Raw genomic sequence first — 55,889 nt, 5'->3', positions numbered from 1 at the left:
ATATTCTTGAGCTGATCGTGGGCGAAATCGAAGATGAGTATGACGAAGAGGAAGACATCGACTTCCGTCAGCTCAGCCGCCACACCTGGACCGTGCGCGCGCTGGCCTCGATTGAAGACTTCAACGACGCCTTCGGTACCCACTTCAGCGATGAAGAGGTTGATACCATTGGCGGGCTGGTGATGCAGGCCTTTGGCCATCTTCCGGCGCGCGGCGAGACCGTTGACATTGACGGTTACCAGTTCAAAGTGGCAATGGCCGACAGCCGACGTATTATACAGGTTCACGTCAGAACGCCGGACGATTCACCGGTGCCAAAACTGGAAGATTAATGTAAATGGCATTTGCCTCACTTCTTGAACGCCAGCGCGTCCGTTTGCTGCTGGCGCTGTTACTCGGAGCCAGCGGTACGCTGGCTTTTTCTCCTTACGACATCTGGCCTGCGGCCATTCTCTCCCTGATGGGGCTACAGGGTCTGACCCTGAATCGTCGTCCGGTACAGGCTGCCGCCATCGGCTACTTCTGGGGGCTGGGACTGTTTGGTTCCGGCATCAACTGGGTCTATGTCAGCATCGCCCAGTTTGGTGGTATGCCGGGCCCGGTTAACGTCTTCCTGGTGGTGCTGCTCGCTGCGTATCTCTCGCTGTATACCGGTCTGTTCGCAGGCATCCTTTCTCGCCTGTGGCCAAAAACCAGCTGGCTGCGCGTCGCTATTGCCGCGCCGGTGGTCTGGCAACTCACCGAGTTCCTGCGCGGTTGGGTGCTGACGGGCTTCCCATGGCTGCAGTTCGGCTACAGTCAGATTGACGGCCCCCTGAAAGGCCTGGCGCCGGTGATGGGCGTTGAGGCCATCAACTTCCTGCTGATGGTTGTCAGCGGCCTGCTGGTCCTGGCGCTGGTCAAGCGCTGCTGGAAGCCGTTGGTTGTGGCGCTGGTGCTGTTCGCTCTGCCCTTCCCGCTGCGCTATATCCAGTGGTTCACCCTTGAGCCCGAACGCGCCACGCAGGTTTCTATGGTTCAGGGAAATATCCCGCAGTCCATGAAGTGGGACGAGAAAGAGCTGCTGAATACGCTGAAGATCTACGCCAACGCCACGGAAGAGGTGATGGGTAAATCACAGCTGATTATCTGGCCAGAGTCGGCGATCCCCGATCTGGAGATTAACCAGCAGCCGTTCCTCAACATGATGAACGACCTGCTGCTCTCGCGTGGCAGCACGCTGATCACCGGCATTGTTGATGCGCGTCTCAATCAGCAGAACCGCTACGACACCTACAACACCATCATTACGCTCGGCAAAGACAGCGAGTACAGCTATAACTCCACTGACCGGTACAACAAGAACCACCTGGTGCCGTTTGGTGAGTTTGTTCCGCTGGAGTCGATTCTGCGCCCGCTGGCACCGTTCTTTGACCTGCCGATGTCCTCTTTCAGTCGCGGGCCATACGTTCAGCCCCAGCTTCACGCGCACGGTTTTGCTCTGACGGCGGCCATTTGCTACGAGATTATCCTCGGCGAGCAGGTGCGCGATAACTTCCGCCCTGACACGGACTTCCTGCTGACTATCTCTAACGATGCCTGGTTTGGTAAGTCAATTGGCCCGTGGCAGCACTTCCAGATGGCGCGGATGCGCTCCCTGGAGCTGGCGCGTCCACTGCTGCGCAGCACCAACAACGGCATCACCGCCGTGATTGGACCGCAGGGCGAAATCCAGGCCATGATCCCACAGTTCACCCGGGAAGTGCTGACCACAAAAGTCACGCCGACATCCGGCCTGACGCCATACGCCCGTACCGGTAACTGGCCGCTGTGGATATTGACCGTGCTGTTCGGCTTTGGCGCGGTGCTGATGAGCCTGCGTCAGCGTAGTAAATAACCTTACCTCCTTTGCCGGGTGGCGCTGACGCTTACCCGGCCTACATTTCGTTCCCGTAGGTCGGGTAAGGCGTAGCTGCCACCCGACAGTTCCCTCCAAAGTTCAATTCTGGCACGCCTATTGCTTTGTTTATTCAGGTAAACGCAGTTTGGCTTAACGTGCAACTTAGTCGCACCAGCGTAGATCATCGGTAGCACCGAAACGGTGCAACGGGAGATATTTGCCTCTGAATGGTGCGGCGCGCTTCGCAAAAATAAACAATAACGCAGCAAAATCTTTACATTAAGCCAGACTAAATGTTAACAAGCTTGCATAACACTGCACTCGCATTGCGCGAGATATAACAACATCACAATGGGTATCAAAGCGTCACTGGCGCTGATAAAAAAGGAGTTGGGTATGCAATTACGTAAACTGGCCACAGCAATGCTGGTTATGGGAATGTCTGCAGGCGTGGTTCACGCTGAAGATGCTCCGGCAGCAGGCAGCACTCTCGACAAGATTGCCAAAAACGGCGTCATCGTGGTCGGCCACCGTGAATCTTCAGTCCCGTTCTCTTACTACGACAACACGCAAAAAGTCGTGGGCTATTCACAGGATTACTCCAACGCCATCGTTGAAGCTGTGAAGAAAAAGCTGAACAAACCTGACCTGCAGGTGAAGCTGATCCCAATCACTTCACAGAACCGTATTCCACTGCTGCAAAACGGCACCTTTGATTTCGAGTGTGGATCCACCACCAATAACCTCGAGCGTCAGAAACAGGCTGCCTTCTCGGACACCATCTTTGTTGTGGGCACCCGCCTGCTGACCAAGAAAGGCGGTGAGATCAAAGACTTCGCGGACCTGAAAGGCAAAGCGGTCGTTGTCACTTCCGGTACCACCTCAGAAGTGCTGCTGCACAAGCTGAACGACGAGAAGAAAATGGATATGCGCATCATCAGCGCGAAAGACCATGGCGACTCCTTCCGTACTCTGGAAAGTGGTCGTGCCGTCGCGTTTATGATGGATGACGCCCTGCTGGCGGGCGAGCGTGCGAAAGCGAAAAAACCGGACAACTGGGATATCGTCGGTACCGCGCAGTCGAAAGAAGCCTACGGCTGTATGCTGCGTAAAGACGATCCGCAGTTCAAAAAGCTGATCGATGACACCATCGCTCAGGTGCAGACCTCCGGCGAAGCGGAAAAATGGTTCGACAAGTGGTTCAAGAACCCGATTCCACCAAAAAATCTCAACATGAACTTTGAACTGTCTGAAGACATGAAAGCGCTGTTCAAATCTCCAAATGACAAAGCTCTTAACTAATTAGAACAACAGGGGCGGGATCTCCTGCCCTCTCGATTGTCGGGAAGCATGGACAGACTATACGTTGAGTGGTCGTTCCCCACTCAGCGCGAAAAATGAGCTTCTCACCAATCTTCGAGGGTAGCGCTGCTACCCTTTTTTTTCTGGAGTTTATTATGTCAATAGACTGGAACTGGGGCATATTCCTGCAACAAGCCCCGTTCGGCAACACCACCTATCTTGGCTGGCTGTGGAGCGGCTTTCAGGTTACCGTGGCATTATCGATAACGGCGTGGATTATCGCGTTTCTTGTCGGTTCTCTGTTCGGTATTCTGCGCACCGTCCCTAACCGTTTTCTTTCAACACTTGGCACCCTGTATGTGGAACTGTTCCGTAACGTTCCGCTGATCGTGCAATTCTTTACCTGGTATCTGGTTATCCCGGAACTGCTGCCTGAAAATATTGGCATGTGGTTCAAGTCGGAACTGGATCCGAATGTACAGTTCTTTGTCTCCTCCATGATGTGTCTGGGGCTGTTTACCGCTGCGCGCGTTTGCGAGCAGGTGCGTGCCGCCATTCAGTCATTACCCCGTGGACAAAAAAATGCGGGCCTGGCAATGGGCTTGACCCTGCCGCAAACCTACCGCTATGTGCTGCTGCCTAACGCCTACCGCGTTATCGTTCCACCGATGACCTCTGAGATGATGAACCTGGTGAAAAACTCGGCCATCGCCTCGACTATCGGCCTGGTCGATATGGCCGCTCAGGCGGGCAAACTGCTGGATTACTCCGCGCACGCGTGGGAATCCTTCACCGCGATCACGCTCGCGTATGTTCTGATTAACGCTTTCATCATGCTGGTGATGAACCTGGTTGAACGCAAAATCCGCCTGCCGGGTAATCTGGGGGGCAAATAATGTACGAATTTGACTGGAGTTCTATCGTTCCATCCATGCCATACCTGCTTGATGGCCTGGTGATTACCTTAAAAATCACCGTTATCGCCATCATCATTGGTATCGTCTGGGGCACCCTGCTGGCCGTCATGCGCCTGTCGAGCTTTAAACCCCTCGCCTGGTTTGCGACCGCCTACGTTAACGTGTTCCGCTCCATCCCGCTGGTAATGGTGCTGCTGTGGTTTTACCTGATTGTGCCCGGCTTCCTGCAAAACGTGCTGGGCCTGTCGCCGAAAACCGATATCCGCCTGATCTCCGCGATGGTGGCGTTCTCCATGTTTGAGGCCGCTTACTACTCGGAAATTATCCGTGCGGGCATTCAGAGTATTTCCCGCGGGCAATCCAGCGCCGCACTGGCACTGGGGATGACGCACTGGCAGTCCATGCAGCTCATTATTCTGCCGCAGGCGTTTCGCGCCATGGTTCCGCTCCTGCTGACCCAGGGGATCGTGCTGTTCCAGGATACCTCCCTGGTCTACGTTCTGAGTCTGGCAGACTTCTTCCGTACCGCGTCAACCATCGGTGAACGTGATGGTACGCAGGTCGAGATGGTGCTCTTCGCGGGTGCGGTCTATTTTGTGATTAGTTTAAGCGCGTCGCTGTTGGTCAGCTGGCTGAAGAAAAGGACGGTATAATGATTTCCCTGAAAAATGTTTCTAAATGGTATGGGCACTTTCAGGTGCTGACCGACTGCTCCACCGAAGTGAAAAAAGGCGACGTGGTGGTGGTGTGCGGGCCGTCCGGTTCCGGTAAATCGACGCTGATCAAAACCGTCAACGGACTGGAGCCGGTGCAGCAGGGTGAGATCGTTGTCAACGGCACCAAAGTCAACGACAAGAAAACCAATCTCGCCCAGCTTCGCTCTCACGTTGGCATGGTGTTCCAGCACTTTGAGCTGTTCCCTCACCTCTCCATTATTGAGAACCTGACCCTGGCGCAGGTGAAAGTGCTTAAGCGTGATAAAAAGGCGTCGCGCGAGAAAGGGCTGAAGCTCCTGGAACGCGTGGGTCTCTCGGCACATGCCGATAAGTTCCCGGCACAGCTTTCTGGCGGCCAGCAGCAGCGCGTGGCGATCGCCCGTGCGCTGTGCATGGATCCCGTTGCGATGCTGTTTGATGAGCCAACGTCTGCGCTCGATCCTGAGATGATCAACGAGGTGCTGGACGTCATGGTTGAACTGGCGCACGAAGGGATGACCATGATGGTAGTGACCCACGAAATGGGCTTCGCCCGTAAAGTGGCCAACCGAGTGATCTTTATGGACGAAGGGAAGATCGTAGAAGACTCGCCGAAAGAGGAGTTCTTCGCTAACCCGAAATCCGAGCGCGCAAAAGACTTCCTCGCCAAAATCCTGCATTAATCTTCCCGGTGCGCAATCTGCGGATTGCGCACTGCTTCACGCTTTAGATTTCTTCCTCTATTCGACGTCACATTGCAGCGTTAACCTTGTCACAAAATAACGCTATGAATGGAGAACGCTATGGCACAACCGATCATTCTCGATTGCGATCCGGGTCATGATGACGCGATCGCTCTCGTCCTTGCACTTGCCTCCCCTGAACTCGACGTCAAAGCCGTCACCTCTTCTGCCGGAAACCAGACGCCGGATAAAACCCTGCGTAACGTTTTGCGCATGCTGACGCTGCTTAACCGCCCTGATATTCCCGTCGCCGGCGGAGCGGTCAAGCCTCTGATGCGTAAGTTAATTATCGCGGATAACGTGCACGGTGAAAGTGGGCTGGACGGTCCGGCGCTGCCGGAGCCGGGCTTCGCACCGCAAAACTGCACCGCGGTAGAGCTGATGGCAAAAATCCTGCGCGAAAGCGCGGAGCCCGTAACGCTGGTGGCGACCGGACCACAAACCAACGTTGCGCTGCTGCTGAACAGTCATCCGGAACTGCACGGTAAAATCGCCCGGATCGTGATTATGGGTGGCGCGATGGGGCTGGGAAACTGGACGCCGGCTGCCGAGTTCAATATTTTTGTCGACCCGGAAGCCGCCGAGATCGTCTTCCAGTCAGGATTACCGATTGTGATGGCGGGGCTGGATGTTACCCACCGCGCGCAGATTATGGCGGACGACATTGAACGCTTCCGTGCCGTAGGTAATTCGGTCGCGACAACCGTGGCTGAGCTGCTCGATTTCTTTATGGAGTATCACAAAGCCGAGAAATGGGGTTTCCACGGCGCGCCGCTGCATGACCCCTGCACGATCGCCTGGCTGTTAAAACCGGAGATGTTTACCACGGTGGACAGGTGGGTTGGCGTCGAGACTCAGGGAAAATATACCCAGGGCATGACGGTGGTGGATTACTACTCGCTGACCGGGAATAGACCGAATACTACGGTGATGGTGGATATTGACAGACAGGCGTTTGTGGATTTGCTGGCGGAGAGACTGGCTTACTATAGTGCGGCCTGATGCCCTCACCCCGGCCCTCTCCCACAGGGAGAGGGTGTAAACAGTTTTGCTTTTACCTAGGGCTCAAACGGCCGGCGCTGGAACTGGTCGTGCCCGCACTTCGGACACAGCGGCAGTACATCCGGCGTATAGACCGCAATATGGTGATGGCACTTCTCACACACCAGGTTGCCCAGGCCCACCACTTCGCCGCTCTGGTAGACACCGTGGTGGTTCAAATCCTGGAATACCTCGCGCCACTCCAGCTGCGTTTTATCGGTGATATCCGCCAGCTCCTGCCACAGGCTCTCCTTAATCACCCGCATAAAAACGCTGTCAGCGACCTCGTCCTGACTCTCTTCGTAACTGCGCGCAAACTCTTCCAGGTCACGACGCACGGCACGGGTCACCTCTTCCACTTCGGTTCGCGTTAACTCACCCGTTTGCGTCACACGGGCACGTGCCTGCTCAACCAGCGCGTCAATATCGCGCTCGCCGTTACGCAGCCGTTCCGTCAGTGTCGCCACCAGTTCGCGGTAAAATTGAGCAACCTTGTTCATCATTTTGCCTCCCGGGTAAGTAACTATTTCTAATAATAGACCTTATTTCATCACCGCTTTGTCAGGTGAAGCACAGACCCGGTAAATTCCTGCAAAGCGCATTTGTGCGAAAGGCTGTTTTGACGCGGGCGTTTGGGCTATGCTATGCGGATCTGAATTACCACATCCATTGGCTACATTTGTAGCTGTATTGAAAACAGGACCACTGGCTGCCATGCAAGAGCAATACCGCCCGGAAGAGATAGAATCAAAAGTCCAGCAACACTGGGACGAGAAGCGCACCTTTGAAGTAACCGAAGACGAGAGCAAAGAGAAGTATTACTGCCTGTCGATGCTTCCCTATCCTTCTGGTCGACTACACATGGGCCACGTGCGTAACTACACCATCGGTGATGTGATTGCGCGCTATCAGCGTATGCTGGGCAAAAACGTCCTGCAGCCTATCGGCTGGGATGCGTTCGGTCTGCCTGCGGAAGGTGCAGCGGTAAAAAACAATACGGCTCCGGCACCGTGGACGTACGACAACATCGCGTATATGAAAAACCAGCTCAAAATGCTGGGCTTTGGCTATGACTGGAGCCGCGAGCTGGCAACCTGTACCCCGGAATACTATCGCTGGGAACAGAAATTCTTCACCGAGCTGTATAAAAAAGGCCTGGTGTACAAGAAGACCTCTGCCGTTAACTGGTGTCCGAATGACCAGACCGTTCTCGCAAACGAACAGGTTATCGACGGCTGCTGCTGGCGCTGCGACACCAAAGTTGAGCGTAAAGAGATCCCGCAGTGGTTTATTAAAATCACCGCTTACGCTGATGAGCTCCTGAACGATCTGGATAATCTGGACCACTGGCCAGATACCGTGAAGACCATGCAGCGCAACTGGATCGGCCGTTCTGAAGGCGTGGAAATTACCTTCAACGTTGAGAACTACGACCAGACCCTGACCGTCTACACCACCCGTCCGGACACCTTCATGGGTGCGACCTATCTGGCCGTGGCCGCAGGTCACCCGCTGGCGCAGAAAGCGGCAGAAAACAATCCGGAACTGGCTACCTTCATCGACGAGTGCCGCAACACCAAAGTCGCCGAAGCCGACATGGCGACGATGGAGAAAAAAGGCGTTGATACCGGCTTTAAAGCCATTCACCCACTGACTGGCGAAGCCATCCCTGTCTGGGCCGCGAACTTCGTACTGATGGAATACGGCACTGGCGCCGTAATGGCCGTTCCGGGTCACGACCAGCGCGACTACGAATTTGCCACCAAATACGGTCTGACCATCAAACCGGTTATTCTGGCCGCCGACGGTTCTGAACCAGACCTGTCCGAACAGGCGCTGACCGAAAAAGGCACCCTCTTCAACTCCGGCGAATTCAGCGGCCTGAGCTTCGAAGAAGGCTTCAACGCCATCGCCGATAAGCTGGCTTCCCTTGGCGTGGGCGAGCGTAAAGTTAACTTCCGTCTGCGCGACTGGGGCGTTTCCCGTCAGCGTTACTGGGGTGCGCCAATCCCAATGGTGACGCTGGAAGATGGCACCGTGATGCCAACGCCGGAAGATCAGCTGCCGGTGATCCTGCCGGAAGACGTGGTCATGGACGGCATCACCAGCCCGATCAAAGCCGATCCTGAGTGGGCAAAAACCACCGTCAACGGCCAGCCTGCACTGCGTGAAACCGACACCTTTGACACCTTTATGGAGTCATCCTGGTACTATGCGCGTTATACCTGCCCGCAGTATCAGGACGGTATGCTGGACTCCGATGCGGCAAACTACTGGCTGCCGGTAGATATCTACATCGGTGGTATCGAACACGCCATCATGCACCTGCTCTACTTCCGCTTCTTCCATAAGCTGATGCGCGATGCCGGCATGGTGAACTCTGACGAACCGGCTAAACAGCTGCTGTGCCAGGGCATGGTGCTGGCGGATGCCTTCTACTACGTTGGCGCAAACGGTGAGCGTAACTGGGTTTCTCCGGTTGATGCTATCGTTGAGCGTGACGAGAAAGGCCGCATCGTTAAGGCCAAAGACGCCGCTGGTCATGAGCTGGTCTATACCGGCATGAGCAAGATGTCCAAGTCTAAAAACAACGGCATCGACCCGCAGGTGATGGTTGAGCGCTACGGTGCGGATACCGTGCGTCTGTTCATGATGTTTGCTTCTCCGGCAGACATGACTCTGGAGTGGCAGGAGTCTGGCGTTGAAGGCGCGAACCGCTTCCTGAAACGCGTCTGGAAACTGGTTTACGAACATACCGCTCTGGGCGATGCCCCGGCACTGAACGCCGCTGCGCTGACTGAAGATCAGCAGGCCCTGCGTCGTGATGTTCATAAAACGATTGCGAAAGTGACCGACGATATTGGTCGTCGTCAGACCTTCAATACCGCAATTGCGGCTATTATGGAACTGATGAACAAGCTGGCGAAAGCCCCGCAGGACGGCGAGCAGGATCGTGCCTTAATGCGCGAAGCGCTGCTGGCGGTTGTTCGCATGCTGAACCCGTTCACTCCGCACGTCAGCTTCACCCTGTGGCAGGAGCTGAAAGGCGAAGGCGATATCGACAACGCGCCGTGGCCTCAGGCTGACGAAGCAGCGATGGTGGAAAACACAACGCTGGTCGTGGTCCAGGTAAACGGCAAAGTCCGCGGTAAAATTACCGTGGCGGTCGATGCAACCGAAGAACAGGTTCGCGAGCGCGCGGGCCAGGAAACTCTGGTCGCAAAATATCTTGAGGGCGTTACCGTGCGTAAAGTGATCTACGTACCGGGTAAACTGCTGAATCTGGTCGTTGGCTAAGCGCGGGAGGAAACGTGCGACAACTGGCAACAATACTCTTATCTCTGGCGGTGCTTGTCACCGCTGGCTGTGGCTGGCACCTGCGCAATACTACGGCGGTGCCTGCTCAGATGAAAACAATGATCTTTGACTCTTCGGATCCGAATGGTCCTCTCAGCCGGGCAATCCGTAATCAGCTTCGTCTGAACGGCGTTGAGTTGATTGAGAAAGACACGCTGCGCCAGGATGTTCCGTCTCTGCGTGTTCTGGGGATGACGCTCGGCAAAGATACGGCCTCTATCTTCCAGGATGGCCGCACCGCTGAGTATCAAATGGTCATGACGGTTAATGCAGCCGTGCTGATCCCGGGTAAAGACATTTATCCAATCAGTACAAAAGTGTACCGTTCGTTCTTTGATAACCCGCAGACGGCGCTGGCAAAAGATGCCGAACAGCAGATTATCATCAACGAAATGTACGACAAGGCGGCGGAACAGCTGATCCGTAAACTGCCGACCGTTGCTGCGTCTAAGAAAGAAGGCTCTGACATCATCGAAAAACCGGACGCTAACGCAGCTCCTGTTTCTACCTCCATGGGTAACTGATGATCAGGCTGTATCCTGAACAACTCCGCGCGCAGCTCAATGAAGGGCTGCGCGCGGCGTATCTGCTTCTTGGGAACGATCCGTTATTACTTCAGGAAAGCCTGGATGCCGTGCGACATGCGGCGGCCGCGCAGGGCTTTGATGAACACCACACCGTCCAGATCGATAACAACACCGACTGGAACACCCTCTTCTCACTGTGTCAGGCGATGAGCCTTTTTGCCTCGCGCCAGACGATTCAAATCCTGCTGCCGGATAACGGTCCTAACGCGGCCATTAATGAGCAGCTCGCCACGCTGGTCCGCCTGTTACACAGCGATCTGCTCCTCATTGTGCGTGGCAACAAGCTGACTAAAGCCCAGGAAAACGCAGCGTGGTTTACCCAGCTCGCCACCCACGCGGTGATGGTCACCTGTCAGACGCCTGAGCAGGCGCATCTGCCTAAGTGGGTGGCCGCGAGAGCGAAGCAAAACAACCTTCAGTTGGATGATGCGGCAAATCAACTGCTCTGCTACTGCTATGAAGGTAACCTGCTGGCCCTGGCGCAGGCGCTGGACAGACTCTCCCTGCTGTGGCCGGACGGCAAGCTGACCTTACCGCGCGTTGAGCAGGCCGTTAACGACGCGGCGCACTTCACGCCGTTCCACTGGGTGGACGCGCTGCTGTCGGCGAAAAGCAAACGCGCCCTGCATATTCTGCAGCAGCTGCGCCTGGAAGGGAGCGAACCCGTCATTCTGCTGCGTACGCTGCAGCGCGAACTGCTGCTGCTGGTTACGCTCAAGCGACAGTCTGCCCATACGCCATTGCGCTCGCTGTTTGATAAACATCGTGTGTGGCAAAACCGCAGGGCGATGACCACCGAGGCCGTTAACCGCCTGAGTCATGAACAGCTTCGTCAGGCTGTACAGCTTCTGATGCGCGCTGAGCTCACGTTAAAACAAGATTATGGTCAGTCGGTCTGGGCAGAGCTGGAAAGCCTTTCTCTACTGCTTTGCCATAAGGCGCTGGCAGACGTTTTTATTGATGGATAGTATGCATTCCTTACAGGCCTTGTATGGCGGCACCTTCGACCCGGTACATTACGGGCATCTGAAGCCGGTTGAAATTCTGGCGAATCTGATCGGCCTTCAGCGCGTCATCATTATGCCCAATAATGTCCCGCCCCATCGTCCGCAGCCCGAGGCAACCAGCGAGCAGCGAAAAGAGATGCTCGCCCTTGCCATCGCAGATAAACCGCTCTTCAGGCTTGATGAGCGCGAGTTGCGTCGCGACACGCCCTCCTGGACGTCTCAGACGCTTCAGGAGTGGCGAGCCGAACAAGGACCAGACCAGCCGCTGGCCTTTATCATCGGTCAGGATTCCCTGCTGAATTTCCCCACATGGCATCAGTATGAAACCATTCTGGAGAACAGCCACCTGCTCGTTTGCCGCCGTCCGGGCTATCCGCTGACCATGCGCGAAGAGCAGTACCAGCAGTGGCTGGAAGACCATCTCACGGATAACGTTGAGGATCTCCACAATCAGCCTGCCGGGAAGATTTATCTGGCGGAAACGCCGTGGTTCGATATCTCTGCAACACTCATTCGCGAGCGTTTACAGCAAGGTTTAGCGTGTGACGATATGCTACCGGCAGCGGTGCTTGAGTATATCCATACGCACGGTTTGTATCAGAAAAGCGCAGATGAATAGCCGGAGGGCATAAAAAGTGGCTTATTGTTTATCCTGCCTTGACAGGTTAAGCCATACTGTTATCCTCCGCTGCCAGACTTTCCCGCCGATCATTGCTTTACAGAAATTGTTTTACAAAAATGGCGATGCAATCTCAGGCGGAGGGTGGGATGATACCCGCCTTCAAAAGCCTGGCCGGAGACAGTTGTCCCGATACAGGCGTGAGTTCAGGTATACTGCCTGGCTACGAATTCAACGTTTTATAATCTCATTCACCCCAGGGGGAAAACTTGCAGGGTAAAGCACTCCAGGATTTTGTTATTGACAAAATTGATGACCTGAAAGGTCAGGACATCATCGCTATCGACGTTAAGGGTAAATCCAGTATTACCGACTGCATGATCATCTGCACCGGTACTTCTACGCGTCATGTGGTTTCGATTGCCGATCACGTGGTTCAGGAATCGCGTGCAGCAGGGCTGTTACCGCTGGGTGTTGAAGGTGAAGCGACGGCTGACTGGGTAGTTGTCGACCTCGGCGATGTGATTGTCCATGTCATGCAGGACGAGAGTCGTCGCCTGTATGAGCTGGAAAAACTCTGGGGTTAATGCGTGAAGTTGCAGCTGGTCGCCGTCGGCACCAAAATGCCGGACTGGGTACAAACCGGTTTTACTGAATATCTGCGTCGTTTTCCAAAAGACATGCCGTTCGAACTGGTGGAAATCCCCGCCGGAAAGCGCGGCAAGAACGCCGATATCAAACGTATTCTCGATAAAGAGGGTGAACTGATGCTGGCTGCCGCAGGCAAAAACCGCATCGTTACCCTCGATATTCCAGGGAAGCCCTGGGATACGCCGCAGCTGGCGCACGAACTGGAGCGCTGGAAGCAGGATGGCCGTGACGTCAGTCTGTTGATTGGCGGGCCTGAAGGGTTATCCCCTGCCTGCAAAGCGGCAGCAGAACAAAGTTGGTCTCTCTCCGCGCTGACGCTTCCCCACCCGCTCGTTCGGGTACTGGTAGCGGAAAGCCTGTATCGCGCGTGGAGCATTACTACCAACCACCCCTATCACCGCGAGTAATGACTGACCAGGGTAGATTAAGCAGCGGATGAAACTACAGAATTCTTTTCGCGACTATACGGCTGAGTCCGCGCTGTTTGTGCGCCGGGCACTGGTCGCCTTTACGGGGATTTTGCTGCTTACCGGCGTGCTGATCGCCAACCTTTATAATCTGCAAATTGTCCGCTTTACCGACTACCAGACGCGTTCAAACGAAAACCGCATTAAGCTGGTGCCTATCGCACCCAGCCGCGGCATTATTTACGATCGTAACGGCACTCCGCTTGCGTTAAACCGCACCATCTATCAAATCGAGATGATGCCGGAAAAAGTTGATAACGTTCAGGATACGCTGGAAGCGCTGAAGAGCGTTGTCGATCTTAACGATGACGATATCGCCGCCTTCAAAAAAGAGCGCGCCCGCTCTCACCGCTTCACCTCCATTCCGGTAAAAACCAACCTGACGGAAGTTCAGGTGGCCCGTTTTGCGGTGAATCAATACCGTTTCCCCGGCGTGGAAGTGAAGGGTTACAAGCGTCGCTACTACCCTTACGGCTCCGCGCTGACGCATGTGATTGGCTACGTTTCCAAGATTAACGACAAAGACGTCGACCGCCTCGATAAAGACGGCAAGCTGGCCAACTACGCGGCAACGCACGATATCGGTAAGCTGGGGATTGAACGTTATTACGAAGATGTTCTGCACGGGCAAACCGGCTATGAAGAGGTTGAAGTTAACAACCGTGGCCGCGTTATTCGCCAGCTGAAAGAAGTGCCGCCTCAGGCCGGGCACGACGTCTATCTGACGCTCGATCTGAAACTGCAGCAGTATATTGAAACCTTACTGGCGGGCAGCCGTGCAGCCGTGGTGGTGACCGATCCGCGTACCGGTGGCATCCTGGCGATGGTGTCAATGCCAAGCTATGACCCAAACCTCTTTGTTGACGGCATCTCCAGTAAAGACTATTCCGGCCTGCTTAATGACCCCAATACACCGCTGGTGAACCGCGCGACGCAAGGGGTTTATCCCCCGGCATCCACGGTTAAACCGTACGTGGCGGTCTCGGCACTGAGTGCCGGCGTCATCAACCGTAATACCAGCCTGTTTGACCCGGGCTGGTGGCAGTTGCCAGGTTCAGATAAGCGCTATCGTGACTGGAAAAAATGGGGCCACGGCCATCTGAACGTCACCAAATCGCTGGAGGAATCTGCGGATACCTTCTTCTATCAGGTGGCTTATGACATGGGGATCGACCGCCTGTCAGAGTGGATGAGCAAATTCGGCTACGGACATTACACAGGCATTGACCTTTCAGAAGAACGCTCCGGCAACATGCCAACGCGTGAATGGAAGCTGAAGCGCTTTAAAAAACCCTGGTATCAGGGTGACACCATTCCGGTGGGTATCGGCCAGGGCTACTGGACGGCAACGCCGCTTCAGATGAACAAAGCCATGATGATCCTCATCAATGACGGCGTGGTTAAAGTGCCTCATCTGCTACAGAGCACGGTTGAAGACGGCAAAAAAGTGCCGTGGAACCAGCCGCACGAGGCCCCGGTGGGTGACATTCACTCCGGCTTCTGGGAAATCGCGAAAGACGGTATGTACGGCGTGGCAAACCGCCCGAACGGTACCGCGCATAAGTATTTTACCGGCGCACCGTACAAGGTGGCCGCGAAATCCGGTACCGCGCAGGTGTTTGGTCTGAAAGCCAACGAAACCTATAACGCACACCGCATTGCCGAACGTCTGCGTGACCATAAGCTGATGACGGCGTTTGCCCCTTATGATAACCCGCAGGTCGCGGTGGCGATGATTCTGGAGAACGGCGGTGCCGGGCCAGCGGTAGGGACCATCATGCGCCAGATCCTGGACCACATTATGCTGGGTGATAACAACACCGAACTGCCGGCTGAAAACCCGGCCGCCGCTGCGGCGGAGGACCAATAATCATGACGGATAATCCAAATAAAAAATCGCTGTGGGATAAAATCCACATCGACCCAGCCATGCTGCTGATCCTGCTGGCCCTGCTGGTTTACAGCGCTCTGGTTATCTGGAGTGCCAGCGGTCAGGATATCGGCATGATGGAGCGCAAAATCGGCCAGATCGCGATGGGTCTGATCATCATGGTGGTGATGGCGCAGATCCCGCCGCGCGTCTACGAAGGCTGGGCGCCCTATCTCTACATCTTCTGTATTATTTTGCTGGTTGCGGTAGATGCGTTTGGCGCCATTTCAAAAGGGGCGCAGCGCTGGCTGGATCTGGGCATTGTCCGCTTTCAGCCCTCGGAAATTGCCAAAATCGCCGTTCCATTGATGGTGGCTCGCTTTATCAACCGCGACGTTTGTCCGCCGTCGTTGAAAAATACCGCCATCGCACTGGTGCTGATATTCCTGCCGACGCTGCTGGTTGCGGCACAGCCTGACCTCGGCACCTCAATCCTTATCGCCCTCTCAGGCCTGTTTGTCCTTTTCCTGTCGGGACTGAGCTGGCGTCTGATTGGTATCGCGGTAGTGCTGATCGCGGCGTTCATCCCTATCCTCTGGTTCTTCCTGATGCATGATTACCAGCGCCAGCGCGTCATGATGCTGCTCGATCCGGAAACCGATCCGCTGGGCGCGGGCTATCATATTATTCAGTCCAAGATTGCGATTGGCTCCGGCGGCCTGCGCGGTAAAGGCTGGCTGCACGGCACGCAGTCGCAGCTGGAATTTTTACCGGAACGCCACACAGACTTTATCTTCGCCGTACTGGCGGAAGAGCTGGGGCTGGTGGGCATCTTAATATTGCTGGCACTGTACGTCCTGCTGATCATGCGGGGATTGTGGATTGCAGCACGCGCGCAAACCACCTTTGGTCGCGTCATGGCTGGCGGGTTGATGCTGATTTTATTCGTTTATGTCTTCGTAAATATTGGTATGGTGAGTGGTATTCTGCCGGTGGTAGGCGTACCGCTGCCGCTGGTGAGTTACGGAGGCTCGGCACTGATCGTGTTGATGGCCGGGTTTGGTATCGTGATGTCGATCCATACCCACAGAAAAATGTTGTCAAAAAGCGTATAAAAATAAGGGGATCGGAATGCGTAAGCAGTGGCTGGGGATCTGCATTGCGGCAAGTTTACTTGCGGCCTGCACAAGTGATGATGGTCAGCAACAGGCAACCGTCGCGCCGCCGCAGCCTGCGGTGTGTAATGGCCCGAACGTTGAAATCAGCGGCGCCGATCCCGTTTATGAACCGCTGAATGCCAGTGCTAATCAGGATTACGAGCGCGACGGCAAGAGCTACAAAATTGTTCAGGATCCGTCTCGTTTCAGTCAGGCTGGCTTTGCCGCCATTTACGATGCCGAGCCTGGCAGTAACCTGACGGCTTCCGGGGAAGCGTTCGACCCAATGCAGCTGACTGCGGCACACCCAACGCTGCCGATTCCAAGCTACGCCCGTATCACCAACCTGGCGAACGGCCGTATGATCGTCGTGCGCATCAACGACCGCGGCCCGTACGGGAATGACCGGGTGATTTCCCTGTCTCGCGCGTCCGCCGATCGCCTGAATACCTCGAACAATACCAAAGTCCGTATTGACCCGATTATCGTAGCGCAGGATGGCTCGCTCTCCGGGCCGGGCACCGCGTGTACGACGGTGGCGAAACAGACCTATGCCCTTCCCGACCGTCCAAATCTTGACGGCGGAATGGGAAGCGCCTCGTCTCCGGCAGCACCGTCTCAGCCGGGTGGCGAAATCCGTCCGATCAGCAATGACACCCTGCAAAGCGATGATTCAACCGGCGCACCGGTAAAGAGCAGCGGTTTTCTGGGTGCACCGACGACCTTAGCCTCGGGCGTGCTTGAAGGCAGCGAGCCTACGCCAGCCCCTGCTCCTGTTACAGCACCAGCGACCCAACCGGCTCCCGTAACGGCACCGGCGACTACGCAAAGTGCGGCGGTGGCGGCTCCGGCAGCGGCCAGCGGCAGCTACGTGGTCCAGGTAGGCGCAGTGAGCGATCGGGCGCGGGCCCAACAGTATCAACAGCGTCTGAGCCAGCAGTTCGGTGTACCAGGACGCGTTGAACAGAACGGCGCGGTGTGGCGTATTCAGATGGGGCCGTTTGCCAGCAAATCGCAGGCAACGACCCTTCAGCAGCGCCTGCAGAATGAAGCTCAGCTTCAGTCATTTATCGCTGTTGCAAAGTAATTAATCGGCGGTGTCCGAAATGTCAGTTTGTGTAAAACACATTCACAAACTCATGCTTAAAGTCGGATGCCTGCCTGAATAGCATTTGCTATAGTAAGGCACTTTTTTTAATTCCATCACGGATGTCGTAGTTCTGACCATGAAGACCACCTTTTCTGCTCGTTTTGTGCAGCGCATGGCGCTGACCGCGGCCCTTTGCGCTGCTGCACTCTCTGCAGCTCACGCCGATGACCTGAATATCAAGACCATGATCCCTGGCGTTCCGCAAATCGATGCGGAATCCTACATCCTGATCGATTACAACTCTGGCAAAGTGCTGGCAGAACAGAATGCCGATGCGCGTCGTGACCCGGCCAGCCTGACCAAAATGATGACCAGCTACGTTATCGGCCAGGCGATGAAGGCAGGTAAATTCAAAGAGTCGGATCTGGTCACCATCGGTAACGATGCGTGGGCAACCGGGAACCCCGTCTTCAAAGGTTCTTCTCTGATGTTCCTGAAGCCGGGTATGCAGGTTCCTGTTTCTCAGCTGATTCGCGGCATCAACCTGCAGTCGGGTAACGATGCCTGCGTGGCGATGGCCGATTTCGCTGCGGGTAGCCAGGATGCCTTCGTGGGTCTGATGAACAGCTACGTGACCGCGCTGGGCCTGAAAAACAGCCATTTCCAGACCGTACACGGCCTGGATGCAGACGGTCAGTACAGCTCCGCACGCGACATGGCCCTGATTGGTCAGGCGCTGATCCGCGATGTCCCCAATGAGTACTCTATCTATAAAGAGAAAGAGTTCACCTTCAACGGTATTCGTCAGACCAACCGTAACGGCCTGCTGTGGGATAACAGCCTGAACGTTGACGGCATCAAAACTGGCCATACCGATAAAGCGGGCTACAACCTGGTGGCATCTGCCACTGAAGGTCAGATGCGTCTGATCTCAGCCGTGATGGGCGGTCGTACCTTTAAAGGTCGCGAAACAGAAAGCAAGAAACTGCTGACCTGGGGCTTCCGTTTCTTCGAAACCGTGAATCCGCTGAAAGCAGGCAAGGAGTTTGCTTCTGAACCCGTCTGGTTCGGCGACAACGACCGTGCTTCCCTCGGCGTTGATAAGGACCTGTACCTGACCATTCCTCGTGGTCGTATGAAGGATCTGAAAGCCAGCTACGTCCTGAACAGCACCGAGCTGCATGCCCCGCTGCAGAAAAACCAGGTTGTGGGCACCATTAACTTCCAGCTGGATGGCAAGACGATCGATCAGCGTCCGCTGGTTGTCCTGCAAGAAATTCCTGAAGGCAATTTCTTCGGCAAAATCATTGATTACATTAAATTGATGTTCCATCACTGGTTTGGTTAAAAATTGAACACTTGAAAGTGTGATTTTGATCCCCATATACTAAGTATCCTGATAACTCCCACCTGACGTGGGAGTTATTCTTTTTGACGTTACGCCGGAGCTGACATGAAAACCAAACTTAACGAACTGCTTGAATTCCCTACCTCATTTACCTACAAAGTAATGGGTCTGGCGAAACCTGAGCTGGTTGATCAGGTGGTTGAAGTGGTACAGCGCCATGCGCCGGGTGACTACTCTCCGTCAGTAAAACCAAGCAGCAAGGGCAACTACCACTCGGTTTCTATTACCATCACTGCGACACACATTGAGCAGGTTGAGACGCTGTACGAAGAGCTCGGCAATATCGAAATTGTTCGTATGGTGCTATAGTCCCTTTTCGGTTACCCGGTTTGCCGGGTAACCCCTCTCCCCGCTGTGATATACTCCCGCACACCTTTTGTCCCTCGTCTTCGGAGACGCAGTTTTGTATCAGGATAAAATTCTGGTCCGTCACCTCGGGCTGCAACCTTATGAGCCTGTCTCCCAGGCTATGCATGACTTCACCGATTCACGCGATGACAGTACCCCGGATGAGATCTGGCTGGTGGAACACCTGCCGGTATTTACGCAGGGTCAGGCGGGAAAAGCGGAACATTTATTGATGACGGGAGATATCCCGGTTATTCAGAGCGATCGCGGTGGGCAGGTCACTTACCACGGGCCCGGGCAGCAGGTAATGTACGTCCTGCTTAATCTGAAGCGCAGAAAGCTTGGCGTGCGCGAACTGGTTACCTTACTGGAACAAACCGTCGTCAAGACGCTGGCGGAATACGGTATTGACGCGCACCCACGGGCCGATGCGCCGGGCGTCTACGTTGGGGAAATGAAGATCTGCTCTCTGGGACTGCGTATTCGTAAAGGCTGCTCCTTCCACGGCCTCGCATTGAATATTAATATGGATCTCGCGCCTTTCCTGCGTATAAACCCCTGCGGCTACGCCGGCATGGAAATGACGCACATGCGCCATTGGGTTGAAACCGCGACGCCAGAAACTATTCGTCCCGTACTTTTGAAGAACGTGTTAGCACTACTTAACAATCCCCCGCACGAATATATCCCTGCTTAATATATCGTACAACATGGCTCGCTAATTTGACGAGCCACTGTTTATTTACCGCTTTTGCGCTTTACAATAAACCCCAGATTCTATATTTTCGAAGCGCCCGAATATTACCGTTACATATTATTTAGCCTTACGCAAGCGCGGCAAACACGGCCTAAGTAACGTGAGTGATAATCACACAACTGTTTGTTTTCGATAAACAAGTGAAACAAAACCAACACTTTACGAATCTCTACAAGCATAATAAATAAATTCAACTATCATTCATATTGTGAATGTATACGGAGTGAAAGCGTGGAGTATAATAATTTACCAGCCAAACGCCTGAATGACTCTGGTGGCGAAGACAAGCCGCAAATTTTTCGGACTTTACGTAATATTGATCTCAATTTACTGACTATTTTTGAGGCAGTATATGTCCACAAGGGTATCGTTAACGCTGCGAAAATTCTTAATCTCACGCCATCAGCAATAAGCCAGTCAATTCAAAAGCTACGCGCTATATTCCCCGACCCGTTATTTATCCGTAAGGGCCAGGGTGTAACGCCGACGGCTTACGCTACGCACCTCCATGAGTTCATCAGCCAGGGACTGGAGTCGATTCTGGGCGCTCTGGATTTAACCGGCAGCTACGATAAGCAGAGAACCATCACCATCGGCTGTTCGCCTTCTGTGGGTGTACTGGTGATGCCTGCAATCTTCCAGGCCGTGAAAGAGCATGCGCCACAGCTCCTGCTTCGCAACGTGCCGCTCAGCGAACCGGATATTCAGCTTGCCCAGTTCCAGACGGACCTGATTATTGAAAGCGGTAACTTCAGCGCCAGAGCGCTGGGGCAAAATGTGCTCTATGCGGATAACCTGGTTCTGGTGTGCCGCCAGCAGCATCCCGCGCTCAGCGAGCCGTTAACCCTCGAAAACCTGCGCAACTACGACCACTCTTCTTTCATCACTGAGGGGCAGTCTAATCATGCTCTGCGCCAGCGTATTGATGAAATTTTCCCAGAGCGTCAGATCAGCTTCAGCAGTTACAATATGTTCACCACTGCATCCCTGATCGGCAGCAGCGATATGCTGTGCATCATGCCGGCACGCCTGTATAACCTGCTGCGTAAATGCTGGCCGCTGGAAAGCATCCCACTCGGGCAGCTTAATGCGGAATCTATCGAGATTTCACTGCATTACAACAAACTGAGTTTGCGCGATCCGGTACTTGAAAACGTCATCCGCATTATCCGCCAGGCCTTCTGACAGCTTAAGCCAGCACAAGCCCCTGCGCTATGCAGGGCAAAAGGCACAAAACAACAACTATTTTACAAATTGGCGACGTGGCAGGCTGCTTTAACGACCGTTTCAATGATATACTGCCTGTCGTTCGTTCAAAAATAGTTGATAAATACAACATTCCCTTGAATTGAAACGCTTTCCTTCGATATTCGCAACTGGAACACGCACGCTATGAGTAAACCCATTGTGATGGAACGCGGTGTTAAATACCGCGATGCCGATAAAATGGCCCTTATCCCGGTTAAAAACGTGGCTACAGAGCGCGAGGCGCTGTTAAGAAAACCGGAATGGATGAAAATCAAACTTCCGGCAGACTCTTCGCGTATCCAGGGGATCAAAGCGGCGATGCGCAAAAACGGCCTCCACTCCGTCTGTGAAGAAGCTTCTTGCCCGAACCTTGCTGAATGTTTCAACCACGGTACCGCGACGTTTATGATTCTGGGTGCCATCTGTACCCGCCGCTGCCCGTTCTGCGATGTAGCTCATGGCCGTCCAGTTGCACCCGATGCTAACGAACCCCAAAAACTGGCGCAGACCATCGCTGACATGGCGCTGCGTTACGTGGTTATCACGTCCGTTGACCGTGACGATCTGCGTGATGGTGGTGCTCAGCATTTTGCTGATTGCATTACGGCCATTCGCGAGAAAAGCCCAAACATTAAAATTGAGACGCTGGTTCCAGACTTCCGCGGCCGTATGGACCGTGCGCTGGACATCCTGACCGCTACACCGCCAGACGTGTTTAACCACAACCTGGAGAACGTGCCGCGTATTTATCGCCAGGTGCGTCCGGGTGCAGATTATAACTGGTCTCTGAAGCTGCTGGAGCGTTTCAAAGAAGCGCATCCGCATATCCCGACCAAATCAGGTCTGATGGTGGGTCTGGGTGAAACCAATGAGGAAATCATCGAGGTGATGCGCGATCTTCGCCGCCACGGTGTGACCATGCTGACCCTGGGACAGTATCTGCAGCCAAGCCGCCACCACCTGCCGGTACAGCGCTACGTGAGCCCGGACGAGTTTGATGAAATGAAAGCCGAAGCGCTGGCGATGGGCTTTACCCACGCAGCATGCGGCCCATTTGTTCGCTCCTCATACCATGCCGATATGCAGGCAAAAGGCGAAGAAGTTAAATAATGCTGTAATATTCATTTACAGTAATACAAAAAAACCGGCCTCATGAGCCGGTTTTTTTTCGCAAGCCCTCAGGCATTGCCGTCACTCTTTGTGGGAAAGCTTGTCTGCCGGGACGTCATCCTCGGCGCTTTTCTTCGCAGCCGCATCATCGTCGTTCATCGCTTTCTTAAAGCCTTTAATGGCCGCGCCCAGGTCACCACCCAGCGTGCGTAACTTCTTGGTACCAAACAGCAGGACGACCAGTGCGGCAACCACCAGCAGTTTGGTAATACTAATCTCACCCATAGATACCTTCTTTACTTAAAACAGGCTGCATTCAGCGCCAAAACCTGATTGTATTAACGGTCATTTAGCGCGTGCACACAATAGCAATCTGTAACAAGGTGAATCAAGCATTGTTGAAAAAAACGTCACAATAATTGCGGTGGCGCAAATCGACGATTGCGAAGAACGGGTAATTGCTCACGGGCAAGCGCAATTCTATCTAAGTTTATCTCCGCCATCAGCAAAACCGGTGCTTCCGCGGCGGCGGCAATCGTCACACCCAGCGGATCAACCACCCTGCTTTGCCCGATGTTTTTAGTACCACACTCTCCTGCGGCAACGACATAACAGGTCGTATCCAGCGCGCGCGCCGCAAGCAGCGTTGACCAGTGGTGCTCTTTTAACGGTCCTTTGACCCACGCGGCAGGCAAGACCAGCACGTCTGCCCCCTGTAGCGCCAGGTGAAGCGCCAGCTCCGGAAAACGCAGGTCGTAGCAGGTCATCAACCCAACCTTAAACCCGTCAATCTCCAGCAGCGGCGGAACACGGTCTCCGGGGTCAACGCGTCGCGATTCCTGAATGCTAAACGCGTCATAGAGATGTAGCTTGGCGTAACGTGCAACTATTATCCCGCCGCGAATCACCACGAGCGTATTCACCGCACGATCCGGCGTGGAGGGAACATGCACCGTAAAAATAGTTGTCATCTCGTTGCCGACGCTCTCGGCCAGTAATTGCTGTAAAAACCCGCCGTCCAATGGCTGTGCCGACTTCACCGACAGATCCGGATCATTATCATCCCTGGCCAGCAGCGCTTCGGGGAGAACTAACAGCGACGCGCCCTTCTGCCGGGCCTGCATCATCAGATTGACGCATTTGCTTGCGTTCTCATGCCAGTCAGGCGTGACCGCAAATTGCCCTACCGCTACGTACATATTTGTCCCCTCATCATAATCGGCGTTAAACTCGCTACTCTAACAATCAAATAGCAGGTATTAAGCGTGTTACAACTACTTTTAGCCGTTTTTATTGGTGGGGGAACGGGTAGCGTTGCGCGATGGTTTCTAAGTATGCGGTTTAATCCCCTGCATCAGGCGATTCCAATGGGAACGCTTGCTGCAAACCTGATTGGTGCCTTTATCATTGGCATGGGCCTGGCCTGGTTTAACCGAATGACGCACATCGACCCCATGTGGAAGATCTTGATTACAACAGGTTTCTGCGGCGGGTTAACCACCTTCTCCACGTTCTCTGCCGAAGTGGTGTTTCTCTTTCAGGAAGGCCGTATCGGCTGGGCGCTGGTGAATATCGCGATTAACATGCTCGGTTCCTTTGCGATGACGGGGATCGCATTCTGGCTGTTTTCTACGGCAAGTACACATTAACGGACGGGACGTTAATGTTGGCTTAATTTTTCTCTGTCACTCTGAATGCAGTACTGAACGAGGGTGACAGAATGAAACAGAGTCTGATGAGCGCAGGAATGGTGTTGTTGAGCGTGCTGATCGTTGCCAGCTTCCTGAAAATGTATCTGCTTGGCTGATTCAAAACGAAAAAAACCCGCTCAGTGAGCGGGTTTTGAAATTCTTGCTGACGCGTCTGAATTACAGAGCGATTACGTTAGCAGCAGAAGGGCCTTTGGCACCGTTAGTGATTTCGAACTCTACACGCTGACCTTCAGCCAGAGTTTTGAAACCATTAGACTGGATTGCAGAGAAGTGTACGAACACGTCTTTGCTGCCATCTTCAGGAGTAATGAAACCGAATCCTTTGGACTCATTAAACCACTTAACGTTACCTTTAATCTTAGACATCAAAATTACCTTTACATTAAAAAACGACACAAATGCTGTGTCGGTTACCAGTACATCAATTGTGGAACCTTTTGTCCAGCGGATCTTTGATAAAAAGTGACTAAAGTCGCGTTAATTTTCTCTGGCAGATTTTTATCGTTTATGAATCAACGACTGCGCGTTTTTTCACCATCATGTAAAGTTTTTCCAGTTAAAACTGAAAACGCATCCAGGCGAAGTAAACGTTACCGTTGTTATAGGTCCCCGGGATATAGGTCATCTGGAACGTTGCAGGACCGTAGCCGATAGAGGCCAGCGGCAGCAGCACCGGAATCGGAATGTAGTTCCAGTTGTCACGTGCAGTGACCCCGGCGGTGTAGCCTAAACCGACGTGGAAGTTCTCGTCCGCTAGCGGTCGCCAGGTTTTCTCCCAGCCGTACCCCCCAATCGGTTCCCATTTATTAAACGAGTCTTTAAAGGCCATCAGATAGATGCCATGCCAGTTTCCCTTTTCATCCCAGCGCGACTGGCCAAAACCCGCCCCCCAGGGACGCTCGTTGTATTTATCTGTTTTCTCTTTGTCATAAGCAAAACGCGCATGCCACGTTATCGCCGGAACATAGAGGTCATAATGTTCAGGAGCCGTCCAGGTTTGGGAAACATTATCAGTAAAGGTTGAGAACCAGCCTTTATCCGTCGCGTTGTCTCCTGCCTGTGCAACAGAAGAAAACGTTAACTGCCCAAAAATAAACAACAAAATAGAGAAAAATGTATTACGTACGATCACAATGCAATTACCATTCTTAGTATTCGAGGCAAAGTTTACCATAAAATAGTTGAATCAAAGCTTAACGACATCGGCGCTATTCCTAATTATTCACTCTCTTTTCTGGAATATTCTTAATAAATCCTGGCAGCAAATCTGAATAAGCACATACAGGGTGTGCCTTTTACCACTTTAACCTTCTTTATCAGTAACATGCCCAATTACACAAAACATTAACAATCTGTTATCATTGTAAAGACATGTTGCGCTATTTCTGCTGGTCAAGGCTCGCATGACATAAATGTCTGGATCATGGCAAAAACACCATTGTTCTGTTCTCTAGTCGTCTGTTTATTGATTTTAATCAGCAAGAACGGTCCATTTATTGGGCACATTTCATCCTTCTTTTTTTATTGATTTTTTGTGCTCCAGTGCAGCAAAGATACAGGGGAAATCATGCTTACGTTAATCGAACTCCTTATTGGAGTCGTCGTCATTGTCGGTGTCGCACGCTACATCATTAAAGGCTACTCGGCCACGGGCGTATTATTTGTTGGCGGGTTAACACTGCTGATTATCAGCGCAATAATGGGGCATCAGGTATTACCTGCCAGCGCTACCAGCACCGGTTATACCGCCACTGATATTGTTGAATACATTAAAATATTGCTCATGAGCCGCGGTGGCGACCTGGGTATGATGATCATGATGCTGTGCGGTTTTGCGGCCTACATGACCCATATCGGCGCCAACGACATGGTAGTTAAGCTTGCCTCGAAACCCCTGCAGTACATCAACTCGCCGTATCTGCTGATGGTCGCCGCCTATTTCCTCGCCTGCCTGATGTCTCTGGCCGTGTCGTCAGCAACCGGCCTCGGCGTGCTGCTCATGGCCACGCTGTTCCCGGTCATGGTGAACGTCGGTATCAGCCGTGGTGCGGCAGCGGCAATTTGCGCGTCTCCGGCAGCCATTATTCTCTCCCCGACCTCTGGCGACGTTGTGCTGGCAGCCAAGGCTGCGGAGATGTCACTCATCGACTTCGCCTTTAAAACCACGCTGCCGATCTCGATTGTTGCCATTGTAGGGATGGGCATCGCGCATTTCTTCTGGCAGCGCTATCTCGATAAGAAAGAAAACATCAGCCATGAAATGATGGACGTGAGTGAAATCACCACAACCGCTCCCGCGCTCTACGCCATTCTGCCGTTCACGCCGATTATCGGGGTGCTGATTTTTGACGGCAAATGGGGCCCGCAGCTGCACATCATCACCATTCTGGTCATCTGTATGCTGCTGGCCGCCGTGCTGGAATTTGTGCGCGGCTTTAACACGCAAAAAGTGTTCACGGGTCTGGAAGTGGCGTACCGCGGGATGGCGGATGCCTTCGCGGGCGTGGTGATGCTGCTGGTGGCAGCAGGCGTCTTTGCTCAGGGTCTCAGCACAATCGGCTTTATCCAGAGTCTGATCTCCATTGCCACCTCGTTCGGCTCGGCCAGTATTATCCTGATGCTGGTTCTGGTGGTGCTCACCATGCTGGCGGCCATGACCACCGGCTCCGGTAATGCGCCGTTCTACGCATTCGTGGAGATGATCCCAAAACTGGCCCACTCCTCCGGTATTAACCCGGCGTACCTCTCCATTCCCATGCTGCAGGCCTCAAACCTGGGTCGTACCATTTCGCCGGTATCGGGTGTGGTCGTCGCCGTTGCCGGGATGGCGAAAATCTCACCGTTCGAAGTGGTAAAACGCACCTCAGTGCCGGTTCTTGTTGGGCTGATTATCGTGATTATCGCCACGGAAGTGCTGGTTCCCGGCGCAGCCTAAGCTAAATTACTGATATCCAAAAAGCGCCTGCGGGCGCTTTTTGTGCTTTAATAACCTCCAGAAATTAATCGTGCTCATTCGATCAGGAAATCATATGTTCAGGAAGGATATCGTTATCCCATCTGGCGCCATGGCGCTTGCACTCTGTGTCTTCTCCGCCCAGGCCGAACCGCTCAAGGCAACGCAGTATGGCGATTTCGATCGCTATGTTCTGGCACTGTCCTGGCAAACCGGTTTTTGTCAGAGCATGGTCGAGCGCAACCGCAATGAACCTGACGAGTGTCGCCTGCAAAAAGAGGCCGAAAACAAAGCCGATTTTCTGACCGTGCACGGACTATGGCCAGGCCTGCCGAAGTCTATTGCCTCGCGCGGCGTGGATGAACGTCGGTGGATGCGCTTTGGCTGTGCCACGCGTCCCATCCCGAACATGCCGGAAGTGAAGGCCAGCCGCAAATGTGCTGCCGCCGAAACCGGGCTCTCGCTCTCCGGTGCCGCAAAGCTCAACGACGTGATGCCGGGCGCGGGGGGGAATTCCTGCCTGGAACGTTACGAATATGCCAAACATGGCGTCTGCTTTGGTTTTGATCCCGACGCCTATTTCGGCACGATGGTGCGGATGAATCAGGAAGTTAAAACCAGTGCGGTGGGCAAATTCCTCGCCGATAACTACGGAAAAACCGTCAGTCGCAGCGACTTTGACAGTGCCGTAGCCAAAACCTGGGGCAAGGAAAATGTCAAAGCGTTCAAGCTTACCTGCAACGGCAATCCGGCGTATCTGACCGAGATGCAGATTTCGCTGAAGGCAGACACTATTAATAACCCGCTTTCAGCGACGTCGTTTGCACCGCAGCCACATCCGGGTAACTGCGGAAAACAGTTCGTGATTGATAAAGCCGGTTACTGACCCGCGCCCGGGCGTACCATATCAAACCGGTTTTCATCACTGATGCCATAGTAAGCCGTCGGCCCACCCGCACGCAGGATGGGCTGCGCTTTCGCCGTCTGGTATATCCCCTCTTCCAGCAGCGTTTCGGCAATATGAATACCGACCACTTCCCCCAACACCAGCCACGTATCCACCGGCGTACCGTCGGCTCCGGTCAGCTGAATGCACTGCGACAGGCGGCACTCAAAGTTCACCGGGCTTTCTGCGACGCGGGGCGCGTTAACCAGCTGGCTGGCCACTGGCGTTAACCCGGCAAAGCTAAATTCATCCCGATCGTGGGGAAGCATTGCAGAGGTTTGGTTCATGGCCTGGGCGAGGTCGCGCGTCGCCAGGTTCCAGACAAACTCTTTTGTCTCGGTAATATTACGCACGCTGTCCTTCCAGCCGTTGCTGGAAAAACCGATGATCGGCGGACGATAGTTAAAGCAGTTAAAAAAGCTGTACGGTGCGAGATTCAGCTGACCGGCACTATCGCATGAGGAGATCCAGCCGATCGGACGTGGACCAATAATGGCGTTCAGCGGGTCATGCGGCAGGCCGTGTCCCTGAGACGGTTGGTAGAAATACATAGTTCTCTCTCGTTGGTGGGCAACGCCCGGGTTCAGGACGTTCAGCGTAACGCAATCCGCCGGGAATGCAGACTGAATAAATTTCAGCGAAAATTCATATGGACCATGAATGTGACCTTCATCACTTCAAACTTGCGCGCTCAGCCAGTATCATCGGGAGAGTTAAACCCTCGCTGCCAGACGGCGAGGGTTTTCTTTTGGATTGGTTTCTGCGTGACACGCAGCATTAACGACATGGAGTAAAAATGTCCAGACCTACAATTATCATCAATGAGCTCGACGCAGAACGTATCGACAGGCTGTTAGAAAAAGCAGAGTTTGCCTCACTTCCGGTGGCCGACGCCCTGAATGAAGAGCTTGACCGGGCGCAGATGTGCACCCCTGAGTCAATGCCGCATGACGTGGTCACCATGAACAGTCAGGTAAAATTCCGCAACCTGACCACCGGTGAAGAGCTGACCCGCACGCTGGTTTACCCGTCGCAGATGACGGATAGCAGCGCACAGCTTTCTGTCCTTGCTCCTGTGGGTGCCGCACTGCTGGGGCTGCGCACGGGCGATACCATCCACTGGGAATTGCCGGGCGGCACCTCTACCCATCTGGAAGTGCTGGCGCTGCTGTACCAGCCAGAAGCCGCGGGCGATTACCTGCGTTAACCTCTTCTGAACAAGCGCCCCCGCTTTGCACAGAGGATGCAGCCGCATCCTCTTTCCGCAAATTCACCCCATTTTCCTATATCGCGCGAAAAGGCCTTAATCCACGCTTAATCTGTTTTGGTGCCGCGGGGACGGTCATGAGTGAAATACTGGCTATCACTCTCATTTTTCTGATTTTTGTGGCGATTATCGTCACGGCCGTACTCTACCTTGAACGCCACTGGTAAGCGGGTTTTCTCACGCAACGCCACCCGGGAAAGCATTGACCAGGCCCTTCACTTTTTGCTCTGCGGCCTCAGGCGTTTCTGCGCCAGGAACCAGAATGACCTTCCGGCACTCCTCCTCCCGTTTTTCGAAAATTTTATAGGCGCGTTCCGCATCCGCAAGGGGGAGATAGTGGGTCACGATCTCTTCTGGCGTAAGCAGCCCTTTTTCGATAAGCGGTAGCAGCTCACCCAGCCAGGCGTGGACGTGCGTCTGGCCCATCTTAAACGTCAGCCCCTTATCAAAAGCATCGCCAAACAGGAAGCCATGAATAAACCCGGCGTACACGCCGGGTACGCTGACCACCCCGCCGCGCCGCACGGCAGCAATGCACTGACGCAACGCTTTGCCGCTGCTGCCTTCAATTTTCAGGTTGCTGAGGATCGTTTCCGTGGTGCTGCCTTTCGCTTCGAACCCTACCGCATCGATCACGGCATCAACGCCGCGCTGGCCTGCAGTCTGCCCGATGATTTTTTCCGCTGCGTCGTCGTCGTCATCAAAGTTGATGGGTATCGCCCCGTAACGCGCCTCGGCAAATTGCAGCCGGTACGGGTGGTGATCGATAACAAAGATTTGCTCAGCCCCTAACAGCCGCGCGCAGGCAATGGTCAGTAGCCCCACCGGCCCGGCGCCGAACACGGCTACGCTTGAGCCTTTTTGAATCTGCGCATTTTTTGCCGCCTGCCAGGCCGTAGGCAAAATATCGGACAGGAACAGCGCCTTATCGTCAGAAAGAAGCTGCGGGACCTTAAACGGTCCGACGTTACCTTTTGGCACGCGAACGTATTCCGCCTGTCCCCCCGGCACGCCGCCGTAGAGATGGCTATAGCCAAACAGCGCGGCCGGCGCGGGGATTTGCTTTTTATTCAGCGCCGCGCCCTGCCCGGCGTTGGTATTTTCACAGGCCGCGTACTGCTGCAGGCGGCAAAAAAAACAGTCCCCGCAGGCGATAACAAAGGGGATCACCACGCGATCGCCTTTTTGCAAATTCTTCACCCCGGCACCGCACTCAACGATTTCTCCCATAAACTCATGGCCAAAAATGTCGCCGTGCTGCACCTTCGGGATCTTCCCGCGATAGAGATGCAAATCGGAGCCGCAGATAGCCGTGGCCGTGACGCGCAGAATGATATCGTCGGGCTGTTCTATGATGGGGTCGGGGACATTCTCAACGCGAACATGGTGCGGACCGTGATACGTAAGTGCTTTCATGCGACCTCCGAAAGGTTCCAGGTAAGTGTATAAGGGTAGCTACCCCTGAAGGCCTGCCCGGGAATACGGGTCTTTTGAGATTTATCCTGGCAAGATAAGAAAACTGCCGGGGCGCTTACAGAAACCATTTGTATTTTGTGGTTGAATGAGTTCAGCGTTTATAAACAAGGAGAAACGGGTATGTATCAGAGAATCATTATGCCGGTTGATGTTTTTGAGATGGAGCTGAGCGACAAGGCCGTACGCCATGCGGAGTTCCTGGCGCAACAGGACGGCGTCATCCATCTATTGCACGTGCTGCCGGGTTCCGCCAGCCTGAGCCTTCACCGCTTTGCCGCCGACGTGCGTCGCTTCGAGGAGCATTTGCAGCACGAAGCGGAAACGCGCCTGCAAACCATGGTCAGCCATTTCAGCATCGACCCTTCGCGCATTAAAACGCACGTCAGGTTTGGAAGCGTACGCGACGCGGTAAATGAACTGGCGAACGAGCTGAAAGCAGACGTGGTGGTCATCGGTTCGCGCAACCCTTCCATTACCACCCATCTGCTTGGGTCTAACGCCTCCAGCGTGATCCGCCACACCCACATACCGGTGATGGTCGTAAGATAAAAAAAGAGGCCACCTTTCGGTGGCCTCTCGCTATTGCAGGTGCAGTCTTACTTTCTTTTATTATGCGGTTTTGGTGCGGATCAGGTAGTCAAACGAACTCAGAGACGCCTTCGCACCTTCGCCAGTGGCAATGATGATCTGTTTGTACGGCACGGTGGTACAGTCGCCGGCGGCAAACACGCCCTTCACGCTGGTCTCGCATTTCGCATCGATGATGATTTCGCCCATGCGGTTGCGCTCAATCGCCCCTTCCAGCCAGGTGGTGTTGGGCAGCAGGCCAATCTGTACGAAGATCCCCGAAAGCTGAACGCTGTGAACGTCGCCACTCACGCGGTCGCGGTATTCCAGACCCGTCACTTTGCTGCCGTCGCCCTTCACTTCCGTGGTCTGCGCGTTCAGTACGATGTCGACGTTTTTCAGGCTGCGCACTTTATCCTGCAGAACCTGGTCGGCCTTCATCTCTGGTGCGAACTCCAGCAGGGTCACGTGTTCAACGATACCCGCGAGGTCGATAGCCGCTTCCACGCCGGAGTTGCCGCCGCCGATCACCGCCACGCGTTTACCTTTGAACAGCGGGCCGTCGCAGTGCGGACAGTAGGTCACGCCTTTGGTGCGATATTGATCTTCACCCGGGACGTTCATGTTGCGCCATTTCGCGCCGGTGGCAATGATAATGCTGCGCGCTTTCAGCACCGCGCCGGAGGCGGTTTCAATCTGGTGTAAACCACCCTCGACCGCTGCCGGAACCAGCCTGCTGGCGCTCTGGCTGTCGATCACATCCACGTCGTAATCGCTGACGTGCGCCTTCAGCGCGCCGGCCAGCTTCTGGCCCTCGGTTTTCGGTACAGAGATATAGTTTTCGATGTCCACGGTATCGAGCACCTGGCCGCCAAAACGTTCGCCCATCAGGCCGGTGCGGATCCCTTTACGCGCAGAGTAAACCGCTGCCGCCGCACCCGCCGGGCCAGAACCGACAATCAGGACATCATACGCATCACGCTTGTTCAGCTCTTCTGCGGCACGTTTTTCAGCGCCGGTGTCCACTTTGGCCACGATTTCCGTCAGGGTCATACGGCCCTGGCCAAACTCTTTACCGTTCATGTAAACCGCCGGAACGCCCATCACGTTGCGATCGGTGATTTCATTCTGGAAGGTACCACCGTCAATCGCCGTGTGCTTGATGCGCGGGTTCAGAACCGACATCAGGTTCAGCGCCTGCACCACGTCCGGGCAGTTGTGGCAGGAGAGTGAATAATAGGTTTCAAACTCAAAATCGCCGTCGATATCGCGGATCTGCTCCAGCAGCGCCTGCGCCTCTTTCGACGGATGACCGCCGGTCCACAGCAGCGCCAGCACCAGCGAGGTAAATTCGTGTCCCAGCGGCGAACCGGCAAAGCGCGGCCCCTGGTCAGAGCCTGGGTTAGTTATCAGGAAAGAAGGCTTGCGGACTGCCAGCGTATCATCTTCTTTAAACGTCACCTTCGGTGACAGTTCAGCGATCTCTGCCAGCAGTTCCTTGATCTCTGCCGATTTCGCGCTGTCGTCCAGCGTGGCAATCAGCTCAACGGGTTTGGTCAGTTTCTCAAGGTATGCCTTGAGCTGGGTTTTCATCGTAGTGTCGAGCATTGTTCTTCCCTCTCTTAAAACGTCATCATGCAAGCTGCCTTATACGGGCGGCCTGAATGCAACTTGCATCATGGTGCTGGAATGAAATGGGCGCGGGGGGCGCCCATTGATTGCCGGGTGGCACTTCGTTTACCCGGCCTACGATACTGTAGGCCTGTGCAAGCGCAGCGCCGCCAGGCTTTACAGACTTAGATCTTACCGACCAGGTCCAGGGATGGAGCCAGCGTCGCTTCGCCTTCTTTCCATTTCGCCGGGCACACTTCGCCTGGGTGAGACGCTACGTACTGAGCCGCTTTCACCTTACGCAGCAGGTCAGAAGCATCACGGCCGATACCTTCAGCGGTAACTTCGATAGCCTGGATAATGCCCTGCGGGTCAACGACGAAGGTCGCGCGGTCTGCCAGGCCTTCATCTTCACGCATGTTGTCGAAGTTACGGGTCAGGGCGCCAGTCGGGTCACCGATCATCGCGTATTTGATTTTGGCGATGGTTTCAGAGCTGCTGTGCCATGCTTTGTGCGTGAAGTGGGTATCGGTAGACACAGAGTAAACGTCTACGCCCAGCTTCTGCAGTTCGTCGTAGTGGTCTGCCACGTCACCCAGTTCAGTCGGGCAAACGAAGGTGAAGTCAGCAGGATAGAAGAAGAACACGCTCCAGCGGCCTTCGGTATCTTTCTCAGTGACTTCAATGAACTCACCGTTTTTGAACGCCTGGTTTTTGAAAGGTTTAATTTTGGTATTAATCAAAGACATCTGTACTTCCTCCGTGTTTTCGTTGAGATGTAAGGTAACCAACTTTGCTCATCGGGGCTAATGCGTATGCTTTATCAAATCAATCAGCCAAACCTTACAACCTGAACAAGACAACGTGGTGAACTGAATAAACAAAAGCCCGAAAGTAAAAAGGCCGCCCTGGTGGGCGGCCCTGATACCTGAACTTTCCACAGGAACTTTCAGTGCCGATAATGCTACCGGCGTTGCGTTGCGCTCTACTTACCTTTATATCAAGGCCGTAACAGCCTCCTGATTACAACACCCGTGCCGGCGCAGGGCAATGGATGCAAGGGGCAATCTTATCTATGGCTGTGATAGGTTTTACCAAACGGTGCAGGTTGCGAAGTCGTCATCGCAACCGAGGATTAAATAAAAACGAGTGATGATTTCCTGTCGATATATAATTCACACTACTTTTATTCAATTTTATTTTCTCTTTTAAAGATAAAAATATCTTAATGATTATTGAAGTTCTATTTCATTAATCTATGTTCGTGATATATTAAGTTGGTTTTCAATAACAATTAAGTTAGTTAACTATCATGGATGGTAAATAGTTAACTTAGTTCTATAGTTATCAGTGATGTGATAACGCACCGCAGCGCACTCAGGATGAAACATGGCAAATCTTTACGACCTCAAAAAATTCGATCTCAACCTGCTGGTCATATTCGAATGTATCTACCAGCACCTGAGCATCAGTAAGGCAGCAGAAACGCTCTACATTACACCGTCGGCGGTCAGTCAATCTTTGCAGCGGCTGCGTAACCAGCTCAGCGACCCCCTCTTTATCCGTTCGGGAAAAGGCATTACCCCCACCACGGTGGGGGTCAATCTTCATCATCATCTTGAGCAAAACCTCAATCAGCTTGAGCAGACGATTAACATCATGAATGCGTCTGCGCTACAGAAGAATTTTGTCGTTTACAGCCCGCAGATCCTGACGACGGAAAATTTGCTTTCACCGCTTAAGCTATTGATGAGAAATCATAATTATCAGATAGAACTTCACGATATGCTGCTGACGGCTAATTCCGCCGAAGACCTGCTGGCGTACCGTAAAGCGGATCTTATTTTCTCTATGGCGCCGGTTAACAACCGTTCTATGATTTGTGTCCCATACGCGACCTATTCCATGCTGCTGGTATGCAGTCAGGATCATCCGCGCATGAAGGAGACGGCCACAATGGAGGAGCTGCAGGAGGAGAAATTTACGATATTCCTCAGCGATGAACCCGGCGTGAAGAACTATCAGTCTATGGCGGCAAAAGTGCACGCAGAAAAAAACATCGGTTTTCGCTGTGACTCCATATTCACCATTCTCGCCATGATCAGCGCCTCACATTTAATCGGCTATGTGCCAGAAGTCCTGTATGAAAAATACAAAGACGTGCTGAGATTAAAAAAATTAGATGCGCCTTTTACGCTTCCGCCTTTGGATGTATTTATGATCTATAACCGCTCTGCGCTTAACAGCTCGGTTTTCTCGACCTTTATTGAGCAAATTGCGGAAAAATAAAGATAAAGGGCTGTGTTTCTCTCAGCCCTGTTAGCCACGTTAAAAGATAACCCCCATTTATAGATAATAAAAACATTTTTCTTTTTCATTTACCTGCCCTTATTTTTCACTACTATTATCCTCTCTCTATTATTGACACCCATCCGGTATTTATATCCAGGGAGGAGTTTGGCTATGTCAATGTATAAGTATCCGCTTAATCAAAATGTGCTTGAGGCCGCGAAAGACCGCATTACATGGACGCTTGAGAATCTACCCAGGGTTTGTGTTTCATTTTCAGGCGGGAAGGATTCAACCATAATGCTGCATTTGACGGCCCGACAGGCCCGAAAAATGGGAAAGAAGATCCATCTGCTCTTTATCGACTGGGAAGTGCAGTTCACTTATACCATTCAGCACGTAAATAACATGATCGCGCAATACGCTGATGTCATCGAGCAATATTGGTGGGTTGCGCTACCGTTCACCACGCAAAATGGTCTTACGCAGTTTCACCCCGAATGGCAATGCTGGGAGCCAGGGAAGCAATGGGTGCGCCAGCCGCCCGCAGGCGCCATTACCAATCCTGATTACTTCGATTTCTACCAGCCTGGCATGACGTTTGAAGCCTTTGTTCGCGCGTTTTCAGAGTGGTTTGCCAAAAGCCGTCCGGCGGCCGTGATGGTCGGCATTCGCGCCGATGAATCCTACAATCGTTTTTTGACTATCGCTAACGCGCGTAAGCGCCGCTTTGCCGATGACAAGCCCTGGACCAGCGTCGCCCCGGGCGGCCACGCCTGGTACATCTATCCGCTTTACGACTGGAAAACCGCCGATATCTGGACATGGTTTGCTAAAACGGGTGGATGTTACAACCCCCTTTACGACCTGATGTTCCAGGCAGGCGTTCCACCGCGCTATATGCGCATCTGTGAGCCCTTTGGCCCGGAACAGCGTCAGGGATTATGGCTCTATCATGTTGTCGAGCCCGAACGCTGGGCGGCGATGTGCGAGCGGGTAAGTGGCGTGCACAGCGGGGGAGTTTACGCGGGCCAGGACAATCACTTTTATGGCCACCGTAAAATCCTTAAACCCGACGCGCTCAGCTGGCGCGAGTACGCCATGCTGCTGCTCGACAGCATGCCGCAGACCACGGCGGAGCATTACCGCAATAAAATCGCGATCTATTTGCACTGGTATCAGAAGAGAGGCATGGCCGATATTCCCGACACCCAGGAGGGCGATATTGGGGCAAAAGATATTCCGTCCTGGCGACGCGTGTGCAAGGTATTACTCAATAATGACTACTGGTGTCGTGCCCTTTCATTCAGTCCTAACAAACCAAAGCACTATCAACGCTACAGCGAACGGATAAAGTCAAAACGCAAGGAATGGGGGATCTTATGCAGCAACGATTGATTAAAGAAATGGCGCGCTATCTTCAGTCTCTTCCCGAAGACAAACGCATTGAAGCCATCAACGCCTTTCGCCAGGCCATCCATGAAAACAGCCCTTTTCGCGAGCAGCCCGTCGACTGCGTGCTGTGGATCAAACAGGACGAGATTACCGCTAACGATTACAACCCGAATAACGTCGCACCGCCGGAAAAACGGTTGCTCTGTAAATCGCTGGAGATGGACGGCTTCACGCAGCCCATCGTGGTCACGGAAAGCGATGCTCGGCATTATGAAATCGTCGACGGCTTTCATCGCCACGAAATTGGTTCAAACCGGGCGGTATTAAAGCGTCAGCTGAAAGGCTACCTGCCGGTCACCTGCCTGCGTAAAGCGCGGCAGAAAAAAGGCGACCGGATGGCGGCGACCATCCGCCATAACCGGGCGCGAGGTCGACACCAGATTAACGCGATGTCCGATATCGTCCGCGAGCTGGTTCAGCTTGGCTGGGATGACGAGAAAATCGGCAAGGAGCTGGGCATGGACCAGGACGAGGTTCTGCGGCTCAAGCAGATCAACGGTCTGCTGGAACTCTTTGCAGACCGTCGTTACTCCGAAGCCTGGACGGTGAAATAATCAGAGCGTGTTAAGACGCTCTGCCGCCGCCAGCAGCGTCGATTCCTGTTTCGCAAAGCAGAGGCGAATCAGCTTATGCGGGAAGGGATCGGCGCAAAAGACGGATAGCGGGATCGCCGCAACGCCCACCTCTTTGGTCAACCACTGGCAGAAGCTGACGTCATCCAGATCGGAAATGGCGCTGTAGTCTGCCAGCAGGAAGTAGGTCCCTTCCGAAGGCAAAATCTCCAGACGGCTTTGACTCAGCGCAGACACAAACAGGTCTCGTCTTTCACGGTAGAAACGCGGCAGCTCGCGATAGTGCTCAGGTTCCGCACGCAGCATGTCCGCCAGCGCCAGCTGTGCCGGCGTATTCACGGCAAAGGTCAGGTACTGGTGCACTTTGCGCAGCTCCGCGCTAATGGCGGCCGGCGCCACGCTATAGCCCACTTTCCAGCCGGTCATATGGTAAGTCTTACCGAATGACGACACGGCAATTGCGCGCTCGCGAAGCTGCGGATGGGCCAGCACGCTGGCGTGCCCTTCCTCAGCAAAGCAGATGTGCTCGTACACTTCGTCGCTCAGAACATAGATTTCACGTTCGGCGATGGCCTGCCACAGCGCGGCGAAATCGGCTTTCTGCCATACCGTAGCGGACGGATTGTGCGGCGTGTTCAGGATCACCAGACGGGTTTTATCGCTCAGCAGCGCGGCAAACGCCTGCCAGTCAGGGCGGAAATGCGGTGGCTGGAGCGCCACGCGCTTCACCACGCCGCCGGAAAGTTCGATGGCAGGCGCGTAGCTGTCGTAGCTCGGATCAAAACAAATGACCTCATCGCCCGCACGCACCAGCGCGGTGATGGCGGCATACAGCGCTTCGGTTGCCCCGGCCGTCACCGTGATGTCGGTGTTCGCATCAGGCTTATGGCCATAGAGCTCCGCCGTTTTGTCCGCAATGGCTTCCCGCAGCGCCTGCACGCCGGTCATCGGCGCATACTGATTCGCCCCTTGGGCAACGTGGTACGCCAGGCGCTCCTGCAGATATGACGGCCCGTCAAAATCCGGGAACCCCTGCGAGAGGTTAATCGCATTGTGTTGCTGCGCCAGGGCGCTCATCTGCGTAAAGATGGTCGTACCGAGATTAGGAAGTTTGCTCTGCGGAATCAATGCGTTATTGCTCATTGTGTTGTGCCTGCTTGTAATACTTATGTTGCTGCCACTATAACACGATGTTAGTCTTTGGCAATCAAGACGCTTAGACGTCTAAACAATATGAATATTCCTGGCCGAGAGGGTAAAAGGAAAATGACAGACAACCTGCAACTCACGCATCTGGTCGACGCCTGCCGCTGGATTGGCGCCAAAGGCTGGGCTCCCGCCACCGGCGGCAACATGTCGGTGCGTCAGGACGAACGCCTATGCTGGCTCAGCGAATCCGGCAAAGACAAAGGCAGCCTGACAACGGACGATTTTCTGCAGGTCGAGATCGCCACCAACCGGGCGCCGTCTGGCCGCAGGCCCTCGGCGGAGACCGGGCTGCACACCCTTATCTATCGTCTGTTCCCGGAGGCCAACGCCGTCCTGCACGTTCACACGGTGAACGCGACGGTGTTATCGCGTCTGGTGAAAGAGGCCGAACTGAACATCAGCGGCTTCGAGATGCAAAAATCCCTCACCGGGCAGACCACGCATCAGGATACGGTGGCAATCCCTGTGTTTGATAACGACCAGGATATTGACGCCCTCGCCTCGCGAATCGCCCATTACGCGCAGGAACGGCCGCTTAATTATGGTTTTCTTCTGCGCGGTCATGGCTTAACCTGCTGGGGACGCGACGTGGCCGAAGCCCGCCGTCATCTGGAAGGACTAGAATTCCTATTTGAATGCGAAATGCGTTTACGACAACTGGAGAGAGTATGATTCGCGCCATTGTGACGGATATTGAAGGGACCACCAGCGATATCCGTTTTGTCCACGATGTTTTGTTCCCCTACGCGCGTGAGCGGCTGGCGGCGTTCGTGACCGCCCAGCAGTACGCCGAGCCGGTCAAATCCATTCTGGACAACCTGCGTGATGAAATTGACGCTCCGCACGGCAGCGTAAGCGACCTTATCACTACGCTGTTCACCTTTATGGATGAAGACCGTAAGTCGACGGCGCTGAAGGCCCTTCAGGGAATTATCTGGCAGGACGGCTACGTCAACGGCGACTTTACCGGCCACCTTTACCCGGACGTGCTGCCTGCGCTGGAAAAATGGAAAGCGCAAGGCATTGATCTCTATGTTTATTCCTCTGGCTCCGTTGCTGCGCAGAAACTGTTATTTGGCTACAGCGACGAAGGTGATATTACTCATCTGTTCAGCGGCTATTTTGATACCCACATCGGCGCCAAGCGCGAAGTGCAGTCTTATCAGAACATTGCGGCGCAAACGGGCATTGCCCCGTCGCAGATCCTGTTCCTGTCGGATATTCATCAGGAACTGGACGCCGCTGAACAGGCAGGTTTTCGCACCCTGCAGCTGATTCGCGGTGATGATGACGGTGCAAGCCACCACCATCAGATCCACCAGTTTGACGAGATTAATCCGGAGCAGATCCCTTCATGAGCGCACTAACGATTTACTCTGATAAAGACGCCAGCAAGCATCAGTGGCACAGCACCGACGCGGACGAAATTGCCCAACAGCTCAACGCCAGGGGCGTGCGTTTTGAACGCTGGGCGGCCGATCGGGATTTAGGCCAGGATCCTGCGCCTGAGGTGGTGATCGAAGCCTATCAGCATGCGATCGATAAGCTGGTGGCGGAAAAAGGGTACCAGAGCTGGGACGTGATTAGCCTTCGCGCCGACAACCCGCAGAAAGACGCGCTGCGCGCGAAGTTCCTGAACGAGCACACCCACGGCGAAGATGAAGTGCGCTTCTTCGTTGAAGGCGCCGGGCTGTTCTGCCTGCACATTGGCGATGAGGTGTATCAGGTTCTGTGCGAGAAAAACGACCTGATTTCCGTGCCCGCGGGCACGCCGCACTGGTTTGATATGGGTTCAGAGCCGAACTTTACGGCGATTCGTATTTTCGACAACCCGGAAGGCTGGGTGGCGCAGTTTACCGGCGATGCGATCGCGGATGCGTATCCGCGATTGGCATAATCTTTTCTCCCTCTCCCTATGGGAGAGGGCTGGGGTGAGGGCATCAGGCCGCTCGATCTTCAACGCTTCAATCCCTTCACATACCCCACCAGCTGATCCAGTACAATGCCCCAACCTTCGTGGAAGCCCATCTGTTCATGCTGCTCGCGGATGTCCCTGGTCGGATGGCGCGCTATCGCCGTATAGCGGGTTTTCCCCTCCCCGACGTCTTCCAGCAATAAAATCGCCGTCATAAACGGCTTCTCGGCCGGTTTCCAGCCTTCGGTATAACCATCGGTAAAGACCAGCTTTTTACCGGGATCGATTTCCAGGAAGACACCGCGGTTATCCATCCGCTGACCGTCCACCTCAAACACGGTGTTGAACCGCCCGCCCACGCGGAGATCGAGATCGCACTCGGTCACCTTATGGGGTGCAGGAATGAAGAAATTTTTGATATGTTCCGGCGTAGTCCAGCACAGCCACAGCAGGTCGCGCGGGGCATCCACCACGCGCTCCAGTTTTAAGTCAGTTTCAGGATCGAGCGTCACGATATTGTCCTCTTAAGGGAACCCCTTAAAGGATAGCCGGACTCAGGCGAATTTCCCGTTTGCCACCGCTTCCGGCGTGACCACACCCGTATCCAGCACCCAGCCACTAATCAGCGAGGCAGGCGTAACGTCAAAGGCCGGGTTATAGACCTGGGCGTTTTCCGGCGCCCACTGCACCGCGCCAAAGCTCCCCGCCACGCCCGTGACTTCGCTGGCGGCACGCTGCTCGATGGGGATCGCATCCCCGTTCGGGCAGGCCGGGTCGAGCGTGGTATGCGGCGCGGCGACGTAGAACGGAATACCGTGGAATTTCGCCAGCACCGCCAGCGAGTAGGTACCAATTTTATTTGCCACATCGCCGTTGGCGGCGATACGGTCTGCCCCGACCCACACGGCGTCGACCTGCCCTTTCGCCATCAGGCTGGCGGCCATGGAATCGGTGATGAGCTGATACGGCACGCCCAGCTCGCCGAGTTCCCATGCGGTCAGCCTGCCTCCCTGCAGCAGCGGACGGGTTTCATCGACCCAGACGCTGCTAACATTACCTTCCTGATGCGCACGGGCAATGACGCCGAGCGCGGTGCCGACGCCCGCGGTTGCCAACCCGCCGGTATTGCAGTGGGTCAGCAGACGGCTGCCGGGTTTGACCAGCGCGCTACCGGCTTTCGCAATCGCGTCGCAGAGCTGTTTATCTTCGTCAACCAGGCGCAGCGCCTCAGCCACCAGCGCCGGCACAAAGTCTTCCTGCCACAGCGCCTGCTTCATTCGGTCAAGGTTGTTCATCAGATTCACGGCCGTGGGGCGCGACGCGCGGAGGGTATTCAGCGCCACGGTCAGCTCGTCGCGGCTTATGCCGCTTTCCGCCAGCAGCGCCAGCAGCAGGCTTGCAGAGAGACCAATCAGCGGCGCGCCGCGCACCCGCAGGGCGTGAATATGCCCCACCAGCGCCTCTACCGTAGAGGCGTCCAGCCAGCGTTTATCCTGCGGAAGGGCCTGCTGGTCGAGAATAAAGAGCTGATTATCCGTCACCCGCAGGCTGGTCGTCTGTAATGTCTGCATGTCGTTAATTCCCTGTTGCGTTGTTGTAGCACATTGTGTCAGGATGAAATCCAGATGTATAGACGTCTACATGTCTTTATTAGCAAACCCGTGAGGAACAGGCCATGTCGCAATACCGTACCTTTACCGCCCAGGACGCCGTGGAGTATGCAAAGCAGTTCGGCGGCCTTGACGATCCTTCATCGCTGGTAGAGGCGCAGGAGGTGGGCGACGGTAACCTCAATCTGGTGTTTAAAATATTCGACAGCACGGGCGTGAGCCGCATTATCGTCAAGCAGGCGCTGCCCTACGTGCGCTGCGTCGGGGAGTCCTGGCCGCTGACGCTGGATCGCGCCCGCCTGGAGGCACAAACCCTGGTCGAGCATTACCGGCACAGCCCGCAGCACACCGTGAAAATTCACCACTTTGACCCGGAACTGGCGGTAATGGTGATGGAAGATCTCTCCAGCCACCTGATCTGGCGCGGGGAGCTGATTAAAAATAATCACTACCCGCTGGCCGCGCGCCAGCTGGGGGAATACCTCGCGCACGCGCTGTTCCACACCAGCGATTTCTACCTGCACCCGCACGAGAAAAAAGCGCAGGTGGCGAAATTCATTAACCCGGAGATGTGCGAGATCACCGAAGATCTGTTCTTTAACGATCCTTACCAGATCCACGAGCGCAACAGCTACCCGGCCGAGCTCGAAAACGATGTTGCCGCCCTGCGCGACGACGCCCAGCTGAAGATTGCCGTGGCCTCCCTGAAGCATCGCTTCTTCTCGCACGCCGAAGCGCTCCTGCACGGGGACATCCACAGCGGATCGATTTTCGTGGCGGAAGGCAGCCTGAAGGCCATCGACGCCGAATTTGGCTACTTCGGCCCGATTGGCTTTGACGTGGGCACCGCCATCGGCAACCTGCTGCTCAATTTCTGCGGCCTGCCGGGGCATCTGGGCATTCGCGATGCCGCCGCCGCACGCGAGCAGCGCCTGAGCGATATTCAGGAACTGTGGAATACCTTCGCGGAACGCTTCCAGGCGCTGGCACACGAGAAAACGCGCGATGCGGCGCTGGGCGCTCCGGGCTATGCCTCCGCGTTTCTGAAAAAAGTCTGGCATGATGCCATCGGCTTCTGCGGCACCGAGCTGATTCGCCGCAGCGTGGGGCTTTCTCACGTGGCGGATATCGACACCATTGCGGACGACGCCATGCGCCACGAATGCCTGCGCCACGCTATTACGCTCGGCAAGGCGCTGATTGTCATTGCCGACCGAATCGACAGCGCGGAAGAGCTGGTGGCAAGGGTGCGTCAGTACAGTTGAGTGCCGGCTTTGTGCCCGGTGGCGCTGCGCTTACCGGGCCTACGATTCGAATGTAGGCCAGGTAAGGCGTAGCCGCCACCCGGCAAAAACTCACCCCAGATACTCAATGACCGACAACCCGCCGTTATAATCCGTGCTGTAAATAATTCCCTGCGCATCCACAAACACGTCGCACGACTGAATCACCTGCGGGCGATTGGGCCGCGTGTCCATCATTCTCTCAGGCGCGGCCGGCACCAGCGCGCCGGTTTCCACAGGACGATACGGATTGGAAATGTCGTACGCGCGCACGCCTGCATTCTGGTACGTGGCAAAAATCAGCGTTGAGCTGACAAAGCTCCCCGGCCGGTTCTCATGCAGGTTATGCGGCCCGAAATGCGCCCCTTTCGCCACGTAGTCGATTTCATCCGGCTGCGGGAAGGTAGAAATACTCACCGGGTTCGCCGGCTCGCGGATATCAAACAGCCAGATCAGCTTTTCGCCGTCTTCCTGGTTATCCAGCACCGCTTCGTCCAGCACCACCAGCAGGGAGCGGTCCGGCAGCGGCAGCGCGGTGTGCGTCCCGCCGCCAAACGGCGGGCTCCAGTTGCGATGGCTAATCAGCTTCGGCTGCGCGCGGTCTTTCACGTCCAGCAGCGTCAGCCCGCCGTCGCGCCAGCTGCCGTACGCCGTATCGCCGGCGATAATCGCATGGTGCAGCGCGTAGCGTTTCCCTTCCGGCCAGTCTGGCTGCTCGCCTTCGGCCTGGTTCATGCCCGGCAACCACCAGCGCCCCGCCACTTCGGGCCTGCGCGGATCGGCCAGGTCGATGGTCAGAAAGATGTAGTCGGTAAAACCGTCGATCAGCGCCGAGACGTACGCCCAGCGCCCGCCGACGTACCATATGCGGTGAATACCAATGCCGCTCAGCGACAGAAAGCCGATTTCGCGCGGCTTATCCGGCGTGGAGATATCAAACACCCGCAAGCCCGCGCTCCAGCCTTTGCCCTGCACGTCGCTGACGGTCTCCCCTACCTGGCGGGTGTAGTAGACCTTCTCGTCGGCAAAGCGGGCATCGGCAAAAAGATCCCGGGCGTTGATTACCAGTAGCAGGTCGTCATGCGCCTGCAGGTGCACGTTCCAGGTGCCGGGCGGCGCGGGCACGTAGCCCGCCGCTTTCGGATTCTTCGGGTCTCGCACGTCGACAATCGAAAAGCCCTGCGACACCATATGGCCGATATAGGCAAAACCGCGATGCACCATCAGCTGCACGCCGTCCGGACGACCGCCCTGGTCGCTATGGCCAATCAGCCGCATATTGCGGCTGTATTCAGGGGTGGGTAACTGAGACACCTTATACTCCTTTCGCCGGGTGGCGGCTGCGCCTTACCGGGCCTACCAAACCGTAGGCCCGGTAAGCGCAGCGCCACCGGGCATTATTTTGACCTGGCTTCCAGCGTCGCAAACCACGGGGCGATAAAATCTTCCGTCTGGCCCCAGCCCGGAATGATTTTCCCCAGCGACGCTACGTTCACCGCGCCCGGCTGGGCGGTCAGCAGCGCCTGCGGGATCGCGGCCGCTTTGAAGTCATAGGTTGCCGGCGTCGCTTCCCCGGCAATCTTGTTCGCCACCAGACGCACGTTGGTCGCACCAATCAGCTTCGGATCCACCGCCACGCTCACCTTCCACGGGCTGCCCGGCTCGCGCATCAGCTGCAGATCCTGGTTGGAGATGTCAATGCTGTAGAGTTTGATCTCGGTGCGGCCGTTCTCTTTCAGCGCCTTATAGGCCCCCTGGCTGAAGGCATCCCAGGTGCCCCAGATGGCGTCAATTTTGCCTTTCGGGTATTTCGCCAGGATCGCGCCCACCTTGTTGGCGGTATCGCCCTGCACGTCAGACGATACCGCGCCGATAGACTCCAGCTCTTTGATGTCCGGATACTGCTTTTGCAGCTCTTTATACGCGGTCTGACGACGTTCCATCGGCGGGAAGCCGGCCACCCACAGCTTGACGATATTGGCTTTGCCGTTGAAGTCTTTCGCCAGCTGGCCGAAAGAGAGGTTGGTCAGGGAGGCATCGTCCTGCTGGGTCACGGTCACGCCCGGGATCTCACCGTTAACGGCGGTATCAAATACCGAGACTTTGATCCCGGCATCCACCGCTTTCTTCACCAGCGCGGTGGAGTACGGATCGCGCCCCTGGGAGAGAATAATCCCGTCATATTTCTGGCTGATCGCCTGGTTCACGAAGTCCTGGAATTTGGCATCGTCCCCGTTGCTTAAAAAGGTGCTGACCTTAAAGCCGAGCTTCTTCCCTTCCTGAATTGCCCCGGCAATAAACTGCGTGGTGTTGTCGTCTGAGCCAAGGTTGCGGATCACCGCAATGCGGATCGGGCCGTCATGGTTCGCAATGGCAGCCGGAAGCGGCGCGGGCGTAGCCGCGAAGCCTGGCAGAGCCGTGAGCAACCCAAGTGCCACCAAAGAGAGTGCAATCTTTTTCATTTTTTATCCCGTTGTGTTGTCAGCGTTTTTGTATGTAGGTAATCGCCAGCGCTACCGCGAGCACCAGCCCTTTTATAATGTCCATGGCGTAATACGGCACCGAGAGCATCACCAGCCCGTTCGACAGCACGCCAAGAATGACCGCCCCGACCAGCGTCCCCAGCGCGTTTGGCTTGCCGGACCCGGCCAGCGAGAAGCCGATCCAGGCCGCGGCTACCGCGTCCATCAGGTATCCGCCGCCCGCATTCACCTGCGACGAACCAATGCGCGACGCCAGCAAAATCCCGCCCAGGCCCGCCAGCAGAGAGGCAATCACGTAGGCCGCCACCTTGTAGCGCGTGGTCCGAATGCCGGAGAGGCGCGCCGCTTCCGGGTTACCGCCAATGGCGTACATCCGACGACCGTGGGTCGTCAGCGATAGCCCAAGCTGGGCCAGAATCGTCACCACCAGCATGATGATGACGATGGTTGGCACCTGCCCCAGCAGGCTGAACGCCGCCGGAATAGCGCCTTCCGCCATGTCGCCGCTCGGCAGCACCATGTTTTCGGTAATCGACCCGCCGTAGCTGTAGGTCATCGCCACGCCCTGGATCACAAACAGGCTGGCAAGCGTCGCGAGCATGTCGGGAATACGCAGGATGACGATCAGAAAAGCGTTAAACAGCCCCACCAGCGTACAGAGCGCGAGGGTGATCAGAATCGACTCGGTGGTACCGAAGCCGTGCCAGACAAAAAGCGAAATCACCAGCGCGTTCGCCAGCGACGCCGTTGACCCCACGGAGAGATCGAACCCGCCGATGGTCAGGGAAATCGACACGCCAATCGCTATCACCGTCACGATGGCGATCGAGCGCAGGATATTGATGATGTTGTTCGGGTCGAGGAAGTTGTCCGACGCCAGGCCAAAAACGGCCACCAGCGCGACGACGGTCAGCAACATGCCCCACTTGTAGAGAAAATCAAAAATCTGCTGACGGCCAGACGCCGCCGCGTTCACTGAAAGGGCCTTGCTCACGGCGCCGTTCCTCCGGTTGAATAATAAAGTAGTGTCTCTTCACGGGCCTCGGCCCCGGCGATTTCCGCCACGATGCGCCCGTCCCACAGCACGCAGATGCGGTCGCACAGCCCCACCAGCTCGGCAAATTCGCCGGAGGCGTAAATGACCCCTTTGCCCTCGCGCGCCAGGCCGTCAATCAGCTGGAACAGATCGGTTTTGGCCTTCACGTCCACGCCCTTGGTCGGCTCGTCGAATATGAGCACGCTGGCGTCATTGCGCAGCCATTTGCCGATGGCGACCTTCTGCTGGTTCCCCCCGGACAGACGGCGCAGCACCTGCCCCGGCCCGCGCGCCCGAACGCCAACGCGGGCTATTACCTCTTCCGCCCAGCGCCACGCCTGACGATGGCCGAACAGGCTCCAGCGCGAAAAGCTGTTATCGGCGCATACGGCAAGGTTCATGCTCACCGGCTCATCGATAAAGATCCCCTCTTTGCGCCGCTCCTCCGGCACCAGCGCCAGCCCGCGCAGCACGGAATCCGCCGGGTCACGCGGTTTCCAGGGCTGATGATTCAGCTCACCGCGCGCCACGCGGCTTCTGCTGGCGCCAAACAGCGCCTTGCAGAGCTCGGTTTTACCCGCGCCCGCCAGCCCGGCGATGCCGAGAATTTCACCTTTGCGCAGGTGCAGGGAAATATCTTTCAGCAGCGCGTCGTCGTGCAGGCCCTCCACGCGCAGCAGCGTTTCGCCGCCGTGCGGCGGTCGTGCGGGCGGATAGATATCGCTCAGCACGTGGCCGAGCATCTTCTCGACGATGGCTTCGCCGCTGAGGTCCGCCATCGGGCCGGACTCAATCAGCTTGCCGTCGCGCAGCACCGTCAGGGTGTCGCAGATGGCCTTCAGCTCGTGAATGCGATGCGAGATAAACACCACCCCGATGCCCTGCTGCTTCAAGCGCCTTACCACGGCAAACAGGCGCTCACTCTCGTGCGCATCCAGCGGCGCGGTGGGTTCATCAAGAATCAAAAAACGGCAGTGGTGGGACAAGGCGCGTGCCAGCAAAATCTGCTGCTTTTCGGCCAGCGAACAGCTGTCGATGGAACGGCGTACGTCCAGAGAGACATCCAGCTGCGCCAGCGCCTGTCTTGCCTGCTGGCGGGTCGCGCGCCAGTTGAAGCGATGCCCCGGCTGCGCCAGCTGGTCGAGCATGATGTTCTCGGCGATGCTCAACCCCGGGATCAGCGCTACGTCCACCTCCTGCTGTACGAGGTGGATCCCCAGCCGTTTGGCATCAAGCGGTTCGCGGATCGTCACCGGCTGGTTGTTAATGCTGATCTCACCCTCATAGTGGTTGTGCGTGCCGCACAGCACCGCCATCAGGGTCGATTTTCCCGCGCCGTTGGCGCCGGTCAGCGCATGAACGGTTCCGCCGGTTAAGGTGAAATTCACGCGCGACAGCGCCTGAAAGCCGGAAAAGGCCAGGCTGATACCGCGCATTTCAAGGCGACTGGAAACCATCCGCGTAAATCCTTCATTACTCTTCTGATTTATCGAATTTTTCACAGCTCCGGTTGACTGACAACGACGGAAAAGGCATAAGATAAAGCGAAATATTATTAGCCATCCGGATGTCCAGACATAACATCGGGTTAGCGCTTGCTAAAAAAGGACAACACCATGAGCAACACCGATATCCGCGTCGTGCCTGGCCCGGCGAACTACTTCTCTCACCCCGGAAGCCTTGCGCAGCTGGATAATTTCTTTACCCCGGAACAGCTTTCCCGCGCGGTCTGGATCTACGGCGAGCGTGCTATCGAAGGCGCGCGCCCTTTCCTGCCGGAGAGCTTTAACGCGCCGGGGGCGAAGCACCTGCTGTTTAAGGGCCACTGCAGCGAGCGCGACGTCACTCACCTGGTTAACGAAGCCGGCAGCGGTGCGAGCGTGGTCATTGGCGTTGGCGGCGGCGCGGTGATGGATACGGTGAAAGCCGTGGCGCGTCGTTTAGGCGTGCCGTTCGTGGGTATCCCTACCGTCGCTGCCACCTGTGCGGCGTGGACGCCGCTCTCCGTCTGGTACAACGATGCCGGTCAGGCGCTGCAGTTTGAGATCTTCGACGACGCTAACTTCCTGGTGCTGGTGGAGCCGCAAATCATCCTCAACGCGCCGGCTGAGTATCTGCTGGCGGGGATTGGCGATACGCTGGCGAAGTGGTACGAAGCGGTGGTGCTCGCGCCGCAGCCTGAAAACCTGCCGCTGACCGTGCGTCTGGGCATTAACGGCGCGCTGGCGATCCGCGACGTGCTGCTGGAGCACAGCGAGGAAGCGCTGGCTGACCAGCAGCGCGGCGAACAAACCCAGGCGTTCAGGGACGTGGTGGATGCCATTATTGCCGGCGGCGGGATGGTCGGCGGGCTGGGCGAACGCTATACGCGCGTGGCGGCGGCGCATGCGGTGCATAACGGCTTAACCGTGCTGCCGCAGACGGAAAAATACCTCCACGGTACCAAGGTGGCCTACGGCATTCTGGTGCAAAGCGCCCTCCTCGGCCAGGACAACGTGCTGGGCCAGCTGGTCTCGGCGTATCGGCGTTTTAACCTGCCGACCACGCTTCGCGCGCTGGACGTTGACATCCATAACCGCGACGAACTGGATAAGGTCATTGCCCACACCCTGCGCCCGGTCGAGTCGATTCATTATCTGCCGGTGACGTTAACGCCTGACGTTCTGCGCGCGGCGTTTGAGAAGGTGGAATACTTCAGCCGTTAACCGCCCCGACCGTCTATACCTAATGATGATTCTCACCACTCTCGCAACGAGGTCATCATGCAGATCGATTTAACAGGTAAGAAGGCGCTGGTTACCGGCGCCAGCCGTGGGTTGGGTCGCGCTATCGCGCTGTCGCTGGCGCGCGCCGGTGCCGACGTGGTTATTACGTATGAAAAATCTGCCGACAAAGCCCAGGCGGTTGCCGATGAAATAAAGGCTCTTGGGCGGCACGGTGAAGCGGTGCAGGCCGACAGCGCCAGCGCGCAGGCCATTCAGGATGCCGTCACCCATGCAGCGCGCTCCCTCGGCGGGCTGGACATTCTGGTCAACAACGCCGGGATCGCTCGCGGCGGCCCGCTGGAGTCCATGACGCTGGCGGACATTGACGCCCTTATCAACGTCAATATTCGTGGGGTGGTCATCGCCATTCAGGAAGCGCTGGTGCATATGTCCGACGGCGGGCGCATTATCAACATCGGCAGCTGTCTGGCTAACCGCGTGGCGCAGCCCGGCATTGCCGTCTACTCAATGACGAAGTCTGCCCTTAACTCCCTCACCCGTGGCCTGGCGCGCGATTTAGGTCCGCGCGGCATCACCGTTAACCTTGTTCACCCTGGACCGACAAACAGCGATATGAACCCGGAGGACGGGGAGCAGGCGGAAGCACAGCGCCAGATGATTGCCATCGGTCATTACGGCCAGCCAGAAGACGTTGCGGCGGCGGTGACGTTCCTGGCAAGCCCGGCCGCCGGGCAGATCTCCGGTACGGGGCTGGATGTGGACGGCGGGTTGAACGCCTGATCGCAGATATTGTGCAAGCCTCTGTCGTTCGGCAGAGGCCTTTTCGAGCCGCTTCGACGGTTTGCGTTTTGCCCCTTTTTTCCGCTGTTTGTCGAGTCTACAGTCCCCCATAAGAAATTCGGAATTTATCTAATAGTCTTATTATTTCCTTATATTTTGTGTGGGCGTACAGTGGAGGTACGGATGAAGATTGTCTGGTCCAATGGTGCAAAGAAGGCGTTTTCAAAGATTGAAGAGCGGTATCAGCGACGCATTGAGGTAAAGCTTGCCGAGCTGGATGACCGTTCAGCTCCCCGGCCCGATATCAAAAAAATATCGGCGACAGAAGATCATTTCCGGCTACGCGTTGGCGATTACCGCATCATCTATACGCTTCGGGGCGATCCCGATAACCACTGTTATGTTTTGGCCGTCAAGCGCAGAACTTCAACGACTTACCTGCATGAGGAGAGTGCCAACTATGGCTGTACAGCTAATCAAGGACGATAACGGGAAAACGCAGTACGTCGTTATTCCCTATCACGAATATTTTCGTATGCTCTTACAGATGGCAGAAATTGACGACGAAACCGATGACGATCTTGAGGATATTGAGGTCGAACACGATAGTCTGGATGACGTGGAATTGCCCGGAGAAGTGTGCAGCATCATGACCTGGCAGAACGTCAGCCTGCAGGCCGCATGGCGCATCCTGCGCGGCATGTCCCAGCAGGAGGTGGCGGAGAAACTCGGCATCAGCCAGTCTGCCGTGTCACAGCTAGAGGCGCTGGACTCCCGTCCGCAAAAGCGCACCCGCGAAAAACTGGCGGCCATATACGGCTGTAAGCAGGAGCAGATGAGCCTCTATTTACCGAAAGAGGGTTAACAGCACTTCGCCCCGCCCTTGCCGCCGTAGCGCGCGTCCTGACGATCGCGGAAAAATTCTTCGTACGTCATTGGCGCCTGGTCCGGATGGTTAACCCGCATATGCTCGACGTAGTTGTCGTAGTCCGGCACGCCAATCATCATTTTGGCGGCCTGGCCCAGGTACTTACCTGCTTTGGAAAGGGTGTCGAACATAATTCTGGTCTCACAGAAATGTAGGCCGGGTAAGCGCTAGCGCCACCCGGCACACAGGTTAATGTGCCCCTTTGGCCTGGGTGACAATCTCTTCCAGGTTTTCAGGCATTGGCTCGTAAGGCGTCTCTTTTGCCGTTGGCTTGTCAACTTTCAACGCCGCCAGCGCGGTTTTGAGAGAATACAACGCCAGCACCACGACCACCACCATAAAGAAGATGGTCAGCCCGGCGTCCAGACGGTTGTTAAACACCAGCTGCGACAGCTGTGATTCCGTATACTGCGCCGGGATCTTGCCGCTGTCGATCATCGCCTGGAACTTGTTGGCAATCGCCAGGAAGCCCACCTTGTTGTCCGGGCTGAAGGCCTTCTGCCAGCCCGCCGTCAGGGTACAAATCAGCAGCCACGCCGTTGGCACCAGCGCCACCCACGCGTAGCGCTGGCGCTTCATCTTGAACAGCACCACCGCGCAGAGCATCAGCGCCATGCCTGCCAGCATCTGGTTGGCAATACCGAACAGCGGCCACAGGGTGTTAATCCCACCCAGCGGATCCACCACGCCCTGATGCAGGAAATAGCCCCACGCCAGCACGCACAGCGCCGTTGCCAGCAGGTTAGCCGGGAGCGAATCGGTACGCTTCAGGTTCGGGGAGATCACGCCCAGCAGATCCTGCAGCATAAAGCGCGCCGCGCGGGTGCCCGCATCCACCGCCGTCAGGATAAACAGCGCTTCAAACAGAATGGCGAAGTGATACCAGAACGACACGTCCATCAGCCCGCCCAGCGCGCCATGGAGAATGTAGGCCATGCCCACCGCAAGCGTCGGCGCCCCGCCCGCGCGGGATATGATCGACTGCTCGCCCACCTCATTCGCAATGCTGGTTAACGTGTCTGGCGTAATCGCAAAGCCCCATCCACTCACGACCTGCGCGGCAGACGCGACGACGTCAGCGGTGCCGGCAGGTGCCAGCACCGCCATCGGGCTGTTCATCGCGAAGTAGACGCCCGGGTCGATGATGCAGGCGGAGACCAGCGCCATGATGGCAACGAAAGACTCCATCAGCATGCCGCCGTAGCCAATCAGGCAGGCCTGATTTTCATTCGCCAGCATCTTCGGCGTGGTGCCCGAGGCAATCAGCGCGTGGAAGCCCGACACCGCACCGCAGGCGATGGTGATAAACAGGAACGGGAACAGGTTGCCGGTCCAGACCGGGCCGGTGCCGTCGATGAATTTGGTCAGCGCAGGCATGGTCAGGGTCGGACGCATAATCAGAATGCCGATCGCCAGCCCGACGATGGTGCCGATTTTCAGGAAGGTGGAGAGGTAGTCGCGCGGAGCCAGCAGGAGCCACACCGGCAGCACCGCCGCCACAAAGCCGTAGCCCACCAGCATCCAGGTCAGCTGTACGCCGGTAAAGTCAAAGAACGGTGCCCAGGTCGGGCTTTCCGCTACCCAGCCGCCGGAGATAATGGCGAACACGAGAAACACCAGGCCAATCACCGACACTTCACCAATGCGGCCCGGACGCAGATAGCGGATGTAGATCCCCATAAACAGCGCCAGCGGAATGGTGAAGGCAACGGTGTACGTCCCCCACGGGCTGTGGGTCAGCGCTTTCACCACGATCATTGCCAGCACCGCGAGGATGATCACCATGATCATAAAGGTCGCCACCAGCGCAATCACCCCGGCCGTTGCCCCCATCTCCTCTTTCACCAGCTCGCCCAGCGAACGCCCGTCGCGGCGGGTGGAGACGAACAGCACCATAAAGTCCTGCACCGCGCCCGCCAGCACCACGCCGGCGAGGATCCAGATCATCCCCGGCAGGTAGCCCATCTGCGCCGCCAGCACCGGCCCCACCAGCGGGCCAGCCCCGGCAATCGCCGCAAAGTGGTGACCGAACAGCACTTTTTTGTCGGTCGGAACGTAGTCCAGCCCGTCGTTATGACGGACCGCGGGCGTCATGCGCGTCGCGTCAACGCCTAAGACGTTCTTCGCGATATAGCGGCCATAAAAACGATACGCGATCAGATAAATGCAGACGGAGGCGACAACGATCCACAGCGCGTTGATCTGCTCCCCCCGGTTGAGGGCGATATAGCCCAGGGCAAAGGCTCCCACAACGGAGAGCCCTGCCCATGTAAGGTATTTCCCTGAGTTGTTCATCGTGGTTTTCCGTTGTTGTGAAACAGTGAGATGTTACATTTTGTTTCTAGAACAACGGATAAAATTTAACAACTTTGAAACGCAATTATGCGTGGTCAAACCACACATTTACACCACATTGTTAAGCCGATCACTTTCGTACCGTCACCGGTCACACTTTTGCCTTTTTCGTCCAGGCACTGCCTTACGGAATGATTTGTATCATTTTTTTTGCTTATAACCTCGCCAGAATGATCCTGCGCAATGGCGTGCATACAAGGAAAAGGATATGAACAGTTCAGTACCTCAGGATAGTAAGGTCGGGCCCGGCGCGTACTTCGCCCTGGCGTTTGCAGCCGTTTTCTTCTCTGGCCTGCTGGGCGGAAAAGAGTGGTACGGCGTTTTTGATTTCACCACCCTCAACGGCGCGTTTGGCAAAGTGGTCAGTAAAGCCAGCCTGGAGGATGGCACCCTGACGACCGCCAGCAGCGCCTTTCGCGGCACCGGCGGCAGCGGCGCGATGGACGGGTTTCTCTTCGCGCTCGGTTTAATTCCGGCCGTGATGTTTGCGCTAGGGATGATCAACGTGCTGGAGCACTACGGCGCCCTGCGTGCCGCCCGCAAGCTCTTGACCCCTCTGCTGCGCCCGCTGCTGGGCATTCCCGGCACCACCGGGCTGGCGCTGATTGGCAGCCTGCAAAGCACCGACGTGGGCGCGTCGCTTACCCGCAATCTGTCAGACGAAGGGCAAATCAGCGAAAAAGAGAAAGACGTCTTCGCCATGTTCCAGTTCTCCGCCGGGGCGATGATCACCAACTTTTTCTCTTCCGGCGCCATCCTCTTTACGCTGGTCGCCGTTGACGGCACGGCTGCGGTACCTACCTCCATCGGGGCCTGTATCGCCGTTATGTTCATCATGAAAATCGTGGGCGCCAATCTGCTGCGATTGATCCTCTCTTTCACCGGTAAAGGAGAAGCAGCATGAGCGCCCCACAGTCCAACCCCGTCATTACCGATGTGTTTATCGAAGGCGCGCGCAAAGGCTGGAGCATTGCCACCAGCAGCACCCTGCCCAACGTGGTGATGGCGTTTATCATCATCAAAGCGCTGGAAATTACCGGTGCCCTGAAAGGGCTGGGCACGATCTTCGCCCCGTTAATGGGCCTGTTCGGCCTGCCAGGTGAGGCCGCCGCGGTACTGATTGGCGGCTGGATGTCGATGGGCGGCGGGATCGGCGTCGCCATCGGCCTGTTTGATAAAGGCATCCTCACCGGCGAGCACCTGGCGATCCTGGCGCCCGCCATCTACCTGATGGGCTCGCAGGTGCAGTACCTGGGCCGCATTCTGGGGGTGATCGGCACCCGCGCCAAACGCATTCCGCTGATGATCGCCATCTCGGTCGTCAACGCATTTTTAGCCATGCTGCTGATGCGCATTATTCTCTGAACAGGACGTGAACATGAATCTTGACCATTACATTGAAGAACTGAAAACCCTGGTGAACGTGGACTGCGGAACCCAGACGATTGACGGCGTCGCAGCCGTCGCAGGCATCATGCAGCAGCTCTGGCAGCGCGAGGGCTGGCACACGGAGCAGGTGAATTTGGGCGACAAGGTGGGCCCCGGCGTCTTCGTCAGCAACAAGCCGCAGGCGGAACGGTTCGACGTGCTGCTGGTCGGCCATCTGGATACCGTGTTTCCTGCTGGAACCGTGGCCGGGCGTCCGCTGAGCGAGGACGATACCCGTCTGTACGGCCCCGGCGTCTCGGATATGAAGAGCGGACTTCTGAATATTTTGTGGGCAATGCGCGGGCTCGACGCCGCAGACAACGAGCGTCTCGCGATTGCCGTCGCGATGAACCCGGACGAAGAGACTGGCTCTGTCTATTCCCACGAATGGATTGGCGAGCTGGCTAAGCGTTCCCGCTGCGTGCTGGTGTGCGAGGCCGCCCGCGCCGACGGCTCGCTGGTGAAAGCGCGTAAAGGCATGGCTGGCTATCACCTCACCTTCAGCGGCGTGGCGGCACACGCGGGCAACGACCCGGAGAAAGGCCGCTCGGCGATTACCGCGCTGGCAAACAGCGTCATCGCCATTAATGCGCTGACAGACTGGGATCGCGGCACCACGCTCAACGTCGGCGTGATTCAGGGTGGCAGCGCGGCGAACGTGGTCGCGGACAGCGCCGTGGCAGAACTGGACGTGCGCTTCTGGGAAAACGACGAGTACGACCGGGTGAATCAGGCGCTGGAGGCGTTATGTGAAAAAGGCTTTTTAGACGGCGTGACCACTACGCTCGCGCGGGTGAATCACAAACCGGCGATGGCAACCAGTAAAGCGACTCAGGCCCTGATGCAGCAGGTTGAAGCTGCAGGAAAAGCGGAGGGTATCGACATTACCTGGCAGGCGGTCGGCGGCGGCAGCGACGCCAACCACACCGCTGCGCTCGGCATCCCGACGCTCGACGGCCTGGGGCCGATTGGCGCCGGGTTCCACAGCCCGGCGGAGTGGCTGGATAAAGCGTCGATTGAGCCGAGAATTCGATT

Annotated in this window: 59 protein-coding genes (2 of these 59 only partly in view); 41 read left to right on the top strand and 18 right to left on the bottom strand. The window is 55.7% G+C overall.

Going from position 1 to position 55,889, the window contains the following annotated elements:
• The 7 genes from corC to rihA all read left to right on the top strand — a co-directional run.
• On the top strand, positions 1-332 hold the final stretch of the coding sequence (gene corC, locus AC3WOK_RS17600; protein ID WP_021242574.1) for a CNNM family magnesium/cobalt transport protein CorC. 547 nt of this gene lie to the left of the window's left edge; only the last 332 of its 879 coding nucleotides appear in the window; its start codon lies off the left edge, out of view; its stop codon occupies positions 330-332.
• 5 nt (positions 333-337) lie between these two features.
• The gene (gene lnt / locus AC3WOK_RS17595) at positions 338-1,876 is read left to right on the top strand and encodes an apolipoprotein N-acyltransferase (protein WP_063429952.1); all 1,539 of its coding nucleotides are present in this window, start codon (positions 338-340) and stop codon (positions 1,874-1,876) included.
• A 399-nt stretch (positions 1,877-2,275) separates the two neighbouring features.
• The gene (locus AC3WOK_RS17590) at positions 2,276-3,181 is read left to right on the top strand and encodes an amino acid ABC transporter substrate-binding protein (protein WP_023334902.1); all 906 of its coding nucleotides are present in this window, start codon (positions 2,276-2,278) and stop codon (positions 3,179-3,181) included.
• 155 nt (positions 3,182-3,336) lie between these two features.
• Positions 3,337-4,077, top strand: coding sequence for an amino acid ABC transporter permease (locus tag AC3WOK_RS17585; protein WP_023310756.1), 741 nt, complete (start codon positions 3,337-3,339; stop codon positions 4,075-4,077).
• Positions 4,077-4,751, top strand: a complete 675-nt coding sequence (gene gltK / locus AC3WOK_RS17580; protein ID WP_014883002.1) for a glutamate/aspartate ABC transporter permease GltK — start codon at positions 4,077-4,079, stop codon at positions 4,749-4,751. Before AC3WOK_RS17585 ends, gltK begins: the two co-directional genes overlap by 1 nt.
• The gene (locus AC3WOK_RS17575; protein WP_014883001.1) at positions 4,751-5,476 is read left to right on the top strand and encodes an amino acid ABC transporter ATP-binding protein; all 726 of its coding nucleotides are present in this window, start codon (positions 4,751-4,753) and stop codon (positions 5,474-5,476) included. The genes gltK and AC3WOK_RS17575 overlap by 1 nt, the downstream gene beginning before the upstream one ends.
• A gap of 120 nt (positions 5,477-5,596) precedes the next feature.
• Entirely contained in the window at positions 5,597-6,538 is a 942-nt protein-coding gene (rihA, locus tag AC3WOK_RS17570) for a pyrimidine-specific ribonucleoside hydrolase RihA (RefSeq protein ID WP_492354889.1), read from the top strand.
• Between the two features lie 56 nt (positions 6,539-6,594).
• On the opposite strand, the gene AC3WOK_RS17565 is transcribed toward rihA, so the two are convergent.
• On the bottom strand, positions 6,595-7,077 hold the full coding sequence (locus AC3WOK_RS17565) for a zinc ribbon-containing protein (RefSeq protein WP_047347386.1): 483 nt from the start codon (positions 7,075-7,077) through the stop codon (positions 6,595-6,597).
• 214 nt (positions 7,078-7,291) lie between these two features.
• Here AC3WOK_RS17565 and leuS point away from each other — a divergent pair, with 214 nt between their 5' ends.
• The 14 genes from leuS (at position 7,292) to lipA (ending at position 22,253) form a co-directional block, all read left to right on the top strand.
• A complete protein-coding gene (gene leuS / locus AC3WOK_RS17560) occupies positions 7,292-9,874 on the top strand; it encodes a leucine--tRNA ligase (protein ID WP_264438051.1) in 2,583 nt (860 codons plus the stop codon).
• 14 nt (positions 9,875-9,888) lie between these two features.
• Positions 9,889-10,458: an LPS assembly lipoprotein LptE gene (gene lptE / locus AC3WOK_RS17555; RefSeq protein ID WP_047347100.1), complete on the top strand. Its 570-nt coding sequence runs from the start codon at positions 9,889-9,891 to the stop codon at positions 10,456-10,458.
• On the top strand, positions 10,458-11,489 hold the full coding sequence (holA, locus tag AC3WOK_RS17550; protein ID WP_492354888.1) for a DNA polymerase III subunit delta: 1,032 nt from the start codon (positions 10,458-10,460) through the stop codon (positions 11,487-11,489). Before lptE ends, holA begins: the two co-directional genes overlap by 1 nt.
• On the top strand, positions 11,482-12,147 hold the full coding sequence (gene nadD, locus AC3WOK_RS17545; protein ID WP_063429942.1) for a nicotinate-nucleotide adenylyltransferase: 666 nt from the start codon (positions 11,482-11,484) through the stop codon (positions 12,145-12,147). Before holA ends, nadD begins: the two co-directional genes overlap by 8 nt.
• 269 nt (positions 12,148-12,416) lie before the next feature.
• Positions 12,417-12,734: a ribosome silencing factor gene (gene rsfS / locus AC3WOK_RS17540; protein ID WP_023334893.1), complete on the top strand. Its 318-nt coding sequence runs from the start codon at positions 12,417-12,419 to the stop codon at positions 12,732-12,734.
• Between the two features lie 3 nt (positions 12,735-12,737).
• Positions 12,738-13,205, top strand: a complete 468-nt coding sequence (gene rlmH, locus AC3WOK_RS17535; RefSeq protein ID WP_003858701.1) for a 23S rRNA (pseudouridine(1915)-N(3))-methyltransferase RlmH — start codon at positions 12,738-12,740, stop codon at positions 13,203-13,205.
• A gap of 28 nt (positions 13,206-13,233) precedes the next feature.
• The gene (gene mrdA, locus AC3WOK_RS17530) at positions 13,234-15,135 is read left to right on the top strand and encodes a peptidoglycan DD-transpeptidase MrdA (RefSeq protein WP_059310819.1); all 1,902 of its coding nucleotides are present in this window, start codon (positions 13,234-13,236) and stop codon (positions 15,133-15,135) included.
• 2 nt (positions 15,136-15,137) lie between these two features.
• Positions 15,138-16,250 carry a peptidoglycan glycosyltransferase MrdB gene (gene mrdB, locus AC3WOK_RS17525; protein WP_008501037.1) on the top strand — a complete coding sequence of 371 codons (1,113 nt, stop codon included), beginning with the start codon at positions 15,138-15,140 and terminating at the stop codon, positions 16,248-16,250.
• Between the two features lie 16 nt (positions 16,251-16,266).
• Complete coding sequence (rlpA, locus tag AC3WOK_RS17520; RefSeq protein WP_059310818.1) at positions 16,267-17,379, top strand: endolytic peptidoglycan transglycosylase RlpA; 1,113 nt, start codon at positions 16,267-16,269, stop codon at positions 17,377-17,379.
• Positions 17,380-17,518: 139 nt separating this feature from the next.
• On the top strand, positions 17,519-18,730 hold the full coding sequence (gene dacA, locus AC3WOK_RS17515) for a D-alanyl-D-alanine carboxypeptidase DacA (protein ID WP_023334890.1): 1,212 nt from the start codon (positions 17,519-17,521) through the stop codon (positions 18,728-18,730).
• A 105-nt stretch (positions 18,731-18,835) separates the two neighbouring features.
• Complete coding sequence (gene ybeD, locus AC3WOK_RS17510) at positions 18,836-19,099, top strand: DUF493 family protein YbeD (protein ID WP_006177135.1); 264 nt, start codon at positions 18,836-18,838, stop codon at positions 19,097-19,099.
• 94 nt (positions 19,100-19,193) lie between these two features.
• Positions 19,194-19,835, top strand: a complete 642-nt coding sequence (lipB, locus tag AC3WOK_RS17505) for a lipoyl(octanoyl) transferase LipB (protein WP_063429940.1) — start codon at positions 19,194-19,196, stop codon at positions 19,833-19,835.
• Positions 19,836-20,126: 291 nt separating this feature from the next.
• Positions 20,127-21,080, top strand: coding sequence for a YbeF family transcriptional regulator (locus AC3WOK_RS17500; RefSeq protein ID WP_063429938.1), 954 nt, complete (start codon positions 20,127-20,129; stop codon positions 21,078-21,080).
• A gap of 207 nt (positions 21,081-21,287) precedes the next feature.
• Entirely contained in the window at positions 21,288-22,253 is a 966-nt protein-coding gene (lipA, locus tag AC3WOK_RS17495) for a lipoyl synthase (RefSeq protein ID WP_047347107.1), read from the top strand.
• Between the two features lie 81 nt (positions 22,254-22,334).
• Here the strand turns inward: lipA and tatE are convergent, their stop codons facing one another.
• Both tatE and AC3WOK_RS17485 read right to left on the bottom strand, forming a co-directional pair.
• The gene (tatE, locus tag AC3WOK_RS17490) at positions 22,335-22,538 is read right to left on the bottom strand and encodes a twin-arginine translocase subunit TatE (protein ID WP_023310742.1); all 204 of its coding nucleotides are present in this window, start codon (positions 22,536-22,538) and stop codon (positions 22,335-22,337) included.
• A gap of 125 nt (positions 22,539-22,663) precedes the next feature.
• The gene (locus tag AC3WOK_RS17485; protein ID WP_447855265.1) at positions 22,664-23,452 is read right to left on the bottom strand and encodes a deaminated glutathione amidase; all 789 of its coding nucleotides are present in this window, start codon (positions 23,450-23,452) and stop codon (positions 22,664-22,666) included.
• Positions 23,453-23,518: 66 nt separating this feature from the next.
• Here AC3WOK_RS17485 and crcB point away from each other — a divergent pair, with 66 nt between their 5' ends.
• Positions 23,519-23,902 (top strand): fluoride efflux transporter CrcB, encoded by a 384-nt coding sequence (crcB, locus tag AC3WOK_RS17480; RefSeq protein WP_059310814.1) that lies wholly within the window; start codon positions 23,519-23,521, stop codon positions 23,900-23,902.
• Positions 23,903-24,121: 219 nt separating this feature from the next.
• Here crcB and cspE read toward each other — a convergent pair whose 3' ends face one another.
• Together cspE and pagP are read right to left on the bottom strand one after the other, a co-directional pair.
• Positions 24,122-24,331 carry a transcription antiterminator/RNA stability regulator CspE gene (gene cspE, locus AC3WOK_RS17475; RefSeq protein WP_002439184.1) on the bottom strand — a complete coding sequence of 70 codons (210 nt, stop codon included), beginning with the start codon at positions 24,329-24,331 and terminating at the stop codon, positions 24,122-24,124.
• A gap of 190 nt (positions 24,332-24,521) precedes the next feature.
• Complete coding sequence (pagP, locus tag AC3WOK_RS17470) at positions 24,522-25,139, bottom strand: lipid IV(A) palmitoyltransferase PagP (protein WP_165587281.1); 618 nt, start codon at positions 25,137-25,139, stop codon at positions 24,522-24,524.
• 393 nt (positions 25,140-25,532) lie between these two features.
• Here pagP and dcuC point away from each other — a divergent pair, with 393 nt between their 5' ends.
• Together dcuC and rna are read left to right on the top strand one after the other, a co-directional pair.
• Positions 25,533-26,900, top strand: a complete 1,368-nt coding sequence (gene dcuC, locus AC3WOK_RS17465; protein ID WP_492354887.1) for an anaerobic C4-dicarboxylate transporter DcuC — start codon at positions 25,533-25,535, stop codon at positions 26,898-26,900.
• 130 nt (positions 26,901-27,030) lie between these two features.
• Positions 27,031-27,804 carry a ribonuclease I gene (gene rna / locus AC3WOK_RS17460; protein WP_492354901.1) on the top strand — a complete coding sequence of 258 codons (774 nt, stop codon included), beginning with the start codon at positions 27,031-27,033 and terminating at the stop codon, positions 27,802-27,804.
• On the opposite strand, the gene AC3WOK_RS17455 is transcribed toward rna, so the two are convergent.
• Positions 27,798-28,415: a flavin reductase family protein gene (locus AC3WOK_RS17455; protein ID WP_492354886.1), complete on the bottom strand. Its 618-nt coding sequence runs from the start codon at positions 28,413-28,415 to the stop codon at positions 27,798-27,800. The genes rna and AC3WOK_RS17455 overlap by 7 nt on opposite strands.
• Positions 28,416-28,660: 245 nt before the next feature.
• Between AC3WOK_RS17455 and rnk the strand changes: the two genes are divergently transcribed.
• Positions 28,661-29,071 (top strand): nucleoside diphosphate kinase regulator, encoded by a 411-nt coding sequence (gene rnk / locus AC3WOK_RS17450; protein WP_059310810.1) that lies wholly within the window; start codon positions 28,661-28,663, stop codon positions 29,069-29,071.
• Between the two features lie 137 nt (positions 29,072-29,208).
• Positions 29,209-29,298 (top strand): small membrane protein YldA, encoded by a 90-nt coding sequence (gene yldA, locus AC3WOK_RS17445; protein WP_278184542.1) that lies wholly within the window; start codon positions 29,209-29,211, stop codon positions 29,296-29,298.
• Positions 29,299-29,308: 10 nt separating this feature from the next.
• On the opposite strand, the gene AC3WOK_RS17440 is transcribed toward yldA, so the two are convergent.
• Positions 29,309-30,547, bottom strand: coding sequence for a zinc-dependent alcohol dehydrogenase (locus tag AC3WOK_RS17440; protein ID WP_492354885.1), 1,239 nt, complete (start codon positions 30,545-30,547; stop codon positions 29,309-29,311).
• Between the two features lie 180 nt (positions 30,548-30,727).
• On the opposite strand from AC3WOK_RS17440, the gene uspG reads away from it, so the two are divergent.
• Positions 30,728-31,156 (top strand): universal stress protein UspG, encoded by a 429-nt coding sequence (uspG, locus tag AC3WOK_RS17435; RefSeq protein WP_023310731.1) that lies wholly within the window; start codon positions 30,728-30,730, stop codon positions 31,154-31,156.
• Positions 31,157-31,216: 60 nt separating this feature from the next.
• On the opposite strand, the gene ahpF is transcribed toward uspG, so the two are convergent.
• Positions 31,217-32,782 carry an alkyl hydroperoxide reductase subunit F gene (gene ahpF / locus AC3WOK_RS17430; RefSeq protein ID WP_492354884.1) on the bottom strand — a complete coding sequence of 522 codons (1,566 nt, stop codon included), beginning with the start codon at positions 32,780-32,782 and terminating at the stop codon, positions 31,217-31,219.
• 188 nt (positions 32,783-32,970) lie between these two features.
• A complete protein-coding gene (gene ahpC, locus AC3WOK_RS17425; protein WP_008501015.1) occupies positions 32,971-33,534 on the bottom strand; it encodes an alkyl hydroperoxide reductase subunit C in 564 nt (187 codons plus the stop codon).
• A 640-nt stretch (positions 33,535-34,174) separates the two neighbouring features.
• On the opposite strand from ahpC, the gene citR reads away from it, so the two are divergent.
• The 3 genes from citR (at position 34,175) to AC3WOK_RS17410 (ending at position 37,083) form a co-directional block, all read left to right on the top strand.
• The gene (gene citR / locus AC3WOK_RS17420; RefSeq protein ID WP_059310807.1) at positions 34,175-35,074 is read left to right on the top strand and encodes a DNA-binding transcriptional repressor CitR; all 900 of its coding nucleotides are present in this window, start codon (positions 34,175-34,177) and stop codon (positions 35,072-35,074) included.
• 174 nt (positions 35,075-35,248) lie between these two features.
• On the top strand, positions 35,249-36,472 hold the full coding sequence (locus AC3WOK_RS17415; protein WP_059310806.1) for a phosphoadenosine phosphosulfate reductase: 1,224 nt from the start codon (positions 35,249-35,251) through the stop codon (positions 36,470-36,472).
• Positions 36,445-37,083, top strand: coding sequence for an IbrB-like domain-containing protein (locus tag AC3WOK_RS17410; RefSeq protein WP_059310805.1), 639 nt, complete (start codon positions 36,445-36,447; stop codon positions 37,081-37,083). Before AC3WOK_RS17415 ends, AC3WOK_RS17410 begins: the two co-directional genes overlap by 28 nt.
• On the opposite strand, the gene AC3WOK_RS17405 is transcribed toward AC3WOK_RS17410, so the two are convergent.
• Positions 37,084-38,244: a pyridoxal phosphate-dependent aminotransferase gene (locus tag AC3WOK_RS17405; RefSeq protein WP_059310804.1), complete on the bottom strand. Its 1,161-nt coding sequence runs from the start codon at positions 38,242-38,244 to the stop codon at positions 37,084-37,086.
• A gap of 123 nt (positions 38,245-38,367) precedes the next feature.
• Here AC3WOK_RS17405 and AC3WOK_RS17400 point away from each other — a divergent pair, with 123 nt between their 5' ends.
• Genes AC3WOK_RS17400 through AC3WOK_RS17390 form a run of 3 tightly spaced genes read left to right on the top strand, consistent with a single transcriptional unit; the run spans position 38,368 to position 40,207 of the window.
• The gene (locus AC3WOK_RS17400) at positions 38,368-38,982 is read left to right on the top strand and encodes a methylthioribulose 1-phosphate dehydratase (RefSeq protein WP_059310803.1); all 615 of its coding nucleotides are present in this window, start codon (positions 38,368-38,370) and stop codon (positions 38,980-38,982) included.
• Complete coding sequence (gene mtnC / locus AC3WOK_RS17395; protein WP_492354883.1) at positions 38,979-39,668, top strand: acireductone synthase; 690 nt, start codon at positions 38,979-38,981, stop codon at positions 39,666-39,668. The genes AC3WOK_RS17400 and mtnC overlap by 4 nt, the downstream gene beginning before the upstream one ends.
• The gene (locus AC3WOK_RS17390) at positions 39,665-40,207 is read left to right on the top strand and encodes a 1,2-dihydroxy-3-keto-5-methylthiopentene dioxygenase (RefSeq protein ID WP_059310801.1); all 543 of its coding nucleotides are present in this window, start codon (positions 39,665-39,667) and stop codon (positions 40,205-40,207) included. Before mtnC ends, AC3WOK_RS17390 begins: the two co-directional genes overlap by 4 nt.
• 59 nt (positions 40,208-40,266) lie before the next feature.
• On the opposite strand, the gene AC3WOK_RS17385 is transcribed toward AC3WOK_RS17390, so the two are convergent.
• Together AC3WOK_RS17385 and mtnA are read right to left on the bottom strand one after the other, a co-directional pair.
• Positions 40,267-40,737, bottom strand: coding sequence for an SRPBCC family protein (locus AC3WOK_RS17385; protein ID WP_063429918.1), 471 nt, complete (start codon positions 40,735-40,737; stop codon positions 40,267-40,269).
• A gap of 42 nt (positions 40,738-40,779) precedes the next feature.
• Entirely contained in the window at positions 40,780-41,796 is a 1,017-nt protein-coding gene (gene mtnA, locus AC3WOK_RS17380; RefSeq protein ID WP_492354882.1) for an S-methyl-5-thioribose-1-phosphate isomerase, read from the bottom strand.
• Positions 41,797-41,900: 104 nt separating this feature from the next.
• Between mtnA and mtnK the strand changes: the two genes are divergently transcribed.
• Entirely contained in the window at positions 41,901-43,100 is a 1,200-nt protein-coding gene (mtnK, locus tag AC3WOK_RS17375; RefSeq protein WP_492354881.1) for an S-methyl-5-thioribose kinase, read from the top strand.
• Between the two features lie 90 nt (positions 43,101-43,190).
• On the opposite strand, the gene AC3WOK_RS17370 is transcribed toward mtnK, so the two are convergent.
• From AC3WOK_RS17370 to AC3WOK_RS17355, 4 genes are all read right to left on the bottom strand, one after another.
• A complete protein-coding gene (locus AC3WOK_RS17370; protein ID WP_074164653.1) occupies positions 43,191-44,432 on the bottom strand; it encodes an LVIVD repeat-containing protein in 1,242 nt (413 codons plus the stop codon).
• A gap of 83 nt (positions 44,433-44,515) precedes the next feature.
• Positions 44,516-45,580: a sugar ABC transporter substrate-binding protein gene (locus AC3WOK_RS17365; protein ID WP_063955494.1), complete on the bottom strand. Its 1,065-nt coding sequence runs from the start codon at positions 45,578-45,580 to the stop codon at positions 44,516-44,518.
• Between the two features lie 19 nt (positions 45,581-45,599).
• A complete protein-coding gene (locus tag AC3WOK_RS17360; protein ID WP_492354880.1) occupies positions 45,600-46,595 on the bottom strand; it encodes an ABC transporter permease in 996 nt (331 codons plus the stop codon).
• A complete protein-coding gene (locus tag AC3WOK_RS17355) occupies positions 46,592-48,094 on the bottom strand; it encodes a sugar ABC transporter ATP-binding protein (protein WP_063955492.1) in 1,503 nt (500 codons plus the stop codon). The genes AC3WOK_RS17360 and AC3WOK_RS17355 overlap by 4 nt, the downstream gene beginning before the upstream one ends.
• Positions 48,095-48,253: 159 nt before the next feature.
• On the opposite strand from AC3WOK_RS17355, the gene AC3WOK_RS17350 reads away from it, so the two are divergent.
• The 4 genes from AC3WOK_RS17350 (at position 48,254) to AC3WOK_RS17335 (ending at position 51,008) form a co-directional block, all read left to right on the top strand.
• Complete coding sequence (locus AC3WOK_RS17350; RefSeq protein ID WP_492354879.1) at positions 48,254-49,342, top strand: oxidoreductase; 1,089 nt, start codon at positions 48,254-48,256, stop codon at positions 49,340-49,342.
• A gap of 57 nt (positions 49,343-49,399) precedes the next feature.
• Positions 49,400-50,143 carry an SDR family NAD(P)-dependent oxidoreductase gene (locus AC3WOK_RS17345; protein ID WP_059310793.1) on the top strand — a complete coding sequence of 248 codons (744 nt, stop codon included), beginning with the start codon at positions 49,400-49,402 and terminating at the stop codon, positions 50,141-50,143.
• Positions 50,144-50,326: 183 nt separating this feature from the next.
• Entirely contained in the window at positions 50,327-50,632 is a 306-nt protein-coding gene (locus tag AC3WOK_RS17340; protein ID WP_492354878.1) for a type II toxin-antitoxin system RelE family toxin, read from the top strand.
• A complete protein-coding gene (locus AC3WOK_RS17335; protein ID WP_492354877.1) occupies positions 50,604-51,008 on the top strand; it encodes a helix-turn-helix domain-containing protein in 405 nt (134 codons plus the stop codon). The genes AC3WOK_RS17340 and AC3WOK_RS17335 overlap by 29 nt, the downstream gene beginning before the upstream one ends.
• Here the strand turns inward: AC3WOK_RS17335 and AC3WOK_RS17330 are convergent.
• Both AC3WOK_RS17330 and cstA read right to left on the bottom strand, forming a co-directional pair.
• A complete protein-coding gene (locus AC3WOK_RS17330) occupies positions 51,005-51,202 on the bottom strand; it encodes a YbdD/YjiX family protein (protein ID WP_063955485.1) in 198 nt (65 codons plus the stop codon). The two genes, AC3WOK_RS17335 and AC3WOK_RS17330, sit on opposite strands and share 4 nt — an antisense overlap.
• 58 nt (positions 51,203-51,260) lie before the next feature.
• On the bottom strand, positions 51,261-53,366 hold the full coding sequence (gene cstA, locus AC3WOK_RS17325; protein WP_492354876.1) for a pyruvate/proton symporter CstA: 2,106 nt from the start codon (positions 53,364-53,366) through the stop codon (positions 51,261-51,263).
• A 268-nt stretch (positions 53,367-53,634) separates the two neighbouring features.
• Here cstA and AC3WOK_RS17320 point away from each other — a divergent pair, with 268 nt between their 5' ends.
• The 3 genes in view from AC3WOK_RS17320 to AC3WOK_RS17310 are tightly spaced (at most 13 nt apart) and all read left to right on the top strand, a layout consistent with a single transcriptional unit that may run on beyond the window.
• Positions 53,635-54,330 carry a nucleoside recognition domain-containing protein gene (locus tag AC3WOK_RS17320; protein ID WP_059310788.1) on the top strand — a complete coding sequence of 232 codons (696 nt, stop codon included), beginning with the start codon at positions 53,635-53,637 and terminating at the stop codon, positions 54,328-54,330.
• Complete coding sequence (locus tag AC3WOK_RS17315; protein ID WP_047347137.1) at positions 54,327-54,791, top strand: YjiG family protein; 465 nt, start codon at positions 54,327-54,329, stop codon at positions 54,789-54,791. The genes AC3WOK_RS17320 and AC3WOK_RS17315 overlap by 4 nt, the downstream gene beginning before the upstream one ends.
• 13 nt (positions 54,792-54,804) lie before the next feature.
• Positions 54,805-55,889: the 5' portion of a M20 family metallopeptidase gene (locus tag AC3WOK_RS17310; RefSeq protein ID WP_492354875.1), read on the top strand. It continues 28 nt past the right edge of the window; the window shows 1,085 of its 1,113 coding nt (coding positions 1-1,085); the start codon lies at positions 54,805-54,807; its stop codon lies off the right edge, out of view.

It is taken from the genome of Enterobacter sp. FW301-JW81, from assembly GCF_058788735.1.
This window is presented reverse-complemented; position numbering and strand designations above follow the sequence as displayed.

Excerpts from the sequence above, each read along its gene's own strand:
- AC3WOK_RS17335 (WP_492354877.1), top strand. The coding sequence starts at position 50,604 with ATGGCTGTACAGCTAATCAAGGACGATAACGGGAAAACGCAGTACGTC.
- AC3WOK_RS17405 (WP_059310804.1), bottom strand. The coding sequence starts at position 38,244 with ATGAGCAATAACGCATTGATTCCGCAGAGCAAACTTCCTAATCTCGGT.
- AC3WOK_RS17365 (WP_063955494.1), bottom strand. The coding sequence starts at position 45,580 with ATGAAAAAGATTGCACTCTCTTTGGTGGCACTTGGGTTGCTCACGGCT.
- ahpF (WP_492354884.1), bottom strand. The coding sequence starts at position 32,782 with ATGCTCGACACTACGATGAAAACCCAGCTCAAGGCATACCTTGAGAAA.
- rna (WP_492354901.1), top strand. The coding sequence starts at position 27,031 with ATGGCGCTTGCACTCTGTGTCTTCTCCGCCCAGGCCGAACCGCTCAAG.
- mtnA (WP_492354882.1), bottom strand. The coding sequence starts at position 41,796 with ATGCAGACATTACAGACGACCAGCCTGCGGGTGACGGATAATCAGCTC.
- mtnC (WP_492354883.1), top strand. The coding sequence starts at position 38,979 with ATGATTCGCGCCATTGTGACGGATATTGAAGGGACCACCAGCGATATC.
- AC3WOK_RS17455 (WP_492354886.1), bottom strand. The coding sequence starts at position 28,415 with ATGTATTTCTACCAACCGTCTCAGGGACACGGCCTGCCGCATGACCCG.
- AC3WOK_RS17590 (WP_023334902.1), top strand. The coding sequence starts at position 2,276 with ATGCAATTACGTAAACTGGCCACAGCAATGCTGGTTATGGGAATGTCT.
- dacA (WP_023334890.1), top strand. The coding sequence starts at position 17,519 with ATGAAGACCACCTTTTCTGCTCGTTTTGTGCAGCGCATGGCGCTGACC.
- holA (WP_492354888.1), top strand. The coding sequence starts at position 10,458 with ATGATCAGGCTGTATCCTGAACAACTCCGCGCGCAGCTCAATGAAGGG.
- AC3WOK_RS17340 (WP_492354878.1), top strand. The coding sequence starts at position 50,327 with ATGAAGATTGTCTGGTCCAATGGTGCAAAGAAGGCGTTTTCAAAGATT.
- ahpC (WP_008501015.1), bottom strand. The coding sequence starts at position 33,534 with ATGTCTTTGATTAATACCAAAATTAAACCTTTCAAAAACCAGGCGTTC.
- AC3WOK_RS17585 (WP_023310756.1), top strand. The coding sequence starts at position 3,337 with ATGTCAATAGACTGGAACTGGGGCATATTCCTGCAACAAGCCCCGTTC.
- lipA (WP_047347107.1), top strand. The coding sequence starts at position 21,288 with ATGAGTAAACCCATTGTGATGGAACGCGGTGTTAAATACCGCGATGCC.
- AC3WOK_RS17345 (WP_059310793.1), top strand. The coding sequence starts at position 49,400 with ATGCAGATCGATTTAACAGGTAAGAAGGCGCTGGTTACCGGCGCCAGC.
- citR (WP_059310807.1), top strand. The coding sequence starts at position 34,175 with ATGGCAAATCTTTACGACCTCAAAAAATTCGATCTCAACCTGCTGGTC.
- AC3WOK_RS17320 (WP_059310788.1), top strand. The coding sequence starts at position 53,635 with ATGAACAGTTCAGTACCTCAGGATAGTAAGGTCGGGCCCGGCGCGTAC.
- AC3WOK_RS17440 (WP_492354885.1), bottom strand. The coding sequence starts at position 30,547 with ATGAAAGCACTTACGTATCACGGTCCGCACCATGTTCGCGTTGAGAAT.
- gltK (WP_014883002.1), top strand. The coding sequence starts at position 4,077 with ATGTACGAATTTGACTGGAGTTCTATCGTTCCATCCATGCCATACCTG.
- cspE (WP_002439184.1), bottom strand. The coding sequence starts at position 24,331 with ATGTCTAAGATTAAAGGTAACGTTAAGTGGTTTAATGAGTCCAAAGGA.
- cstA (WP_492354876.1), bottom strand. The coding sequence starts at position 53,366 with ATGAACAACTCAGGGAAATACCTTACATGGGCAGGGCTCTCCGTTGTG.
- rlpA (WP_059310818.1), top strand. The coding sequence starts at position 16,267 with ATGCGTAAGCAGTGGCTGGGGATCTGCATTGCGGCAAGTTTACTTGCG.
- ybeD (WP_006177135.1), top strand. The coding sequence starts at position 18,836 with ATGAAAACCAAACTTAACGAACTGCTTGAATTCCCTACCTCATTTACC.
- AC3WOK_RS17390 (WP_059310801.1), top strand. The coding sequence starts at position 39,665 with ATGAGCGCACTAACGATTTACTCTGATAAAGACGCCAGCAAGCATCAG.
- AC3WOK_RS17410 (WP_059310805.1), top strand. The coding sequence starts at position 36,445 with ATGGGGGATCTTATGCAGCAACGATTGATTAAAGAAATGGCGCGCTAT.
- AC3WOK_RS17485 (WP_447855265.1), bottom strand. The coding sequence starts at position 23,452 with ATGTACGTAGCGGTAGGGCAATTTGCGGTCACGCCTGACTGGCATGAG.
- leuS (WP_264438051.1), top strand. The coding sequence starts at position 7,292 with ATGCAAGAGCAATACCGCCCGGAAGAGATAGAATCAAAAGTCCAGCAA.
- yldA (WP_278184542.1), top strand. The coding sequence starts at position 29,209 with ATGAGTGAAATACTGGCTATCACTCTCATTTTTCTGATTTTTGTGGCG.
- AC3WOK_RS17575 (WP_014883001.1), top strand. The coding sequence starts at position 4,751 with ATGATTTCCCTGAAAAATGTTTCTAAATGGTATGGGCACTTTCAGGTG.
- mrdA (WP_059310819.1), top strand. The coding sequence starts at position 13,234 with ATGAAACTACAGAATTCTTTTCGCGACTATACGGCTGAGTCCGCGCTG.
- dcuC (WP_492354887.1), top strand. The coding sequence starts at position 25,533 with ATGCTTACGTTAATCGAACTCCTTATTGGAGTCGTCGTCATTGTCGGT.
- AC3WOK_RS17315 (WP_047347137.1), top strand. The coding sequence starts at position 54,327 with ATGAGCGCCCCACAGTCCAACCCCGTCATTACCGATGTGTTTATCGAA.
- AC3WOK_RS17565 (WP_047347386.1), bottom strand. The coding sequence starts at position 7,077 with ATGAACAAGGTTGCTCAATTTTACCGCGAACTGGTGGCGACACTGACG.
- rihA (WP_492354889.1), top strand. The coding sequence starts at position 5,597 with ATGGCACAACCGATCATTCTCGATTGCGATCCGGGTCATGATGACGCG.
- AC3WOK_RS17415 (WP_059310806.1), top strand. The coding sequence starts at position 35,249 with ATGTCAATGTATAAGTATCCGCTTAATCAAAATGTGCTTGAGGCCGCG.
- AC3WOK_RS17330 (WP_063955485.1), bottom strand. The coding sequence starts at position 51,202 with ATGTTCGACACCCTTTCCAAAGCAGGTAAGTACCTGGGCCAGGCCGCC.
- pagP (WP_165587281.1), bottom strand. The coding sequence starts at position 25,139 with ATGGTAAACTTTGCCTCGAATACTAAGAATGGTAATTGCATTGTGATC.
- uspG (WP_023310731.1), top strand. The coding sequence starts at position 30,728 with ATGTATCAGAGAATCATTATGCCGGTTGATGTTTTTGAGATGGAGCTG.
- tatE (WP_023310742.1), bottom strand. The coding sequence starts at position 22,538 with ATGGGTGAGATTAGTATTACCAAACTGCTGGTGGTTGCCGCACTGGTC.
- mrdB (WP_008501037.1), top strand. The coding sequence starts at position 15,138 with ATGACGGATAATCCAAATAAAAAATCGCTGTGGGATAAAATCCACATC.
- nadD (WP_063429942.1), top strand. The coding sequence starts at position 11,482 with ATGGATAGTATGCATTCCTTACAGGCCTTGTATGGCGGCACCTTCGAC.
- mtnK (WP_492354881.1), top strand. The coding sequence starts at position 41,901 with ATGTCGCAATACCGTACCTTTACCGCCCAGGACGCCGTGGAGTATGCA.
- lnt (WP_063429952.1), top strand. The coding sequence starts at position 338 with ATGGCATTTGCCTCACTTCTTGAACGCCAGCGCGTCCGTTTGCTGCTG.
- AC3WOK_RS17400 (WP_059310803.1), top strand. The coding sequence starts at position 38,368 with ATGACAGACAACCTGCAACTCACGCATCTGGTCGACGCCTGCCGCTGG.
- AC3WOK_RS17355 (WP_063955492.1), bottom strand. The coding sequence starts at position 48,094 with ATGGTTTCCAGTCGCCTTGAAATGCGCGGTATCAGCCTGGCCTTTTCC.
- rnk (WP_059310810.1), top strand. The coding sequence starts at position 28,661 with ATGTCCAGACCTACAATTATCATCAATGAGCTCGACGCAGAACGTATC.
- AC3WOK_RS17350 (WP_492354879.1), top strand. The coding sequence starts at position 48,254 with ATGAGCAACACCGATATCCGCGTCGTGCCTGGCCCGGCGAACTACTTC.